Origin of the sequence: Neorhizobium fuzhouense (assembly GCF_042611105.1) — a bacterium.
GTDB lineage: Bacteria > Pseudomonadota > Alphaproteobacteria > Rhizobiales > Rhizobiaceae > Neorhizobium > Neorhizobium galegae_A.
Genome location: NZ_JBHFFP010000010.1, coordinates 1 through 55,504 on the forward strand (window position 1 = coordinate 1; position 55,504 = coordinate 55,504).

Annotated in this window: 52 protein-coding genes and 2 tRNA genes (1 of these 54 cut by a window edge); 25 read left to right on the forward strand and 29 right to left on the reverse strand. The window is 62.9% G+C overall.

All coding sequences use genetic code 11. From position 1 onward, the window contains the following. Positions 1-150: 150 nt before the first annotated feature. Positions 151-1,044 (reverse strand): tyrosine-type recombinase/integrase, encoded by an 894-nt coding sequence (locus ACEXP3_RS17215; protein ID WP_377298382.1) that lies wholly within the window; start codon positions 1,042-1,044, stop codon positions 151-153. Between the two features lie 209 nt (positions 1,045-1,253). Here ACEXP3_RS17215 and ACEXP3_RS17220 point away from each other — a divergent pair, with 209 nt between their 5' ends. Then, on the forward strand, positions 1,254-1,721 hold the full coding sequence (locus ACEXP3_RS17220; protein ID WP_377298383.1) for a hypothetical protein: 468 nt from the start codon (positions 1,254-1,256) through the stop codon (positions 1,719-1,721). 2 nt (positions 1,722-1,723) lie between these two features. On the opposite strand, the gene ACEXP3_RS17225 is transcribed toward ACEXP3_RS17220, so the two are convergent. Further along, positions 1,724-1,984: a hypothetical protein gene (locus tag ACEXP3_RS17225; protein WP_377298384.1), complete on the reverse strand. Its 261-nt coding sequence runs from the start codon at positions 1,982-1,984 to the stop codon at positions 1,724-1,726. Between the two features lie 378 nt (positions 1,985-2,362). On the opposite strand from ACEXP3_RS17225, the gene ACEXP3_RS17230 reads away from it, so the two are divergent. Next, entirely contained in the window at positions 2,363-3,340 is a 978-nt protein-coding gene (locus tag ACEXP3_RS17230) for a glycosyltransferase family 10 domain-containing protein (RefSeq protein ID WP_377298385.1), read from the forward strand. Between the two features lie 28 nt (positions 3,341-3,368). Here the strand turns inward: ACEXP3_RS17230 and ACEXP3_RS17235 are convergent, their stop codons facing one another. After that, the gene (locus ACEXP3_RS17235; protein ID WP_377298386.1) at positions 3,369-5,240 is read right to left on the reverse strand and encodes a glycosyltransferase family 2 protein; all 1,872 of its coding nucleotides are present in this window, start codon (positions 5,238-5,240) and stop codon (positions 3,369-3,371) included. 95 nt (positions 5,241-5,335) lie between these two features. Between ACEXP3_RS17235 and ACEXP3_RS17240 the strand changes: the two genes are divergently transcribed. Beyond that, a complete protein-coding gene (locus tag ACEXP3_RS17240) occupies positions 5,336-6,211 on the forward strand; it encodes a transporter substrate-binding domain-containing protein (protein ID WP_377298387.1) in 876 nt (291 codons plus the stop codon). 9 nt (positions 6,212-6,220) lie between these two features. Here the strand turns inward: ACEXP3_RS17240 and ACEXP3_RS17245 are convergent, their stop codons facing one another. The 3 genes from ACEXP3_RS17245 to ACEXP3_RS17255 form a co-directional block, all read right to left on the reverse strand. Beyond that, entirely contained in the window at positions 6,221-6,886 is a 666-nt protein-coding gene (locus ACEXP3_RS17245) for a S24 family peptidase (RefSeq protein ID WP_210103650.1), read from the reverse strand. A gap of 335 nt (positions 6,887-7,221) precedes the next feature. Next, on the reverse strand, positions 7,222-7,869 hold the full coding sequence (locus ACEXP3_RS17250) for a response regulator transcription factor (protein WP_377298388.1): 648 nt from the start codon (positions 7,867-7,869) through the stop codon (positions 7,222-7,224). Between the two features lie 164 nt (positions 7,870-8,033). Further along, on the reverse strand, positions 8,034-8,447 hold the full coding sequence (locus ACEXP3_RS17255) for a major capsid protein (protein WP_377298389.1): 414 nt from the start codon (positions 8,445-8,447) through the stop codon (positions 8,034-8,036). A 123-nt stretch (positions 8,448-8,570) separates the two neighbouring features. On the opposite strand from ACEXP3_RS17255, the gene ACEXP3_RS17260 reads away from it, so the two are divergent. Together ACEXP3_RS17260 and ACEXP3_RS17265 are read left to right on the forward strand one after the other, a co-directional pair. Then, positions 8,571-8,927 (forward strand): DUF952 domain-containing protein, encoded by a 357-nt coding sequence (locus ACEXP3_RS17260; RefSeq protein ID WP_377298390.1) that lies wholly within the window; start codon positions 8,571-8,573, stop codon positions 8,925-8,927. Then, positions 8,914-10,002 carry a quinone-dependent dihydroorotate dehydrogenase gene (locus ACEXP3_RS17265; RefSeq protein WP_377298391.1) on the forward strand — a complete coding sequence of 363 codons (1,089 nt, stop codon included), beginning with the start codon at positions 8,914-8,916 and terminating at the stop codon, positions 10,000-10,002. Before ACEXP3_RS17260 ends, ACEXP3_RS17265 begins: the two co-directional genes overlap by 14 nt. A 309-nt stretch (positions 10,003-10,311) precedes the next feature. On the opposite strand, the gene ACEXP3_RS17270 is transcribed toward ACEXP3_RS17265, so the two are convergent. Continuing rightward, positions 10,312-10,806 carry a CAP domain-containing protein gene (locus ACEXP3_RS17270; protein ID WP_377298392.1) on the reverse strand — a complete coding sequence of 165 codons (495 nt, stop codon included), beginning with the start codon at positions 10,804-10,806 and terminating at the stop codon, positions 10,312-10,314. After that, a complete protein-coding gene (locus ACEXP3_RS17275) occupies positions 10,803-11,072 on the reverse strand; it encodes a DUF6460 domain-containing protein (RefSeq protein WP_210103644.1) in 270 nt (89 codons plus the stop codon). Before ACEXP3_RS17275 ends, ACEXP3_RS17270 begins: the two co-directional genes overlap by 4 nt. Positions 11,073-11,246: 174 nt before the next feature. On the opposite strand from ACEXP3_RS17275, the gene ACEXP3_RS17280 reads away from it, so the two are divergent. The 6 genes from ACEXP3_RS17280 to pdeM all read left to right on the forward strand — a co-directional run bounded on the left by ACEXP3_RS17280 (position 11,247) and on the right by pdeM (position 17,659). Continuing rightward, the gene (locus ACEXP3_RS17280) at positions 11,247-12,200 is read left to right on the forward strand and encodes a class I SAM-dependent DNA methyltransferase (RefSeq protein WP_377298393.1); all 954 of its coding nucleotides are present in this window, start codon (positions 11,247-11,249) and stop codon (positions 12,198-12,200) included. Between the two features lie 101 nt (positions 12,201-12,301). Continuing rightward, complete coding sequence (locus tag ACEXP3_RS17285; RefSeq protein WP_377298394.1) at positions 12,302-12,958, forward strand: YitT family protein; 657 nt, start codon at positions 12,302-12,304, stop codon at positions 12,956-12,958. Beyond that, on the forward strand, positions 12,958-13,614 hold the full coding sequence (locus ACEXP3_RS17290) for a YitT family protein (RefSeq protein WP_377298395.1): 657 nt from the start codon (positions 12,958-12,960) through the stop codon (positions 13,612-13,614). The genes ACEXP3_RS17285 and ACEXP3_RS17290 overlap by 1 nt, the downstream gene beginning before the upstream one ends. A 220-nt stretch (positions 13,615-13,834) precedes the next feature. Further along, complete coding sequence (locus ACEXP3_RS17295; protein WP_377298396.1) at positions 13,835-14,245, forward strand: putative periplasmic lipoprotein; 411 nt, start codon at positions 13,835-13,837, stop codon at positions 14,243-14,245. A gap of 20 nt (positions 14,246-14,265) precedes the next feature. Continuing rightward, positions 14,266-16,875 (forward strand): ligase-associated DNA damage response DEXH box helicase, encoded by a 2,610-nt coding sequence (locus tag ACEXP3_RS17300; protein WP_377298397.1) that lies wholly within the window; start codon positions 14,266-14,268, stop codon positions 16,873-16,875. A 55-nt stretch (positions 16,876-16,930) separates the two neighbouring features. Next, the gene (gene pdeM / locus ACEXP3_RS17305) at positions 16,931-17,659 is read left to right on the forward strand and encodes a ligase-associated DNA damage response endonuclease PdeM (protein WP_377298398.1); all 729 of its coding nucleotides are present in this window, start codon (positions 16,931-16,933) and stop codon (positions 17,657-17,659) included. A gap of 19 nt (positions 17,660-17,678) precedes the next feature. Here pdeM and ACEXP3_RS17310 read toward each other — a convergent pair whose 3' ends face one another. From ACEXP3_RS17310 to ACEXP3_RS17320, 3 genes are all read right to left on the reverse strand, one after another. Further along, positions 17,679-18,479 (reverse strand): TIGR02186 family protein, encoded by an 801-nt coding sequence (locus tag ACEXP3_RS17310; RefSeq protein WP_377298399.1) that lies wholly within the window; start codon positions 18,477-18,479, stop codon positions 17,679-17,681. Then, a complete protein-coding gene (locus ACEXP3_RS17315; RefSeq protein ID WP_210103635.1) occupies positions 18,476-19,405 on the reverse strand; it encodes a sulfite exporter TauE/SafE family protein in 930 nt (309 codons plus the stop codon). The genes ACEXP3_RS17310 and ACEXP3_RS17315 overlap by 4 nt, the downstream gene beginning before the upstream one ends. A 216-nt stretch (positions 19,406-19,621) precedes the next feature. Next, entirely contained in the window at positions 19,622-23,410 is a 3,789-nt protein-coding gene (locus ACEXP3_RS17320; protein ID WP_377298400.1) for a peptidoglycan-binding protein, read from the reverse strand. 412 nt (positions 23,411-23,822) lie between these two features. On the opposite strand from ACEXP3_RS17320, the gene ACEXP3_RS17325 reads away from it, so the two are divergent. The 5 genes from ACEXP3_RS17325 to ACEXP3_RS17345 all read left to right on the forward strand — a co-directional run bounded on the left by ACEXP3_RS17325 (position 23,823) and on the right by ACEXP3_RS17345 (position 30,990). Then, positions 23,823-25,616 (forward strand): acyl-CoA dehydrogenase C-terminal domain-containing protein, encoded by a 1,794-nt coding sequence (locus tag ACEXP3_RS17325; protein ID WP_377298401.1) that lies wholly within the window; start codon positions 23,823-23,825, stop codon positions 25,614-25,616. A gap of 310 nt (positions 25,617-25,926) precedes the next feature. Then, positions 25,927-26,124: a hypothetical protein gene (locus ACEXP3_RS17330; protein ID WP_377298402.1), complete on the forward strand. Its 198-nt coding sequence runs from the start codon at positions 25,927-25,929 to the stop codon at positions 26,122-26,124. Between the two features lie 48 nt (positions 26,125-26,172). After that, a complete protein-coding gene (locus tag ACEXP3_RS17335) occupies positions 26,173-27,381 on the forward strand; it encodes an acetyl-CoA C-acetyltransferase (RefSeq protein WP_377298403.1) in 1,209 nt (402 codons plus the stop codon). A gap of 178 nt (positions 27,382-27,559) precedes the next feature. After that, entirely contained in the window at positions 27,560-29,773 is a 2,214-nt protein-coding gene (locus tag ACEXP3_RS17340) for a 3-hydroxyacyl-CoA dehydrogenase NAD-binding domain-containing protein (RefSeq protein WP_377298404.1), read from the forward strand. An 809-nt stretch (positions 29,774-30,582) separates the two neighbouring features. Continuing rightward, positions 30,583-30,990: a hypothetical protein gene (locus tag ACEXP3_RS17345; RefSeq protein WP_377298405.1), complete on the forward strand. Its 408-nt coding sequence runs from the start codon at positions 30,583-30,585 to the stop codon at positions 30,988-30,990. Between the two features lie 55 nt (positions 30,991-31,045). Here the strand turns inward: ACEXP3_RS17345 and ACEXP3_RS17350 are convergent, their stop codons facing one another. Then, positions 31,046-31,768, reverse strand: a complete 723-nt coding sequence (locus ACEXP3_RS17350; protein WP_210103627.1) for an LrgB family protein — start codon at positions 31,766-31,768, stop codon at positions 31,046-31,048. Further along, complete coding sequence (locus ACEXP3_RS17355) at positions 31,768-32,136, reverse strand: CidA/LrgA family protein (RefSeq protein ID WP_377298406.1); 369 nt, start codon at positions 32,134-32,136, stop codon at positions 31,768-31,770. Before ACEXP3_RS17355 ends, ACEXP3_RS17350 begins: the two co-directional genes overlap by 1 nt. A 256-nt stretch (positions 32,137-32,392) precedes the next feature. On the opposite strand from ACEXP3_RS17355, the gene ACEXP3_RS17360 reads away from it, so the two are divergent. Then, positions 32,393-33,505 carry a sensor histidine kinase gene (locus ACEXP3_RS17360; protein WP_377298407.1) on the forward strand — a complete coding sequence of 371 codons (1,113 nt, stop codon included), beginning with the start codon at positions 32,393-32,395 and terminating at the stop codon, positions 33,503-33,505. A 112-nt stretch (positions 33,506-33,617) separates the two neighbouring features. Here the strand turns inward: ACEXP3_RS17360 and ACEXP3_RS17365 are convergent, their stop codons facing one another. After that, entirely contained in the window at positions 33,618-34,895 is a 1,278-nt protein-coding gene (locus ACEXP3_RS17365; RefSeq protein ID WP_377298408.1) for an OpgC family protein, read from the reverse strand. 205 nt (positions 34,896-35,100) lie between these two features. Next, positions 35,101-38,604, reverse strand: a complete 3,504-nt coding sequence (locus ACEXP3_RS17370; protein ID WP_377298409.1) for a PAS domain-containing hybrid sensor histidine kinase/response regulator — start codon at positions 38,602-38,604, stop codon at positions 35,101-35,103. Between the two features lie 218 nt (positions 38,605-38,822). Between ACEXP3_RS17370 and mscL the strand changes: the two genes are divergently transcribed. From mscL to galE, 3 genes are all read left to right on the forward strand, one after another. Beyond that, positions 38,823-39,245 carry a large conductance mechanosensitive channel protein MscL gene (gene mscL, locus ACEXP3_RS17375; RefSeq protein ID WP_210104146.1) on the forward strand — a complete coding sequence of 141 codons (423 nt, stop codon included), beginning with the start codon at positions 38,823-38,825 and terminating at the stop codon, positions 39,243-39,245. Between the two features lie 102 nt (positions 39,246-39,347). Then, on the forward strand, positions 39,348-40,514 hold the full coding sequence (locus ACEXP3_RS17380) for a pyridoxal phosphate-dependent aminotransferase (protein ID WP_377298410.1): 1,167 nt from the start codon (positions 39,348-39,350) through the stop codon (positions 40,512-40,514). A gap of 156 nt (positions 40,515-40,670) precedes the next feature. Beyond that, positions 40,671-41,702 (forward strand): UDP-glucose 4-epimerase GalE, encoded by a 1,032-nt coding sequence (gene galE / locus ACEXP3_RS17385; protein ID WP_377298411.1) that lies wholly within the window; start codon positions 40,671-40,673, stop codon positions 41,700-41,702. 96 nt (positions 41,703-41,798) lie between these two features. On the opposite strand, the gene ACEXP3_RS17390 is transcribed toward galE, so the two are convergent. Then, on the reverse strand, positions 41,799-42,272 hold the full coding sequence (locus tag ACEXP3_RS17390) for a chemotaxis protein CheW (protein WP_210103620.1): 474 nt from the start codon (positions 42,270-42,272) through the stop codon (positions 41,799-41,801). 422 nt (positions 42,273-42,694) lie between these two features. Here ACEXP3_RS17390 and ACEXP3_RS17395 point away from each other — a divergent pair, with 422 nt between their 5' ends. The 4 genes from ACEXP3_RS17395 to ACEXP3_RS17410 are packed head-to-tail and all read left to right on the forward strand — an operon-like array spanning position 42,695 to position 46,684. Beyond that, complete coding sequence (locus ACEXP3_RS17395; protein WP_377298412.1) at positions 42,695-43,840, forward strand: extracellular solute-binding protein; 1,146 nt, start codon at positions 42,695-42,697, stop codon at positions 43,838-43,840. Then, positions 43,840-44,733, forward strand: coding sequence for an ABC transporter permease (locus ACEXP3_RS17400; protein ID WP_377298413.1), 894 nt, complete (start codon positions 43,840-43,842; stop codon positions 44,731-44,733). Before ACEXP3_RS17395 ends, ACEXP3_RS17400 begins: the two co-directional genes overlap by 1 nt. Beyond that, a complete protein-coding gene (locus ACEXP3_RS17405; protein WP_377298414.1) occupies positions 44,730-45,566 on the forward strand; it encodes an ABC transporter permease in 837 nt (278 codons plus the stop codon). The genes ACEXP3_RS17400 and ACEXP3_RS17405 overlap by 4 nt, the downstream gene beginning before the upstream one ends. Positions 45,567-45,595: 29 nt before the next feature. Beyond that, the gene (locus ACEXP3_RS17410; RefSeq protein WP_377298415.1) at positions 45,596-46,684 is read left to right on the forward strand and encodes an ABC transporter ATP-binding protein; all 1,089 of its coding nucleotides are present in this window, start codon (positions 45,596-45,598) and stop codon (positions 46,682-46,684) included. A gap of 120 nt (positions 46,685-46,804) precedes the next feature. On the opposite strand, the gene ACEXP3_RS17415 is transcribed toward ACEXP3_RS17410, so the two are convergent. The 12 genes from ACEXP3_RS17415 to ACEXP3_RS17470 form a co-directional block, all read right to left on the reverse strand. Then, entirely contained in the window at positions 46,805-47,632 is an 828-nt protein-coding gene (locus ACEXP3_RS17415; RefSeq protein WP_377298416.1) for an inositol monophosphatase family protein, read from the reverse strand. A 184-nt stretch (positions 47,633-47,816) separates the two neighbouring features. Continuing rightward, positions 47,817-48,413: an alpha-ketoglutarate-dependent dioxygenase AlkB gene (locus tag ACEXP3_RS17420; RefSeq protein ID WP_377298417.1), complete on the reverse strand. Its 597-nt coding sequence runs from the start codon at positions 48,411-48,413 to the stop codon at positions 47,817-47,819. 234 nt (positions 48,414-48,647) lie between these two features. Then, positions 48,648-48,723: transfer RNA gene (locus ACEXP3_RS17425), tRNA-Phe, on the reverse strand. Positions 48,724-48,929: 206 nt separating this feature from the next. Continuing rightward, on the reverse strand, positions 48,930-49,139 hold the full coding sequence (gene yacG / locus ACEXP3_RS17430) for a DNA gyrase inhibitor YacG (RefSeq protein ID WP_377298418.1): 210 nt from the start codon (positions 49,137-49,139) through the stop codon (positions 48,930-48,932). A 9-nt stretch (positions 49,140-49,148) separates the two neighbouring features. Then, positions 49,149-49,769: a Maf-like protein gene (locus tag ACEXP3_RS17435; RefSeq protein WP_210103612.1), complete on the reverse strand. Its 621-nt coding sequence runs from the start codon at positions 49,767-49,769 to the stop codon at positions 49,149-49,151. Positions 49,770-49,810: 41 nt separating this feature from the next. After that, complete coding sequence (infA, locus tag ACEXP3_RS17440; RefSeq protein WP_007759621.1) at positions 49,811-50,029, reverse strand: translation initiation factor IF-1; 219 nt, start codon at positions 50,027-50,029, stop codon at positions 49,811-49,813. Between the two features lie 230 nt (positions 50,030-50,259). After that, entirely contained in the window at positions 50,260-50,760 is a 501-nt protein-coding gene (locus ACEXP3_RS17445) for an arsenate-mycothiol transferase ArsC (protein WP_377298419.1), read from the reverse strand. Positions 50,761-50,762: 2 nt separating this feature from the next. Further along, positions 50,763-51,236 (reverse strand): UPF0262 family protein, encoded by a 474-nt coding sequence (locus ACEXP3_RS17450; RefSeq protein WP_377298420.1) that lies wholly within the window; start codon positions 51,234-51,236, stop codon positions 50,763-50,765. A gap of 3 nt (positions 51,237-51,239) precedes the next feature. Further along, on the reverse strand, positions 51,240-52,538 hold the full coding sequence (gene hisD / locus ACEXP3_RS17455) for a histidinol dehydrogenase (protein WP_377298421.1): 1,299 nt from the start codon (positions 52,536-52,538) through the stop codon (positions 51,240-51,242). 166 nt (positions 52,539-52,704) lie between these two features. Then, a complete protein-coding gene (locus tag ACEXP3_RS17460) occupies positions 52,705-53,136 on the reverse strand; it encodes a DUF2948 family protein (RefSeq protein WP_210103608.1) in 432 nt (143 codons plus the stop codon). Positions 53,137-53,248: 112 nt separating this feature from the next. Continuing rightward, the gene (gene murA, locus ACEXP3_RS17465) at positions 53,249-54,541 is read right to left on the reverse strand and encodes a UDP-N-acetylglucosamine 1-carboxyvinyltransferase (protein WP_377298422.1); all 1,293 of its coding nucleotides are present in this window, start codon (positions 54,539-54,541) and stop codon (positions 53,249-53,251) included. A 152-nt stretch (positions 54,542-54,693) separates the two neighbouring features. Further along, complete coding sequence (locus ACEXP3_RS17470) at positions 54,694-54,894, reverse strand: hypothetical protein (RefSeq protein WP_210103606.1); 201 nt, start codon at positions 54,892-54,894, stop codon at positions 54,694-54,696. Positions 54,895-55,082: 188 nt separating this feature from the next. On the opposite strand from ACEXP3_RS17470, the gene ACEXP3_RS17475 reads away from it, so the two are divergent. Next, positions 55,083-55,157 (forward strand) — tRNA-Thr (locus tag ACEXP3_RS17475). Positions 55,158-55,216: 59 nt separating this feature from the next. On the opposite strand, the gene ACEXP3_RS17480 is transcribed toward ACEXP3_RS17475, so the two are convergent. Continuing rightward, positions 55,217-55,504, reverse strand: the end of a protein-coding gene (locus tag ACEXP3_RS17480) for a TIGR03862 family flavoprotein (protein WP_377298423.1). Its footprint extends 921 nt past the window's final position; 288 of the gene's 1,209 nt are visible here — the last part of the coding sequence; the start codon falls outside the window, past its right edge; it ends in the stop codon at positions 55,217-55,219.

Below are 55,504 nucleotides of genomic sequence, written 5' to 3' on the forward strand. Positions count from 1 at the left end.
CATTGACACGCTGCACCCCAATACAACCGGCGCCGGCTACCTCGTGCAGCCGCCGATCGCCACCCTCACCGCCAACGGCTGGTAACCTCACGCCCCATCATCATGTGTACGTGCCGGCAAGCGGAGTTTGACGCCTGCCGGCACGCTCAATCAGATCTCGCATAATGCGTCCAGCGCGAAGCGATCGGCCACGATGCGGCCGGCGTTGGCGCGGGGATGCACATACGTCTCAAGAAGCACTGAGGAACTGCGCCAGTCACCGGCCGCCATGGCGGTGCGGACATCCATGCCAAGCTCAATTGCTCTCGTCGCAAAGGTATGCCGGCCGCAGGTGTGCGGTGGCTTGTGCGGGATGCCGGCGCGCTCGCAGATGGCTCTGATGCGTTCGTTGACGCTGTGGCGGCTGGTGTAGCGGAAAACGCGCTCCTGCGCCCTGGCGGTGCCTCTGAGGTCGCGCAGGCGGCCGGCGAGTTCATCGGTCAGGTATCGCATGGAATTGGTGGATGTCTTGGTTTTGAGGAGTAGGGCGGTGCGTGCCGTCAGGTCTACCTCTGACCAGCAAAGGGCGACAGCCTCGCTGATGCGGGCGCCGGTCTGCGCCATGAACAGCACGATGGCCGACAGGTGCTGCAGCTCGTCCTTGTCGGCCTGGCGCGCGAATGTGTGCAGCCAGACGGGCGAGGCGGGCTTTGGCCGATTGGGTCGCTCGGCCCGGAAGCGCTTGACGCGGATAAGCGGGCACCAGCCGCGCTCGTAACCATGCATCAGAACGGCGCGGGCCGGCGTTATTGCCTGGCGATTGCGGGTGGCGTTGCTGTGAGCCGGATAGACGGCCTCGGCCATGGACCTGATGTCAAAGGGATAGATGGAGGCCAGTGGCCTGCCTTCGAAATAGGTGAGGATCGGCGTAAGATAGCGCGCCTCACCACCGCTTGCGAGGTAGCTTTCGGCTGCCTGGCCGAATGTGACCGGTGCGCCGGCATGGGAATTTCTGTCATCGTTGTTGATGACGTAACGATTGCTCGATACATCTGCATAAGCCATCTGACACTCCTTGGGTGTTGGGCTGGTTAGGGCCTGCCGGTTGCGCGAACAGCCGGTGGGCTCACTCAATTTATGCGCGCGATTCCATTCCTGAAAGCCGCAATGCGGGCTCATTGGAATAAGGGTTAACGCCAGCGCCTCATCGCCAAGTCATCATCACCTTTGGATGCCACGCAGCCGCCGGGCTTTTCAGCTGCTGCGATAATTTCATGACGCCTGAGAAAGTGGAACAGATGGCCGGAGACGACGCGATGCAATTTCCGAGACGCGCTGCAAAATTCGAATGGAACCTCAACACGGTCATCTCTCTGGTCACGCTCGGGAGCATGTGCGTCGGCGGCCTGACATTGTGGATCAACAACAACCGTGATGTAGCCGATCTTGCGGCGTGGCGCGATGGGCATGAGGCTCTGCATAAAGAGCGGCTTGCAGAGGTCAGGGGCATCGAGGCGAGCTACAATGAGCGCTTGAAAGCTGGAGAGGCCAAAGATAACGACTTTGACCGGAAGCTGGATAACCTGACATATCGCGTGACGGTGGCAGAACAATCAGCCGTCAATATCACTTCGTCGATCAAGGATCTACAGGCCGGGCAGAACAAGCAGGCGGCCGACATCCAGGTGGTGAAGGAAATTCTGCAACGGATGGAAGCGGCGCAGCGCCGGGGCACGCCTTAGCATCAACCGCTCGTCAGGTAACCGAACATCAGGCGCGCCTGCTTCGCTTCGCAGGCCTTGCACTTCATTCGTGCCTCGATATCCCTGATCGAACTGTGGTGCAGGGTCTCAGGGATCCTATCGCGCTCAAATTCCCCTACTGCCCCACACACAAGACACTCGATGACAGCCATGTTGTGGCGTGGGATGGTATTCAAGGTGGGGTTCTGCCACTCGATCGATACGAAGCGGCGACCGCCTGGCAGGTCATAGGCCTTGGGCATGGGTACTCCTTTCGGAGACCGGCCGCATTCGGTCTAGTGGTGGATTTGCCCGCCGCAATCGGGATGTGATCGATGCCACTCCCATAGTGGTGCGTCAAGCGGTTTTGGTTTTACAGGCTTATTGATCTTGTTTGACAATATCCGGTAGAAAAACGTCTGTTTTACATGCAAGCCACTGGCCGACCAATTGAAGACCGAGCTTCCCAAGCTGAATACGAGGGTTCGATTCCCTTCACCCGCTCCAGTTTTCCCGCCTCCCTTTTTGTCTTTCCGCTTGGTGCCGGTCGTGCCGCGAACCTCTTGTCATCGGGCCTTGAAAAGCATTATCACCGCGGCCGGATTAAACACGGGACGTTGAGGCCAGCAGGCGGAGCGGTGATGAAGACAATCAAGATCTGGTACACCGATTTCTGGTCCAATTTCGATCCGCATAGCCTGTTTCTCATGGATGTCGTCTCGCCGGAGTTTCGCATCGTGCTCGATGAGAAAGATCCCGATATCCTGTTCTATTCCTGCTTCGGCACCGTCCATCGCACCTATGACTGCCTGCGGGTGTTTTTCACCGGCGAGAACGTGCGCCCGGATTTCAACATCTGCGATTACGCCATCGGCTTTGATCACCTGACGCTCGAAGACCGGCACCTGCGCTATCCGCTCTATTTCTGCGAGCCGGAGCGTGCCGAGGCTGCCCATCATCGTCCACCGGTGGACGTGACGCTGCTGGAGGGCCGCGGCTTCTGCACCTTCATCTATTCGAACGGCCGGGCCGATCCGGTGCGCGACGGTTTCTTCCATCGTCTGTCGGCCCGCCGCCCGGTCACGTCGCTCGGCCGCCACCTGCGCAACGATGATCGCTTCGACCGCGTCACGGGGCTCGATCCGGTCAGTGCCAAGGTTAAGGTGATGAGCGATTTCAATTTTGCCATCGCCTTTGAAAATTCCAGCACCCCCGGCTACACGACCGAAAAGCTGTTTCATGCCTTTGCGGCCCGCTGCATTCCCATCTACTGGGGCAATCCCAAGGTCGACCTCGATTTCAACCCGCGCGCCGTCATCAACCGGCATGATTTTGAGGACGACGACGCCTGCATCGACTCTGTGATGGCGCTGGCGGAGGATCCGGACCGTATGGTCGCCATGCTGAACGAGCCGGTGTTTGCGACGGGCAATGATCCGCAGCGTCGGCGTGGCGAGCTTGCCGCCTTCCTCAACTTCATTTTCGGGCAGGAGCCCGAAGCGGCGCGGCGCCGGACGCGCTACGGCTATGCGCCGATCTTCGTGCGCCGCAATGCGCCGTCCCAGCGCTCGTGGCTGAGCAGGCTCAATGCCAAGCGCAAGGCCTGGCGCCACCGCTGACGCCCGGTTGGGCGTATCGCCTTTGGCGTCATGTCTTCCGGCTTGGCCGGTGCGGGGTCTTCTTCCAGAAGAACGGGTTGGTGCGCAGCTCGTTCAGCGCCCGCCAGGCGGCATAGGATGTCATCATCCAGTGCAGCGGAACCGCAAGCCAGCGGTGGCCGACCTTCAGTTTCTCCAGGCCGATCATCGAGCCGACCCCGAGGCCGAGGAATGTCGCATAGCTGCCGAAGAGGTTGGTCGCATCGAGCAGCATGAGGCCGAGAACCGTGCCGGGGATCTGCGACAGCGGCGTCGAGATGAGCGTCAGCCCGGCATTGGTCATGAACAGCAGGATGAGCGGGTGCAGGAGCGCCGACAACAGCATGCCGCCGATCATCAGGTGAAAGACGATGCTGGCCTTTAAACCCATTTCGCGGGCCGTCAGGATCGGGTTGCGCGTCAGCACCAGCCAGGTCTGCAGCCAGCCCTTGAACCAGCGGATGCGCTGGCCGGTCCACACCGGCAGCGAGACCGGCGCATCTTCGAGCGTCTGGCAGCGCAGCGTCTCGGACCGGTACCCCAGCCGGTAGAGCCGCAAGCCGAGGTCGGCATCCTCCGTCACGTTGAACGGATCCCAGCCGCCGACCTTGCGCAGCACGGTGGTGCGGAAATGGTTGGAGGTGCCGCCAAGCGGCAGCGGCATGCGGTAGCGCGCCAGCATCGGCAGGAGGCCGCGAAACAGCGCGGCATATTCCACGGCAAACAGCGTACTTACATAGCTCTCGTCGACATTGGCGATGATCAGCGGCGCCTGCAGGCAGGCAAGTTCGGGGCCGCTTGCCCGAAACCGCTCATAGGCTTCCATCAGCTGGTGCGGATGCGGTCTGTCTTCCGCGTCGAAGATCGCCAGGAATTCACCGCGTGCGGCGGGAAGCGCATAGGCAAGCGCCTTCGGCTTGGTGCGCGGATGGTAGGGGGGAACGTGGACGATCTCGACATGAGCGGGCAGGTCGAGTGCGGCCAGGGCTGCCAGCGTCTCGGTATCATCCTCTTCGCAGACCAGCTTGATATCCAGCCGCGAGCGGGGCCATTCCAGCCGCTCCAGGCTGGACACCAGCTGGGAAACCATGCCGGCCTCGCGGTAGATCGCCACCATCACCGTATAGACGGGAAGCGGGCCGGACGGGGCCTCTGCGGATTTTGGCGATCGCTTGCGAAATTTCTGGTCAAACAGGGCGACGAAGCGCAACGAAAGCGAGGCGAGATAGGCACACGACACGACTGCATGCACCAGGGGAAGCAGGATCTCGGGCCGCATCATGCAGCCAAAGAGGGTTGCCGTGATGGTGATGCCGAGGACCAGTCCCTGCCGGCCCGTCGCCACGATCCGCGCCGAATGGTCCGGCTGCAGGTCAAACAGTGCGGTGGCTGCCCTTCGCACCCGCCTTGCCGATCCGGCCGCCCAGACGGCGCGGCGCAGGGCGCTTGGCGTCGTCACCACCAGACTGCGGGTAAGGTCCGGCAGTCGTGCCAGCAGCTGCGCGAATTCCGACAGCTTTTCCGCGCGTGGCACCATGGCGATCTGCGGCATGCGGTTGGGATAGGTCAGCCGGACCTGGAGGGGACACACAAGCTGCGTGTCGATGCTGCCCATGTCGACAAGATGGGCCGGATCGATCGCATCGAGGAAGGGCAGGCCGAAGTAATCGGCAATCCTGCGGTAATAGCTCTCCTCCTGCACCTCACCGCCGTGCAGCAACTCCGTCTCGATCGTCGTGCCATGGCGCCTTGCGGTCTCGGCCATTCTGGCGATGGTCGATGTGGCAAAGCCGAGCGCCACCAGCACGTCTGCCTCGGTCCTTGCCCGAAAGATTGCCGGCCATTGCCCATGCGTCAGGACAACATTTCGCAAATCCGCCATCGTGGGCGGATATTCCCCCATCTTCGTCAAACTGATACACCGTCGAGTGAGATCTTCGCTGACTTTTCCCCATTCGGATCATAGACATACACGCCATGGTTTCACCTATCAAAAATCAGGGGTCTCTGCGAAAGAACGGTCTGTATGTCACATTATTGACGATACTGGCCCTCTGTTCGCCGGTCAGCGCAAAGGCGCAGAGCTCCGACATGCCGGTATTCTTCGATGGCAACGAGCGTCTGGCGAAACCGGATCTTTCAACCGTGCCGCGTCTTCGCGTGCTGATGACGGTGGATTTCCCGCCCTTCAGCTTCGTCGACCAGACGGGGCGGCTCTCCGGCTTCCATGTGGATCTGGTGCGCGACATCTGCGCGGAACTGGGCATCGAGGCGAAATGCCAGATCCAGGCCATGCCGTTTGGCGATCTGGAGGCCGCACTTCTTGCAGGAGACGGGGAGGCGGTGGCCGCCGGCATCACGGTCACACCGGCCTTGCGGGAAAAATTTGCCTTTTCGCGCCCCTATATGACGATCCCGGCGCGCTTTGCGAAACATCGGGCGGTGGTGCTGACCGGCGAGACCGGCGCAGCGCTCGATGGTCGCCCGGTGGGCGTGGTGGCGGGCACCGTCCACGAAAGAATGCTCAAGGCCTTCTTCCCCCGCATCCGCCCCGTCTCCTTCGACACGCAGGACGCCATGCTGGAGGCGGTGAAGATCCGCGCTGTCGATGCGGTGTTTTCCGATGCACTGAGGCTTCCCTTCTGGGTGGCCAGTCCGGCGTCCGGCGATTGCTGTACCCTGTTTGGCGGACCCTATCTGTCGGAGCGCTTTCTGGGCGAGGGCCTGATGCTGATGGCGCGCCCCAACACGCCGCAGGTGGTCGCGGGGTTCGATTATGCGCTGGCACAGCTTGCCCGCAAGGGCCGGCTGCAGGAGATCTACCTGCGCTATTTCCCCAACGGGTTCTACTGAGGGCCGCGCTTACTGGCTTGCCCAGATGATGCGGGCAATCCATTCCACCTCGGCCATGTCGAAGGTCCGGTTGGGATGATCGGGATTGAGCGACATGATCTCGATGCTGCGCGCGCTCTGGCGCAGCAGAACCTTGGCCATCACCTCGCCCTCGCGCGTCTTCAGCACAATGCGGTCGCCGCGGCGGATTTGTGCCCCCGGCTCGACAATCAGCCGGTCGCCGTCGCGGTAGAGCGGCAGCATGGAATCGCCCTGCACCTCCAGCGCGTAAACGCCTGCCTTGTGGGTGGGGTCGGTCGGAAAATCCACCACATCCCAGCCCTGGCCGGCGGGAAAGCCACCATCATCGAAAAAGCCGCCGGCGCCGGCCTGGGCAAAGCCCAAAAGCGGGATTGCGCCGCGCTGGGGCGGAAAGGCGCCTTCCGGCAGGCCCGTCCGCTCCATCTCCGGGGGCAGGTAGCTCAGGAACTGGTCGAGCGAGGCGCCAGTGGCCTCCAGCACCTTGGCAATCGATTCCGTCGAGGGCCAGCGCAGCCGGCCATCGGGCCCTAAGCGTTTGGACTTGTTGAAGGAGGTCGGATCAAGGCCGGCGCGGCGGGCAAGGCCGGATGCGGTCATCCGGTGACGCTCGGCCAGCCTGTCGATCGCGTTCCAGATCGTTTCGTGCGACAACATCACCGTTCCTGCTCCGCGCCTTTTCCGCGCCTTATGCCGCGACGGCCGCAGGTCCGGACCTGAAGCGCAAGCGCCTGCCCGATCCTGACGCGCCACAAGACGACACCTGCCCTCGACGCAGCGACATCACGCGCCTGCCAAACGGATATCACCCCGGGGTGTCATCCGCAGGCTCCCTGCCTGTCGCTTCAGCCTGCCATCTCTGCCTGTCACCTGGTAAAACAGGTGAAGCGGCGCGAAAATCACGCCGCTTGCCGCGCTATATCTAATGAATGCGGGTTCCCGAGTAAAGCGGAAAAGGAATAAAATCCTGTCCTCATGCCTGAAAGGCGCGTTCAGGCCACCAGCGCCATGTTGACCTTGCCAAGCTTGATCACCGCCTGGGTGCGGCTGTCGACATCGAGCTTCAGGAGAATGGCGGAGACATGCGCCTTGATGGTTGCCTCCGAGACGCCGAGTTCATAGGCGATCTGCTTGTTGAGAAGGCCTTCGGCCAGCATCGACAGAACGCGGTTTTGCTGGGGTGTCAGTGTCTTCAGCCGTTCCATCAGTTCGGCCATGGCGGGATCCTGGTCCGGGCAGGCGGCCATATCCTTCGGCACCCAGATGCCCCCTTCGAGCACGGTGCGGATGGCGGCGCGGATATCGTCGAGCCCCGACGATTTCGAGATGAAGCCGGAGGCGCCCAGTTCCAGCGCCCGCCGCACGGTGGCGGTGTCGTCGCTCGCCGAGACGATGATGATCGGCAGGCTGCTGATCTCGCTGCGCAGCGACATCAGGCCGGAAAAGCCGCTGACGCCCGGCATGGAGAGGTCAAGCAGCATGAGGTCGGCATCCGGATGGGCAAGCGTTGCCTCGCGCGCAGCCTCGAACGTGCCCGCTTCGAGGATGGCCGCGCCATCGGCAATGTCGTTCAGCGCCTGGCGCAGCGCGCCGCGAAACAAAGGGTGATCGTCTGCGATGATGATTTTAAGCTGTTGCATGTCCACGCTTCCTCCCAAAAGCATAGTCTGCTGCCATCCCATGATAGTCTTAGCCCGCAAGCCATGGGCAGACAAGTCTAAGTTTCAGCGGGTCAGGAATGCCAGTCGCCTCGGCATCTGCCCGAGCGCCCTCATGAACCGCGCGAATGGATCGCTTAAGACCGTCAGCCACGGTTCGGCTGAACGGCGTCGTTTTGGCGGAACTCCTCGACCAGCGCCATGAAACGGCGCATGACGCGCTCCATGATCGACAGCGACTGTTCGATCTCCGCCTCGCTTGGCTGTCGGTTGCCGGAGGCAAGGCGGTCGAGACGTGCCTCCAGTGCTGTTACACGCCGTGCGAGCATGTCGAGTTCCTGATCATAGGCGGCCCGCTCGTCGGCTGCCATGCGGCAGATCAATTCGCCGTCCTTTTCCCGGCAAAACGTGATCGCCCCCGTCTGCCGGTCAAGCCGGATGAAGCCCGTCTCGGTCTTTTCCAGACGGTAGCGCCCCGCATCCGTTGGAGGTGCCTCAGCCAAAACTGGCGTGGCGGCAAGGATCATGAGCATTGCCGAGGTATATAATCCTATCTGCATGTCGTGCTCCTGGTCTCGTGCCCGTTTCGGGCGATGATTGCTTGGGCCTGGCCGTTCCCGCATGGACAATGGCAAGGCTTTGCGGCAAAGGCTCAGCAGTCTACCTGCGCAAAGGGGCAAAGCATGAGCGGTATCATATATAAGATCGTGCCGGAGGATGTGTGGCAAAAAGCCAAGCTCGCCGGTGTTTTCGATGGCGCGCCCGTCGATCATGCCGATGGCTTCATTCATTTCTCCACCGCACCGCAGCTTCGTGAAACCGCCGCCCGCCATTTTGCCGGTCAGCAGGATCTGCTTCTGGTGGCGGTGGATGGCGGCCTGCTCGGCGATGACCTGGTCTATGAGGTCTCGCGCGGCGGTGCGCTCTTCCCGCATCTTTACGCCCGCCTGCCGCTCTCTGCCGTCCTTTGGGAGGCGCCGCTGCCGCTTCTTGCCGATGGCACCCACCAGTTTCCGGAGTTGTCCGATGCCGCTGTTTGATCTTGCCCGCAACGCGCTGTTTGCGCTCGATCCCGAAACGGCCCACGGCCTGTCGATCGCCGCGTTGAAATCGGGTCTCGTGCCTGCCTGCCGCCTTGCGCCGGATGCGCGGCTGCAGGTCAAGGTGGCGGGGCTCTCCTTTCCAAATCCGGTCGGGCTTGCCGCCGGCTATGACAAGAATGCCGAAGTACCGGCGCCGATCCTGAGGCTCGGCTTCGGCTTTACCGAAGTCGGCACGCTGACGCCGAAACCGCAGGCCGGCAATCCGCGCCCGCGCATCTTCCGCCTCGTCGAGGATGAGGGCATCATCAATCGCCTCGGCTTTAACAACGAGGGCCATGCGGCCGCCCATGCGCGGCTGTCTGCGCTAAGGTCGGGCGGCATCGTCGGCGTCAATATCGGCGCCAACAAGGACAGTGCCGATCGCATTGCCGATTATGTCGCCGGCATCCACCGCTTCGCGGCCCTTGCCGCCTATTTCACCGTCAACATTTCCTCCCCCAACACGCCCGGACTGCGCGACCTGCAGGCGCGCGAGAGCCTGGCGGCGCTGCTGACAGCCGTGCTTGCGGCGCGCGATGAAGAGGCCGTCCGCATCGGCCGCAGCGTGCCGGTCTTCCTGAAGATCGCGCCGGATCTCACCGAAGAGGGCATGGACGATATTGCGGATGAAGTTCTGTCCCATGCGCTTGATGGCCTGATCGTCTCCAACACGACGCTTGCCCGCACGGGCCTGAAGACGGTTGCCCTGGCGGGCGAGGCCGGCGGGCTTTCCGGCACGCCGCTGTTTGCGCGCTCGACGGCCGTGCTTGCCCGCATGCGCAAGCGCATCGGCGAAGGCCTGCCGATCATTGCCGCCGGCGGTGTGTCTTCGGCCGAAACGGCGCTTGAGAAGATCCGGGCCGGCGCCGATCTGGTTCAGGTCTATAGTTGCATGGTCTATCGTGGACCCGGTCTTGCCGCCGACATCGTCCGGGGGCTGTCAGCAGAAATGCAACGCAGCGGCGTGCAATCCATTGGCGAGTATAAATCGTCCAATCTCGAGAAATGGGCGGCATACACGCTCTCAATTTGAAATTATTGGCAGCGAGATCCATAAAAGTGTTGATGAAGCAAAAAATCTGCGACAATACAGGGGTATTCACAGATAGAGCGCGTCATGACTTTGACCGAAAAGCAACCTTTGGCCGTAATTTCAGGTCTTATCGTATTTATAATTGTTCTGCGCCTTCTGGTGTGGATCGATATTGGGTCTAAATTTAGAATTATTGAGTTTTTTCTCAATTGAGTCCGATAATATTCGAAATATCTAAGATTGCGCTGCGATGAAATACATCGCGCGCTGGTGACCCGCGATGTCTGCCTCTCGCAAGGGCGATCCGTTTCAGGCCGAGAGCACCATGGCCCAATAGGTGCGCATGCCGACAGGCGCACGCGCAACGGCAACGCCGACGAAGCGGTAGGGGCCGAGCATGTTGGTGAGGTGTTTGGGCGAATCGATCCAGGCCTGCACCGCATCCGTCACATTGGCTTGGCCGCTTGCAATATTTTCCGCCGCCGGCAGGGGCACGCCGTTGCGCTTCATGCGGTCGCCGAAATCGTCGCCGAGCCCGATCAGGTGCTTCATTTCGCCGGCCCGTGCCATGCGCACCGCCTGCTCGGCGGCTGCTCGCCCCGTCGGGCCGCTGGCGGCGAGCGACGGCAGGCCGTGCTTCTGGCGCAGCGCATTGACGAGCGGCAGTGCGGCGCGCGTATCATCCGTCGCACCGTCGATGGGAACGGAGGTCTGCTTCGGGGTGCAGCCGACAAGCGTGGCAAAGGCCGCCCCTGAGACAAGCAGAAAACCGCGGCGGGCAACGAGATGCGAAGAAAAGGTCATGAACGCCTGTAGCTTAAAATGCGAAGAATGATGAAGGCGGGGATGACGATGGTGGCTCCGAGGATCAGATAATCGCCGACGGCGCCGAGCGCGCTGAAGCCGCGATGCCACAGATCGATCACGAAATGACGGATGCCGTAGTAGACATCCCAGGGGCGCACGTCGAAAATGGCCATGACGAAGCCGACGATGAGCGACACGACGATGAGTTTGACGATGGTACGGCCCGGACTGTCTCCCAGAACCCTGCTTACCTGATCGGCCATGCCCTCGTTCCTCTGTGGTTGTGCGCTGATGACATAGGTCCGCTGCCCGGCCGCCGCAAGCAGCCTGGTCTCGTCCTGCGATAGAACTTGTATTTTTTTGTGGCTTCGGCCAGATGCGCAGATCTCAAGACGCGCAGAGCCCCGCATGCGTCGTCTTTTTGAACGCACAGGTCCATGACACCCATCCAATTCTCGTCCGGCGACGTGATCGCCGATCGCCGTGCCGATTATGCCCGCATGCTCATGGAAGCCGGTGATGCCGCAGCCGCCGCCGACCTGATGGCGCAGGCGCTGGAGCTTGCGCCCGGCTGGGCGGCCGGCTGGTTCCAGTTGGGCGCGTTTTTCGAAAAGGCCGGCCTGAAAGACGAGGCCGTCAAGGCCTATCGGCGCGCCGCAGAGCGGGATGAACCCGGCCTCTTCGGCGCGCCCCTGAAGCTTGCGCTGCTCGGGGCCGAACCCACGCCCGAAACCCCGCCGTCCGCCTATGTCGAGGGCCTGTTTGACGATTATGCCGACCGCTTTGAGACCGCGCTCATCGAGAAGCTGAACTACAGCGTGCCGGAAAAACTGTTTCGCCTCGTGCGCCCGCATGCGCCCTTTGCGCTCACCGTCGATCTCGGTTGCGGCACCGGCCTGTTCGGCGTCGAGGTTGCGGCGGCAAGCGGTCGTCTGGAAGGCTTTGATCTTTCCGCCAACATGCTGGCAAAGGCCGCCGAAAAGGGGCTCTACCAGCATCTTGGCCAGGCCGATTTGTCAGCGCCCGCCGAAAGCTCCGGCCTCTTCTGCGCAAACCTTCCGAAGCACCGCGCCGATCTCGTCTCGGCCGCCGATGTGATGATGTATCTCGGCAGTCTTGAGGGGGCGTTTTCGCTCGCCCGCGACCTCCTGAAGCCGCAGGGGCTGTTTGCCTTTTCCGTCGAGGATGCAGCAACGGTCGAGGAGGGCGTCGATGCGAAGGCCGGCTTTTTCCTGCAGCCCTCGCTGCGCTATGCGCATGGTGAGGCCTATGTCGAACAAAGTCTTGCCGATGCCGGCTTCACGATCATCGACACCTTGAAGACCGACATTCGCATGGATGCCGGAAAAGCAGTGTTCGGCATTCTGTTTCTTGCGAGGCTCAAGGGCTGAAGGCACGCATTCTTTCCTTTTTGCAGGCTGCCCCTTCGCCATCTTGAAGGGGCGGGTTTTGCGGTGCACAATCGCTTAAAAAAGCCAAGGGGAAAGCAGTCTTGACGGACAAGAAGACACCGGTCTCGCAGAAGAAAACGCTCGGTTTCTACAGTGCCGATCCGTCGCAGCATACGCTCCTGGAGGATAGCCAGGGCCTGCTCACCGGCGCGCTGGTCTCCGGCCTCGGCTTTTATTTTTTAAACCGCGTCGGGCTGTTGACGGGCGGCACGGCGGGTGTGGCCTTCCTTGTCCATTATGCCTTCCACATCTCCTTCGGCCTCCTGTTCTTCATCGTCAACCTGCCTTTCTATTACCTCTCCTTCCGTCGGCTTGGCCTTGCCTTTTCGGCAAAAACCTTTCTGGCCATCGGCCTTGTCTCCGTCATCACCGAAATCGAGGGGCGTTTCCTCGTCATCGATTACCTGCATCCCTTCTGGGGTGCGTTGATGGGAGGCCTGCTGCTCGGTTACGGGCTGCTGGCGCTTTACCGGCATCGGGCAAGCCTTGGCGGCGTCGGCATTCTCGCCATCTATATCCAGGAGCGGTTCGGCATCCAGGCGGGCCTCATCCAGCTGGCCTTCGATACCGGCGTCATGGCGGCCGCCTTCCTGGTGCTGCAGCCCGACGTGGTCGCCTGGTCCATTCTGGGCGCGGTCATCCTCAACCTCTTCCTGGCGGTCAACCACCGCTCCGACCGCTACATCGTGGTGCGCTGATGGCAGAAAGCGGCGACAAGCGGTCGACGGCAAGAACGCCGATCGGCCTTTGGGCCTCCAGCACCGAGCGCCACTCGCTGGTGGAGGATATCCAGGGCATCGCCGCCGGCTCGATGCTGGCAGCGCTTGGGGTGACGCTTCTGTCCTCGGCGCATCTCTTGATCGGCGGCACGGCGGGCCTCGGCTTCCTCCTGCGCTATGCAAGCGGCCTCAGTTTCGGCGTGGTGTTCTTCCTCCTCAACCTGCCGTTCTATATGATTGCCTATAAGCGCCTCGGTCTTGCCTTCACGCTCAAAACCTTTTCGGCGGTCGCGCTCACCTCAGCGCTCACCGAAGTGCTGCCGGGCCTCATGCGCATCGAAGACATCCACCCGCTGGTGGCCGCCCTCTTCGGCGGCCTTCTGATCGGCACTGGCATGCTGGCGCTCTTTCGCCACCGCGCAAGCCTTGGCGGCTTCGGCATCGTGGCGCTTTATCTGCAGGACAAGTTCGGCTGGCGCGCGGGTCTGGTGCAACTGGCGCTGGATGGTGTCGTTCTGGCGCTCTCCTTCCTCGTCGCCACGCCCCTGGTGATCCTCCTGTCGATCCTCGCCGCGCTGACGCTCAACCTCACCCTTGCGATCAACCATCGCACCGACCGCTACATCGTGCGGTGACCGTCGTTTCCTGCAGCCGCAAATGGTAGTGCCGGGCAGGGGAGAGACGAGCGGTCGCAAGAGGAGCGAATAATGTAAGTTCATGCCATCTTCTCACGCAGTTTTGCTTTGAAGATTGCCCTTTGCTTCTGCCTCATGGGCAGGCAGCCCCGGCTCGGCAGTCTGCCGGTTCCGACGTTCTGCAGTGTCTGGCGTCCAAACCGGTGGAGGAGGAATGCGCATGAAACGGATCGCGGTCGTGCTGTTGGTTTTGACAAGTCTCGCGGGGTGTGCGACCGCCGGTACCGACGGGGTGGAAACCCGCGTCTGGACGAAGAAGGTGGTGGCGGGCGAAAGAACATGGGTCGGAAATGCCTGGAAGCTCAACCGTGACTGCACGGCTGACGGTGTTCCGCAGGCCTATATCCTGTCGCCGCCCAAGCATGGCAAGCTGGTCTTTGTCCGGGAAAAACGCTTTCCGGCAATGGCCAAGGGGCCCTATGCCAAATGCCGCGACACCAAGGCGGATATGCTGGTCGGCTATTATACGTCGGATCCCGGCTATGCCGGCAAGGACGAGGCGAAATTCCGCCTGTCGTCCATGGATGGGCGGATCGGTGACAATGTGATGCGGGTGGACGTCCTGAAGTAACCGGGGCACTGTGCTGCTTCATGCGGCGCACGGCGGTATATCTTGTCGCCGTGCCCCTTCTCATTCCCGTCGGACCCATTACTTTGAGGGACGTGGATACGAGCCTCGCCGATAACCCGAACAGCCTGCCCGATCTCCTGCCGCCTGCGTTTACCACCTGGTTTGCGCAAAAGGGCTGGAACCCGCGCGCCCACCAGATGGAGCTTCTCGCGCGCGCTAGCGGCGGCGAGAACATGTTGCTGATTGCCCCGACCGGTGCCGGCAAGACGCTGGCTGGCTTCCTGCCGTCGCTGACGGATCTGACGAGACGTGGAAAACTGCCGCCGGGCGCGCCGTTTACCGGTGTCCACACGCTCTACATCTCGCCCTTGAAGGCGCTGGCCGTCGATATCGAGCGCAACCTGATGAAGCCGGTCGAGGAAATGCGTCTTCCCGTCTCCATCGAGAACCGCACCGGCGATACGCCGCAATCCAAGCGCCAGCGCCAGAAGCTCAGCCCGCCGGACATTCTGTTGACGACGCCCGAGCAGGTGGCGCTCCTGATTGCGAACAAGGATGCGACACGCTTTTTCAAGGATCTGAAATATGTCGTGCTGGACGAGCTGCATTCGCTCGTCGCGTCGAAGCGCGGCCATCTCCTGTCGCTCGGGCTGGCGCGTCTTCGCCGCCTGGCGCCCGGCCTCACCACCATCGGCCTGTCGGCGACCGTCGCAGACCCGATGGATCTGCAGCGCTGGCTGGTGCCGCAGAACAGTGGAGCGGAGGAGGGGCCAACGCCGCCGGCCGGCCTCGTGCATGTCACGGGCGGTGCCGCACCAAATATCTCGATCATGACCACGCAGGACCGCATCCCCTGGTCCGGCCATGTCGCGACCTATGCCATTCCGGCGGTCTACGAGGAAATCCGCAAGCACAAGACGACGCTGATCTTCGTCAACACGCGCTTCCAGGCGGAGCTCCTGTTCCAGGAACTCTGGACGATCAACGAGGACAATCTGCCGATCGCGCTCCATCACGGCTCGCTCGATGCGGGCCTCAGGCGCAAGGTGGAGGCGGCGATGTCGGCCAACCGGCTGCGCGCCGTCGTCGCCACCTCGACGCTCGACATGGGGCTCGACTGGGGCGATGTCGATCTCGTCGTGCATGTCGGCGCGCCGAAGGGCGCCTCGCGCCTTGCCCAGCGCATCGGCCGCTCCAACCACCGCATGGACGAGCCGTCCAAGGCGATCCTCGTGCCCGCCAACCGCTTCGAGGTGATGGAGTGCCAGGCAGCGCTCGATGCCAATTATCTCGGCGCGCAGGATACGCCGCCGGTGGGGGAAGGGGCGCTTGATGTGCTCGCCCAGCATGTGCTCGGCATGGCCTGTGCCGAACCCTTCGATCCGCTGGAGCTTTTCAGCGAGATCACCAGCGCCTCGCCCTATGCGCACCTCTCCTGGGAGATGTTCGAGCGTATCGTCGATTTCGTCGCAACCGGCGGCTATGCGCTGCGCGCTTACGAGCGCTATGCCAAGATCCGCAAGACGAAGGAGGGCCGCTTCCGCGTCTCCAATCCGCAGGTTGCCCAGCAATACCGCATGAACCTCGGCACCATCGTCGAGGCGGCGGAGCTGAATGTCCGCCTCGTCAAGCACAGTGCTAAGGGCGGCAGCGTCGGGCGCGGCGGCATGGTCCTCGGCAAGGTGGAGGAATATTTTCTCGAACAGCTGGTGCAGGGCGATACCTTCCTGTTTTCCGGCAAGGTGCTGCGCTTTGAAGGCATCCGCGAAAACGAATGCCTCGTCTCTAACGCCTTTTCGCTCGATCCGAAAATTCCGGCCTATGCCGGCGGCCGGTTTCCGCTCTCCACCTATCTCGCAGACCAGGTGCGCGCCATGCTCGCCGATCCCGCCCGCTGGCATGTGCTGCCCGAACAGGTGCGTGACTGGCTGGCGCTCCAGCGGGAAAAATCCATGCTGCCGGCCCGCGACGAACTGTTGGTCGAAACCTTTCCCCGTGGCCAGCGCTTCTTTTTCATCGCCTATTGTTTCGAGGGCCGGCTGGCGCACCAGACGCTCGGCATGCTTCTGACGCGCCGGCTGGAGCGGGCGGGCGCGCGTCCGCTCGGCTTCGTCGCCACCGATTATTCGCTCGCCATCTGGGGATTGAACGATATCGGCGAGATGATCGCGCGCGGGGCTTTGAGCCTTGCCGACCTCTTTGATGAGGACATGCTGGGCGACGATCTGGAAGCATGGCTGGATGAAAGCTTCATGCTGAAGCGCACGTTCCGCAATTGCGCCGTCATTTCCGGCCTTATCGAACGGCGCCATCCTGGCAAGGAAAAGACCGGCCGGCAGGTGACGGTGTCCACCGATCTGATCTATGACGTGCTGCGCAGCCACGAGCCGGACCATGTCCTCCTGGAGGCCACGCGGCGGGATGCGGCGTCAGGGCTTTTGGATATTGGCCGGCTTGGCGCTATGCTTTCGCGAATCAAGGGCCATGTGGTGCATCGTCCGCTCGACCGCGTCTCGCCGCTTGCCGTGCCGGTCATGCTGGAAATCGGCCGGGAACCGGTCGCCGGCGAAGCGCAGGATGCGGTGCTGGCCGAGGCGGCAGAGGACCTGATTGCCGAGGCGATGGGCTGAGCGTCAGCGATCAAGGACGGGGACGGCGGGAACGGGCTCGCCACAGATAACGACGATGATGAACCAGAGACTGGCGGTTGCCGCCGCAGACATCACGAGCCTTGCACCCGGTGCCGAGATCCTCGTCAACGGCGTGGCCGGCGTCTGCGATTCCCTCGGCGGGTTCTACCTGCCCGATGACGGCGTGCTCGTCGTCTCGGACCTGCATCTGGAAAAGGGAGCCGCCTTTGCCCGGCGCGGCATGATGCTGCCGCCCTATGATACGCTGGCGACGCTCAACATCCTCTCTGCTGTCATTGCCCGCTACGATCCGAGGATCGTCATTTCGCTGGGTGACAATTTTCACGACCGGCGCGGCTCGCAGCTGATGCCGCAGGCCTTTCGCGACACGATCAATGCCCTGGCGCGCGGCCGTGACTGGATCTGGATCAACGGCAATCATGATCCGGAGGGCACGGTCGACCTGCCGGGCCAGTCTGCCGATGAACTGGTCTATGGCGGCCTCGTCTTCCGCCACGAGCCGAGCCTTGTCGCCGGCAAGGGCGAGGTGGCGGGCCACCTGCACCCCTCGGCAACCGTTGGCCGGCGCGGCAAATATGTGCGCCGCCCCTGCTTTGCAACGGACGGCACCCGCCTCGTCATGCCCGCCTTCGGCGTGCTCACCGGCGGCCTCGACTTGAAGCACAAGGCCATGCACGGCCTCTTCGACCGTGCCGCCCTCATTGCCCATCTTCTCGGCCGCGACCGGATCTATTCCGTGCGGTTCGACAGCCTGATCGGCTGATCTTTTCGGAAGAACTCCGTCAGTCCTTGCGGAATATGATGCTGGCGCCCCAGCCGGTGACGAGCGCCACCAGCACGCTGAACAGGCCATAGGCCAGCGGCTGCTGGTGGGCGGCATCGGTGATGGTCTGTTCAAGACCCGTCTTGACCACCCGCAGCGGCAGGTCCCGTTGTTGAATAAGTTCCCCGCTCTTGAACAGATAGGCATGCACCAGATGAACGCCATCCGGCACATTGGCCGGCAGGCGAAGCGTGGCGCGAAACAGGCTCGGGCTGACGAAGCGCACGCCGCGCGTGTCGCGCTGGTAAAGCCCGTTCGACAGTTTCAGGCGCCGATAGGCCTCGCGAAAGGCGCCGACCTGCGTCGCATTGCCGACGAAGCCGGTCGGCGAAAGCGTCAGGTGGTCGATGCCGAGACCCAGACGGTTGAGCGAAGGGGGAGGCTGGATGTCCTCGAGCTGGCGCGTGCTGGCAATGGAATAGGATTCCGGCACCTGCTCGAAGGTCATCGAATCGGTGTTCATCCAGATGCCGAAGATGCGCTGTTTGCGCCGCACGGTGGCATAATCGATCGGGCCGGACAGCGTCACCACGACATCATACTGGCCGATGGCGAGAAACAGTTCGTCGGCGTTGTTGAGCGCCCCGAAGACGGTAAGATCGGCGCCGCGAAAATCCGAGGTGATGGCGATTTCACTGGTCGAGGTGCCGATCTCCAGCCCCTCGCGCACGGTTGATGGCCCCTGGCCGAGCGGCACCTGGGCCCTTGCCGTTCCGGCCAGAAGAATGAGCGGCAGGAGGAGAAGGAGCGCGCGCATCATCGGTTGCCGAAGCCTCCGACGGCGATCGAATAGAGATCGGCCGGCGTCACGACGAGATCGATCGCAAGGCGCACGCCCACAGCGAGCACCAGCAGGCCGAGAAGTGCCCGCAGTTGCTCGCCGCGCAGCTTCTGCCCGACGCGCACGCCGTATTGCGCGCCGATGACGCCGGCCACCATCAGGATCGTCGCCAGCACGATATCGACGGAGTAATTCGTCGTGGCCTGGACGATGGTCGTGTAGGCGGTGACGAAAATGATCTGGAACAGCGAGGTGCCCACCACGACATTGGTCGGGATGCGCAGGAGATAGATCATCGCCGGCACCATGATAAAGCCGCCGCCGACACCCATGACGGAGGTGAGAATGCCGATGCCGAAGCCGAGCGTCACCACCGGAATGGCGGAGAGATAAAGCTTCGACTTCTTGAAGCGCATTTTCAGCGGCAGCCGGTGCACCCAGTTGTGGTGGCCGGGGCGTTTCAGCGGCAGCGGCTCGTTGCGCGCCGCGCGGCGCATGGCGCGCAGGCTTTCGGTCAGCATCAGGCTGCCGATCGTGCCGAGAAAGACGACGTAGAGTAGCGAGATGATGAGGTCCAGCTGGCCGAGACGACGCAGCCAGGAAAAGATCCACACGCCGACCGTGGCACCGGCGAGACCACCCGCCAGCAGCACGCTGCCCAGCTTCACATCCAGCGTGCCGCGCCGGAAATGGCTGATCGAACCGGAAACCGAGGAGGCCACCACCTGGTTTGCGCCGGTTGCCACCGCCACGACCGGGGGAATGTTGTAGAAGATCAGCAGTGGGGTGATCAGAAAGCCGCCACCGACGCCGAACATGCCGGACAGGAAACCAACGGCCGCGCCCATGCCGAGAATGATGAAGATATTCACCGACAGCTCTGCAATGGGCAGATAGACAGTCACGGGCGTTCCTTAACCAGAAATAGCTTCGCCGTCGCGGGCGGTTTCGCGATGGGTTCCGCCCGTGCGGCGCCTTAAAAAAATCCTCAGCGCAACCGCCCTGGTTTCCGAGGGCGGATGCAGGCTTCCGTCATGCGCCCGCCACCCCTGCCTGTCAATTGCAAAGCCGTGGAAAGCCTTGATTTGCGGCATCTGTGGCGCCTCGGTCGGACGCCAGTTTCAGGCGCCCTGCACCTTGTTCTTCTCCAGAAGCTTGCGCACCAGCGCCTCGGAAATCGTGCCGTCCTCGGCAAGCCCGTTGCTGCGCTGGAAGGCCCGGATGGCCGAAACGGTCTTCTTGCCCATGCGCCCGTCCGGCTGACCGGCGTCAAAGCCGTTGCGGTTGAGGATGGCCTGGATGTTGCGCACCGCCTTTTCCATGTCGACGGGAGCCGAAGCTTCGGCCCTGGCGGCCCAGTCGGCGGGGGGCTGCGTGCCGTTCGCCTCGGGATCGAGCGGCTGCTGCTTCCAGCTTGCCACCTTCTGGCGGGCGCTTTCCAGTTGCGCCGGCTTCATCGCAGAGGCCACGTCGTCGCGCTTGGCAGCCGCATCGCGGTCGCCGCCATTGGCGGCAATGGCAAACCATTTGTAGGATTCTTCGAGATTCTGCACCGTGCCGTTGCCACGCGCAAACAGGATGGCCAGGTTGAACTGGCTGTCGGTCACGCCGAGATCGGCAGCCCGGCCAAACCATTCCACCGCGGCCTTGTAATCGGCGCTTCCGGTGGCGCCGGAGGCGTAAAGCACGGCCAGATTATGCATGGCGCCGGCATTGCCGGCGTTTGCCGCCTGTTCGTAGAGGGAAACGGCGCGGGCGGGATCGCGCGGCACGCCGGTTCCCTTTTCATACAGGCTTGCCAGCCGATACTGCGCCGGGGCATAGCCGCGCTGAGCGGCAAGACCATAAAAGCGGGCCGCTTCTGCCGGATTGGGCGCGACACCCTCACCGTCGCCGAGGCGCACGGCGATTTCAAACAGCGCCTGGCGATTGCCGCCCGCGGCTGCGTCGGCCAGCGATTGCGGAGCAAGACCTGCCGGCACGATGATCGCGGCCTCCGTCGTGCTGTCCATGGCGGCGGCCGCTTCTGCCGGCAGGAGGTGGCGGGCCACCGGCGCCTGCGGTGCCGGCTCCAGGGCGGGCAGTTCGGTCGTTGCCGGGGCCGTTAATTGGGCCGTTGCTTGAACCGGAGCCGGCTCAACCGCAGGGGCCTCTGCCGCATTGATAACCTGCGGCGCGGCAGCTTGCACGCTGGCTGTCCCCGGTGCCGCACCGGAAGGAGCCGGCGATGCGGCAGCGCTGGTTTCGGCCGCAGCCGGAATTGCCGGCTTTTGAGGCGCGGCGGCTGCGATACCTTGCGTCGGTGCGGATGTCTTTGCCGGACGGGTTGCCTCGCCAGTCGTCATCGAGGGGGCGGGTGACGGCGCGTTCTTCGTCAACGCGGTAAACAGCGGCATGGCCATCAGGGCCAGAAGCACGGCACCGACGGCGATCAGGATCGGGCGGCGGTGGCGGGCAAAGGTGGCGCGCCCGCCGGAGACGCCGGAACCGGCATAGGCTCTGGAGCCATCGGTCGGGGCCTGTCCCATTTCAAGCGCTGCCGCCTTGGCCGCCCGGCGGGCCGCGGCGATGTAATCCACGCGCTCGCCATCGCCGTCGCCGCTTGCCGGCTGCGTCGAGCTGCGCTCGGCCTCGGCGTCGGCGGCAGCCTGGGTGGCGCGCACGCGTTCCAGTATCTTGCGCACGTCCGGCGCGCCGGAGCCCGGCTCCAGAAGGTCGTTGTCGTGGTTGCCCTCGTCTTCATCGGCGGCAACGGCTGAGCCCGGGTCAAGCGATGGCGCCGGTTCCACCCGTGTCCGCCCGGTCTTGCCGGCTGATCCACGACGGGCGCGAAGGCGCTTCGAGAGGCTTGCCAGCAGGCCGGGCCGTCTGGCCTCGTCCTCGTCGGTCATCGGAGCAGGCTCGGCGTCCTGTGCCTTAAGGGCGGGGCTTGCCGCGGTTTCCGCCATCAGCTGTTCGCTGGCGCGGGCCAGCATGCCGCGCGGATCGCCGGCGTCCACCGGCGAGCGCATGGGAGCGGCCGGCTGCGCCATCGGCGGCCGCAGCGTACTTTCAGTTTCCGCACGCGCCGGCGCCAATGGAGCACCGCCGAACAGCGCCGTCGGGCGCTCGCTCATCCGGTCTTCCATGCGGTCCAGCCGCCCGGAAATCTCCACCAGCGTGCGCTGCAGGCTGCTGAATGTCTGCTGCGTGCGCTCTTCCGAGCCGCGCGCCAGATCCTCGAGCTGGCGCAGGTCCTGCGCCAGCGCCAGAAGCGTTTCCGTCTCCTTTGATGTCTCGTTTCCGCTGCCGCGCGCGCCATGGCGCGAATAGGCCTCGATCACGGTTTCGGCGGCCTGGCGGGCCGCCTCCAGCACATATTCGTCGCTGGTCGCCATATAGCCTTCGATGGCGGCCATGCGCTGGTCGAAATCCTCGGGAAGGCTCGTCGTTTCACGCCGCGGCTCGCTCATCAGGCTGGAAAGATGCGCAATCTGCTTTTCCAGGCCAAGCAGCGACAGGTTGTCGCCCTGCGGTGCAAGCGTTGCCTCTTCCAGGCGCGCGGCAATTTCATCGAGCCGGATTTCCAGCCGCCCGAGCCCTGCCGGAGATCCGGCTGCAGCCGTGCCCAGGCCATCGATGCGGCGGGTCAGATCCTCCAGCCGGCGGGCAAGGCCATCGCTCGCGTGGTCGCTTGCCAGCGTCTCGATCCGGGCGGTCAGATCCGACAGGGAGCTTGCAATCTCCTGCTGCGGGCCGCGGGCGAAAAATTCGGCCAGCTCCTCCAGCCGTTCTTCCAGCCGGTAGGCGTCCTGCACATGGGCGAGGCTCTCGATCCTGTCGTTGAGGGCGATCAGCCTCTCCTCCAGGCGCCGCAGGGCCTCGTGTTCGGCCGCCTCGTTGCGCGGCCGGCTGTTGTTGGCGGCAACCGCGCGGCTCAGCTCGTCCAGCCGGTGGTCGATATGGGAAAACTGGCCGGACACATGCTCGCTTTCCAGCGGCCGCTGGGCAAGGTCTTCCACCACGGCGGCCAGCATCAGCACCTTGTCTTCGAGCGTGCGGATCGCCGGGCTGTCGGCCATGGTGGCAAGCTCCGCCTTCACGCCGTCGATGCGATAGGCGAGCGCCACCAGCTCCTTCTGGATGCTGCCCGCGTCGAATTCCTCCAGCCGTTCTTCCACCGCACTCCAGCGTGTCTCCATGCTGTGCAGGCTGTCCTGGCGGGCAAGGCCGTCGATCTGCGCACGCAGGTCATCCAGTTCGGCGCGCAGATCGGTGGCCGCCGACGGGGTGCGGCTTGACAGCATGTCGATGCCGTCGGCCAGCCGTGCCAGCTCGTCGCGCAGGTCGCTTCCGAGATCCCGGCCATCGGCAAAGCCGCGCATCGACTGCACGTCGTCGCGCAGGGACTGCATTTCGCGGGCAATGTTGTCGGAGATATCCTGCCGCAGCTCGCGCCGCAGCTCATGCAGCGCCTCAGCGATGGTGCCGGTGCCGGCATTGCCGGTGGGCTCGCTGTCGCGCGGGCTCAAGGCATCCAGGGCGCGGGCAGGTGCCGGGCGGCGCGGCGCAATGACGCCTGGGCCTTCGCCCGGCCGCGCCGGCGCGGCGCCAAGGCGGGGCGCAGCGTCGCCCGCTGCCGTGCGCCGCTCGCGTGCGGCATCCAGCATGCGCTGGCGCTCGCGGATTTCCGCCAGCGCATCGGCATGCGGACGGTGAGGCGGCTCGCCCGTCGGGGCGCGCAAAGCGGGCTCCCGCGGTGCCATGGTCGGCATCGGCGCGGGCGCGGGTGCGGGTTTTTGCGGCTCGCGCGGGGCAGAGGCCTTCAACAGGCCTTCGATGCGTGCCTCGAGCCCTTCGATGGTACGGTTCAGCGCATCGAGAGAAGAGCGTTCTCCGCGGGCGTTGATGGTGAGGCGTGATCCGTTCATCTTGTACTCGTTTCGGCTGCGCACGTCGCGTGTGCATCGGGCTAACATTGGTCCAGCCACTGTCATTGCAGCGCCTGAAGGCTCTGCGCCGGCCGTTGCGTCGCTTCGGGATCGCCCCTCCGGGCCGATCCTGTCCCCGCGTCTTCAACGTCCCCTGCCCAGTGGCCGAAGCACTGGCTGCTGCGGCGTTGCCCATCATTTCGCGAAACGTAGTTAATACCGTGTTAAGACAGGGCAAAGTTTTAACGAAGTTTCGCCGCACCGCAGGAAACAGCGGCTGGCTGGGCCTCGATGACGGGAATTTCATCGCGCAGGGCACGGTTTTTATCGATTGACGTTTACGCGCACGTCAATATTTTATAGGGTCATGAATGCCGGTTGATCCGGCCGCTGATTTGGAGGAGTTCGCGCCATGCCCGTCTACAAGGCCCCGGTCACAGACACGCTGTTTATCCTGAAGGACGTGCTCGGCATCGAGCGCTACAACAACCTGCCGGGCTTTGCCGATGCGACACCGGACATGATCGAGGCGATCGCGTCTGAAGCCGGGCGCCTGTCCGAAGAAGTGCTCTTTCCGCTCAATTATTCCGGCGATCAGGAAGGCTGCGTGCGCGCGGAAGACGGCTCGGTCACCACGCCAAAAGGCTTCAAGCAGGCCTATGACGCCTATTGCGAGGGCGGCTGGATCGGTCTTGCCGTGCCGGAAGAGTTCGGTGGCCAGGGCCTGCCCTACACGCTGCATGCCGCCGTCGGCGAATATACCTCTGCCGCCAACATGTCGCTGATGATGTACCCGGGTCTCACCCAGGGCGCCATTGCCGCGATCCTCGTCCAGGGCAGCGACGCGCAGAAGAAGACTTATCTCCCGAACATGGTCGCCGGCACCTGGTCCGGCACGATGAACCTTACCGAACCGCATTGCGGCACGGATCTCGGCCTCTTGCGCACGAAGGCGGTGCCGCAGGCCGATGGCTCCTACAAGCTGTCGGGCCAGAAGATCTTCATCTCGGCCGGCGAACACGACATGACGGACAATATCGTCCATCTGGTGCTTGCCCGCATCGAAGGCGCACCGGCCGGCACCAAGGGCATTTCGCTGTTCATCGTGCCGAAGTTTCTGGTCAACGGAGACGGCTCGACGGGCGCCCGCAACGGCGTCGTCTGCGGCGCCATCGAGCACAAGATGGGCATTCACGGCAATGCCACCTGCGTGATGAACTATGACGGGGCGACGGGCTATCTGATCGGAGAAGAGAACAGGGGCCTCAACGCCATGTTCGTGATGATGAACGAGGCACGCCTCGGCGTCGGCCTGCAGGGGCTCGCAATTTCCGAGGTGGCCTATCAGAACGCGGTGTCTTACGCGAAGGACCGTCTGCAGGGCCGTTCGCTCTCAGGCCCCAAGGCGCCGGAAAAATCGGCCGATCCGATCATCGTCCACCCCGACATCCGCCGCGCGCTGATGACGATCAAGGCCTTCAACGAGGCCGGCCGCGCCTTCATGCTGTGGACGGCGCTGAAATCGGACATCGCCCACCGCTCCTCCGATGAGAAGGAGCGTCAGGCGGCGGACGACCTGCTCGGCCTTGCCACGCCCATCCTGAAAGGCGTCATGACCGACAAGGGTTTTGACCATGCGGTGATGGCCCAGCAGGTCTATGGCGGCCATGGCTATATCGAGGAATGGGGCATGAGCCAGTATGTCCGCGACGCCCGCATCGCCATGATCTACGAGGGCGCAAACGGCATCCAGGCGCTCGATCTCGTCGGCCGCAAGCTGGCGCTGAACGGCGGCCGCGCCGTGATGGCCGCCTTCAAGGAAATCGGTGATTTCTGTGAGGAGAACCGCTCGAACGAGGCCATGGCGCCCTTCACCAAGGCGCTGAAGAAGGGCCTGAACGACCTGCAGGCCTCGACCATGTGGTTCATGCAGAATGCCATGGCCAAGCCCGACAATGCCGGCGCCGGCTCCACCGATTACATGCACCTCTTCGGCCTCGTCATGCTCGGCTACATGTGGGCGAAGATGGCCAAGTCCGCCCAGGACCTCCTCGCCGCCGGCGACGCGCGCGAGGATTTCTTAAAAACCAAGCTTGTCACGGCGCGCTTCTACATGGAGAAGATCATGCCCGAAACCGCGCTGCGCAAGATCCGCATCGAAGCCGGCAGCGACACGCTGATGGAACTCGCGGCAGAGGCATTCTGATTGCGATTGTGCCGACGGGCTCCCTCCCCCTTGTGGGGAGGGTGGGGGAGGGGATGAATGGTTTCTAAGTCTGATTTGAGGGATTGGGTTTTGGAGGCATTGAAGGCCAATAATGGAGAAGGCTCGATTCTCTACGTTGCCCAATTTATCTGGGAGCATCATAGGAAAGATCTGGAAGGAAGCCCGTTGTTTTATTCCTGGCAGTACGACATGCGTTGGGCAGCTACTGAACTGCGGAAGAAGGAACTTTCGTGCCTCTGCCGATGACGATCGGCGCGGAAAATGGACACTAGGATAGGCGGAGCTTGATATGGCTTTGGTAAGTCTTGTCGAAACGGATGGCGAAGTCGCCATGCCAATTCCAGCTGACCTGTTGATCGCGGTCGGTTGGCGTGAGGGTGATTTAGTCGAAGTCACTACCCGCGCAGGCCAAATGATCATCGAAATCTCTGCGCCTGAAGAAGCAGTTAAGTCCGCCGTCGTGAGCGAGAAAACCAACAATAGATAGCAAGAACGCCGACCAGCTACTCGGTCTGGCGGTAGGGAGAGACAAGAGATGACCGAAGTCTATATCTACGACCACGTGCGCACGCCGCGCGGCCGTGGCAAGAAGGATGGGGCGCTGCATGAGGTGCCGTCCGTGCGCCTTGCCGCCAGAACGCTGGAGGCCATCCGCGATCGCAACGGGCTCGACACGTCCACCGTCGATGACATCATCATGGGCTGTGTCGATCCGGTCATGGATGCGGGCGCCGTGATCCCGAAGGCTGCCGCCTTCGAGGCCGGCTATTCCACCAAGGCTCCGGGCATGCAGATTTCTCGTTTCTGCGCGTCGGGTCTCGATGCCGTCAATTTCGCCGCCGGCAAGGTCATGGCCGGTTCGGACGATATCGTCATCGCCGGCGGTGTGGAAAGCATGTCGCGTGTCGGCATGGGCATGTCCGGCGGCTCCTGGTACATGGACCCCTCGGTCAATTTCCCCGGCTATTTCATGCCGCAGGGCGTGTCTGCCGATCTGATCGCCACCAAATATGGCTTTTCGCGCGATGACGTCGATGCCTACGCCGTCGAAAGCCAGAAGCGCGCGGCGAATGCCTGGGAAAAAGGCTATTTCTCCAAGTCCGTCATTCCCGTCAAAGACCAGAACGGCCTCGTGATCCTCGACCGCGACGAGCATATGCGGCCCGAAACGAACATGCAGTCGCTGGCGGCGCTCAACCCGTCCTTCCAGATGCCGGGCGAAATGGGCGGTTTCGAAGCCGTCGGTATCCAGGCGCATCCGGAGGTGGAGCGCATCGCTTACGTGCATCACGCCGGCAATTCGTCGGGCATCGTCGATGGCGCCGCCGCCGTCCTCGTCGGTTCGAAGGCGGGCGGCGAAAGCATGGGGCTCAAGCCCCGCGCCCGCATCAGATCCTTCACCAATATCGGCTCCGATCCGGCGCTGATGCTGACCGGCCCGGTCGACGTCACCGAAAAGCTGCTGAAGCGCACCGGCATGTCGATTGCCGATATCGACCTCTTCGAACTGAACGAAGCGTTTGCCGCCGTCGTGCTGCGTTATATGCAGGCCTTTGAAATCAGCCACGACAAGATGAACGTCAATGGCGGCGCCATCGCCATGGGCCATCCGCTTGGCGCCACCGGCGCAATGATCCTGGGCACCGTTCTGGACGAGTTGGAGCGGCGTGATCTGAACACCGCGCTGGTCACCCTCTGCATCGGCGCCGGCATGGGCACGGCGACCGTGATCGAGAGGGTGTGATGGGGTTCCAACCCTCCCCCTTGTGGGGAGGGTGGCCGGCAGGCGGGAGGGGTTTTCTCGGCAATTTCCCCTCCCCAACCCCTCCCCACAAGGGGGAGGGGCTTAACCCGCGCCAGATCGCACCGGATGTGGAGCGGCGGCGACATCGGCAAAAATTCAAGGGAAGAGGTACCCCAACATGACCTACAAGAATTTCACCGTCGAGACTGACGCAGACGGCATTGCGCTCGTCACCTGGAACATGCCGGACAAGTCGATGAACGTCTTCACCGTCGAGGTGATGCAGGAAATCGATGCCATCGTGGATGCCACCGTAAGCGACGCGGCCGTCAAGGGTGTCGTCTTCACCTCCGGCAAGAACGCCTTTTCCGGCGGCGCGGACCTGACCATGATCCGCGGCATGTTCACGCTTCTGCAGGAAGAGCAGGCGAAGAACCCGGAAACCGCCATGCAAAAACTGTTCGAGGAAGCCGGGCGGATGACATGGCTGTGGCGCAAGATCGAAACCAACGGCAAGCCGTGGGTGGCCGCCATCAACGGCGTGTGCATGGGCGGCGCGCTGGAACTGTCGCTGTCGTGCCATGGCCGCGTGGTCTCGAATGCCAAGTCGGTCAAGCTGGCGCTGCCGGAAGTCAAGGTCGGCATCTTTCCGGGTGCCGGCGGCACGCAGCGTGTGTCGCGCCTTGCCAATACGCAGGACGCCCTGCAGATGATGACGACCGGCCAGACGCTGACGCCGCAGCGCGCCAAGGCCATGAACCTCGTCCATCAGGTGGTCGAGCCGGATCAGCTGGTGCCGGCCGCAAAGCAGATGATCAAGGATGGCCTGAAGCCCGTCGCGCCCTGGGACGAGAAGGGTTTCAAGGTGCCCGGCGGCGGCATCTGGACGCCGGCGTCGGCCCAGCTCTGGCCGGCCGCCCCCGCCATCCTGCGTCGCGAGACGGCGGGCAATTATCCGGGCGCGCTTGCCATCCTGAAATGCGTCTATGAAGGCCTGCAGCTGCCGTTCGATACGGCGCTCAAGGTCGAGCAGCGCTACTTCACGCAGATCCTGCGCACCACCGAAGCCTTTTCGATGATCCGCTCGCTGTTCATTTCCATGCAGGAACTGGGCAAGGGCGCGCGACGCCCGGCCGGCATCGAGAAGAAGAAACTGACGAAGATCGGCGTCGTCGGCGCCGGCTTCATGGGCGCCTCCATTGCCTATGTGACGGCTGCCGCCGGCATTGCCGTCTCGCTGATCGACCGTGACGAGGAGGCCGCCGCCAAGGGCAAGGCGCATTCGGAAAAGCTGGTGGCCGACCAGATCGGCAAGGGCCGCATGACCAAGGAGGACGGCGAAAAGCTGCTCTCCCTCATCACGCCCACCGCCGATTATTCGACCCTGTCGGATGTCTCGCTCGTGGTGGAAGCCGTGTTCGAAGACCGGCAGGTGAAGAAGGATGTCATCGAAAAGGTCGAGGCCGTGCTGCCGGAAGGCGCGATCTTCGCCTCCAACACCTCGACGCTGCCGATCACCGGTCTCGCGCAGAATTCAAAGCGCCCAAAACAGTTCATCGGCGTGCATTTCTTCTCGCCGGTCGAAAAGATGATGCTGACGGAAGTGATCCTCGGCGAGGAAACCGGCGACGAGGCGCTGGCCGTGGCGCTCGATTACGTCGCCCAGATCAAGAAGACGCCGATCGTCGTCAACGATACGCGCGGCTTCTATGTCAACCGCTGCGTCTTCCGCTACATCAACGAAGCCTATGACATGCTGATCGAAGGCGTGCCGGCCACCATGATCGAAAATGCCGCCAAGATGGCCGGCATGCCGGTCGGCCCGCTGTCCTTGAACGACGAGGTGGCCGTCGATCTTTCCCAGAAGATCATGAAGGCGTCGATTGCGGATCTCGGGCAAGCCTCGGTGAAGCCCGAACACATGGCGCTGGTGGACAAGCTCGTGAACGATCTCGATCGTCGCGGCCGCAAGAATACCCGCGGTTTCTACGATTATCCGCCAAAGCCTCAGAAAAAGTCGCTCTGGCCTGGCCTCAAGGATTTTTATCCGCAGAAGCCGGCCGCCGAGGTGGATGTCACCGTCCTGAAGCAGCGCCTTCTCGTCACCATTGCGCTGGAAGCTGCCCGCACCATGGAAGAGGGCATTGTGACGGACCCGCGTGAGGCCGATGTCGGCTCCATCCTCGGCTTCGGCTTTGCGCCCTATACGGGCGGCACGCTGTCCTACATCGACGGCATGGGGGTCAAAACCTTCGTGGCGCTCTGCGAAAAACTGGCGGCGGAATATGGCGACCACTTCAGGCCGACCCCGCTGCTTCTCGACATGGCGGAAAAGGGCGACACCTTCTACACGCGCTTTGATCCCTATGGCGCCGCGCAGAAGGCGGCGTGATGACGTCTTGCAATCACCTTCCCCTGTTCCAGGGGAGGGTGATCGCATTTGAAATAAGGCCCTCTCTGCCCTGCCGGGCCGACCGTGGTCGAGCCACGGGTCTCGCCCCGTCCTTCGGCCCCCCCACAAGGGGGGAGATACGATGCGGCAAGCGTCCCGTTCCCGCATCAGCCCGGTCTCGCATCAGAAGGTGCGGCCGGGTTAAGCCCTCCCCCTTGTGGGGAGGGTTTGGGAGGGGCGGCCGGCTTCACTCCAGTGAAGTCCCCACGCAAACCCTCGTCATCCTCGGGCTTTGACCCGAGGATCCACCGCCCGCCGCCCGGAGCGTGCCGTCCTCACGGGGACAAATCCCACCGCTTTCCCTGCAAATCCAGTGCCTTGACGCCTTCCTTGTCCCCGCCGCTCAAACCTGGCGCATAATGCCCGTGCCTCTGCTGCCGGAGTGTTTCGCGAGACGGTCGCGGGCAGGCGGGGCCGGTGCCTCATGGGGTTGTCGTAACGTGCGGCGGCCTTGTGGGGAGGTGAAAGCCATGGCGGCGCCAATGCCGGCCTATCAAGTCCTCCCCGGGCAGCCATGCCCGGTTCGGTCAAGCCGTGCAAGCATCGGGAAACCGGTGTGCAGTGGGACGAGGCGGTCATCTGTAGGGGCAGGGATGCCCCGACAAGACACCGAAGGCCACGCGAGGGCGGAGCCATTCTTACGTATACTCATTGGGCATTCGCCCTTGCGTGGCTTCTCCTTGCAACCGCAGGCCTTTTGAAGGTCCGGCGGGGTTTTGGCATGGCGCAGAGGATAAGGAGAAAAGCCCGTGGCCATGAGCAGAGAAGAGCGTGAACGCGAAAACTGGCGCTATGAAAACGAGCCCCATATGAACGGGCTCACCCGCAGCCAGTTCGATGACCTGCCGGAAGAGGAGCGGGACCGGCATTGCCAGATCATGATGCAGGTTCCGGCGACCGTCCTCGGCTACTGGAAGACCTGTGATCTGTCCGCCTGCCGCCGCGCCCGGCAATGCCGGGGTTTTCTGTCGCGGGCGCAGCGGGAATCGAACCAGTATCACCGCTCCTATCCGCCCTGCGCCGGCCTTCGCGGGCGGCGCCAGCCGGAAATGCTGGCGGCTCTCGACCATTGTGACCATCTTTTCGATGCGAACCTCCGCCCCATCGCGGGCACCTCCGGGGCACAGCGCAGTTTCGGTCGCACGTCTGGTGCCTGAGCCTGTTCGCCCATGCTTCCGGCAAGTCGGCCGCTTTGGTTTGATCGGTAAGCGGTCAGATACCAATCAGCAGCCTTGCCGCCAGAGGCACGATCAGCGAGGTGGCAATGGCATTGAGCGCCATGGCAATGCCGGCAAACAGGCCGGCCGTGGCATGGACGTCATAGGCGCGGGCAGTACCAATGCCGTGGGAGGTAAGGCCGACGGCAAAGCCGCGCGCGGCATAATCGCGGATGCCCATGCGGTTCATCATCGGCGTGACGATGAGGGCGCCGATAATGCCGGTGAGGATCACCAGGACCGCCGTCAGCGACGGATTGCCGCCGAGCGAGGAGGATATCGCCATGGCAACGCCCGCCGTTGCCGATTTCGGCAGGAAGGACAGCATCATTTCGCGCGGCAGCCCGACCAGCATGCCGAGCGCCACCACCGACAGCACCGCAGCAACGGAGCCGACGAGGAGGGCCACGGCGATCGGCATCAGCACGCGCTTCACCTCATCCCATTGCAGATAAAGCGGAATGGCGATGGCAACCGTGGCCGGCCCGAGCAGGAAATGCACGAACTGTGCGCCGGCGAAGAATTTTTCGTAAGGGATGTGAAATACCGTCATCACCGCCGAAAGCACGATGATCGAGGTCAGGACCGGGTTTGCCAGCGGATTGCGCTTCAGGCGGACCGAGAGTTCGGACATGGCAATCCAGGTGCAGACGGTGAGCGTCAGCCAGATCAGCGGCGAAGTGGAGAGATAGACCCAGAGATCGACAGGACTGCGCATCAGGCCCCCCATTTTCCATCAAAGAACCGGCGGGCGGCAATGAAGGTCCACACCGTCACGGCAAGGGTGACGGCCGCCGAGACCACCAGAACCACGGCAATGGCCGGAAGCTGCGCTTCCAGAACGCCCCAGAGCGAGACGATGCCGACGCCGGCCGGCACGAACAGCAGGCCGAGATTGGACAGAAGCGCGCTGGCGGCCGTTTCCACCTGCGGAAACGGCGCTCGGCCCGCGCGGCGCCCCAGATGCAGGGCCACAAACAAAAGCACCAGGCCGATAACGGGTCCGGGAACCGGCAGCTTGGTGAGGAAGACGAGACTTTCGCCTAAGAGTTGGAAAAGAAGAAGGGCCGCAATGCCGCGTAGCATGGTGTTCTCCGGCGTGGTGAGTGGTCAAGGCTATCCCTACACCCGACAGAGGCATCGGGCCATGCCGCACGGCAAGCCCGGTGCAGCAGCGCGGCCACAGCTTCGTGAAGAGGAGGAGACAGGGCCGCTTGCCCCGCATGTTTTGCAGTTGCGGTTCGCCGCATGCCTGCGGTATTGGTGCATGCGGCATTTCTATATAAAAACAGTCGCATACAATTTATGCTCTGGCGAATTCGGGCCGAGGGGGAAAGTGTTGATGGTACGCAAGGGCGAGGCGCCGTCGCGCGCAGCCTTGGCTTTTAGCCGGCTTGCCGCGCGCGACAATCGCGTGGTGGAATTGCTGTCACGGCTGCCGGCCTTCCGTTCCACAACGCAGCGCCCGACGCTCCGGCAGCAGGCGGTGGCCTATGTCATCTCGCTGATCATTGCCGCCGTCGCGGTCGCCTTGCGCTTCCTCGTGGATGACTATCTGCCGCCGGGCTTTCCCTACCTCACCTTTTTCCCGGCCGTCATCCTCACCGGTTTCTGTTTCGGCATTTACCCGGCGATCATGAACACGATCATCTGCGGGTTGGTGGCCTGGTACTGGTTCATCCCGCCGGCGCATTCGTTCAACTTGACCGGCCCTTCCATCACCGCACTTGCGTTTTATTTCTTCGTCGTCGCCATCGACCTCGGCCTGCTGCAACTGCTGCTCGCCGCTTACGGATCGCAGGTGCGGGTGCGCGATGATCTGGCCTATAACCTGCAACTGCAGCAACTGGTGTCGGAAGAGGTGGATCACCGGCTGAAAAACCTGCTCGCCACCACGAGCGGCCTGATCGCGCTGTCGCAGCGCCACGCTACCACACCGCAGCAACTGGGCACGCAGCTGCGCCAGCGGGTGCAGGCCATGGGCCATTCGATCACGCTTCTGCGCGGCTCGCTGCATGGCGGCAGCGCCGATATGCGCGAGGCAATCCTTGCCGCGCTGGAACCGCTTGGCCTGTCGGAAGGCGACCGGCTGGTGTTTAGCGGGCCAAGGCTGAACCTCAATGGCGCCACCATCATCTCGCTCAGCCTCATCATCCACGAGCTTGGCACCAATGCCTTGAAATATGGCGCTCTCTCCGAAGACACCGGGCAGATTGCCGTCTCCTGGGAGCGCCGTCCGGCCGAGGGCCAGGATGCCGCTGAACCCGGCGATCTGATCGATCTCGTCTGGCGCGAACAGAACGGCCCGCAGGTTGCCGCGCCCAGTCGCCAGGGCTTTGGGACGGACCTCGTGCGGCGCATGTCGGCAAGCCTTGGCGGCGGTTGCAGCCTCACCTATGCGCCATCCGGCCTTGTCGTGCATTTCGACATGCGGGCGCAAAACGTGCTGGCCTGAGGCGGGCCGGCTTTGCCCCAGCGCTGCCGTCGGGGACTTGGAGGACAATAGAAAATGGCGACACCGTTTCCGGTGCCGCCATGGGAGGGGAGAGTGTCGCGGTTGCGTTCGCTCAGGCCGTTTTCGCAACGCCTTTGGCTGTGAGCGAGGCCTTCGACGTAAGACCTTTGCTGCTGGAGGTCACGCCGACCTTTGCCGTCTGCGGTCCGCCGGCGCCACTGCCATCCAGCACCAGCCATTTGTCGCGCTCGCGCCACAGGGCCGGGATGGCGAGGAGACCGATGCAGCTGACGGCAATCATGGTCTTGGTCAGCTGAGACAGCTCCGGTGTGCGGCCGTCGAAATAATAGACCGCATAGACGATGCCGACATGCCAGACATAGACATAGAGGGAGTGTCGGCCGAGAAGCTGCAGGAATTTCAGCGACAGCACCCAGATGATGGCATTGGCAATACGGCGCACCCATTCGGACTTGTGCTTCGGACCGGCGATCACCATCCAGGTCAACAGGGTGGCGGCGGCCACGAAGTTGATGAGGTAGACCGGGCCGAAATCGGCGCGGATTTCCATCGTGGCGAATTTGCCGGCCAGTTCCGCCGGCATCATGCCGTGGGCCGTCAGGATGCGCAGCGGCAGGAAGAAGCCGCAGACCAGCACGCAGATCGTCGGGATGAAGCTGTTTTCCGGCGAAAAGATCTTGCCCCAGTTGATGCGGTTGAGCGAGGTCAGCGCGCCCAGCACCAGGCCGGAATAGAACACGATCTGCCAGCCGAGCAGGTTGAACGAGGCGCGGATGCCCTGGTCGTCCGGCCGCATGAAGATGCTGTTGATCGGATCGGTGACGATTTTCTGCAGGCCAAGCTGGCCGGCCATCCACAGGATCAGCGAGCCGGCCATGACATGCGCCCACTTGCCGTCGATGACCAGTTTGACGAGGATCGGCGCAAACAGCATGTAGATGATGTATTGCGGCAGGATGTCCATGAAGGTCGGCTGGAAGACGAAGCCGGCAATGGCGGCCAGACGCCAGGGATCGTCAAAGGTCGTGTAGCCCAGCCAGTTGTACCAGATGTAATAGGCGCCGGGCAGCACCATCTGGGCGGCAAGCACGCAGATCACGATGCCCATGGCATAGCGGTACAGTTCGAAGGCGCGCGAATAGATCGCCTGTCGCCCGGCGGCATAGCCGTTTTTGGCCATCTTGCGCACATAGACCATGCCGATCAGCAGGCCGGACAGAAAGACGAAGCCCTGCGCGTCTTCCACGAAAGCCAGCTGGTTGTGGTTGATGTTCACAAGCCAGTAGCCACCGGCAAAGATCAGGTGGTTGATCAACATGAAAACGAGGAAGTAACCCCGCATACCGTCTATAAGGTCATAGCGTTTCATCGGTCGCGTCTCCGTCTCGTAGCGTCCGAAGGCTCGCGCCGGTCGGTCCGTGATGCCTCTACGGGCAGGAAGTTTGGCCATTTAACGCGGCTTAAGCGGGGCGGTTCCCGCAGCGCAACACTTGTTGTAGCGAAGCGATTGTCACAATTGCGGCATTAACCGCAAATCGATGGCAGGGGAAGTCAAAACCGGAAAGGCGGCGCGTCTATTCGGCCGCAGCCCGGCGAATGGCGGCGGCCTGGGTGATGTAGGCGCGAAGCGCTGCCGGCTTTACCGGCTTGTGCTGCAGGCCAAGGCCGTATTGATCCGCCTGCATGCGCACTTCCTGACTGCGATCGGCAGTGAGCAACAGGCCGGGCAGGGCGGTTCCGGTGTGTGCCCGCAGCTTCAGGATCGCCTCGATGCCGGTGCCGTCATCCAGATGGTAATCGGCAATCACCACGTCCGGACTGGCCGTGCCCTGTTCCAGGAGGCGATCGATGGCTGCAAGCGACCCGGCGGTGGAAACGGTGCATCCCCAGCCGCTCAGCAGCAGCGTCATGCCCTCGACGATCTTCGGCTCGTTGTCGATGCACAGGACCTTCAGCCCCGACAGCGGTTGCGGCAGCGGCTGGGGACCCTCCGAAACGGCAAGGCTTCTCGGGCGGCCGAGATCGCGCGGCACCCGCACCCGGAAAATCGTGCCCCGCCCGGGCGTCGAGGCAAGCTCGACCGGATGCGACAGGACGCGTGAGATGCGGTCGACGATGGAGAGCCCAAGGCCAAGGCCGGCCGCCGTGCGCGCACCTTCATCGAGGCGGGCAAACTCCTTGAACACCGTCTTGAACTTGGAGGAGGGGATGCCGATGCCGGAATCGACTACCTCGATCACCACCTCGCGCCCACGCCGGCGCACGCCCACCAGCACCTTGCCGCTCAGGGTGTATTTGATGGCATTGGAGACGAGGTTCTGAACGAGCCGGCGCAAGAGATTGGGGTCGGTGCGCACGCTGAGCGAGGTCGGCATGACGCGGAATTTCAGCCGTTTCTCGCGGGCAATCGGCGCAAAATCGGTCTCGATGCGCCGCATCAGGTCATCAAGCGGCACGGAGGTGACGCGCGGCTTCATGGCGCCGGTATCGAGCCGCGAGATATCGAGCACCGCACCCAGAATGCTTTCGACCGATTCCAGCGCCGAATCGATGTTGCGGACAAGCGCGCTGTTGTCCGACTGGCCAAGCCGCTCGACAAGCGAGGAGGAATAAAGGCGCGCCGCATTGAGTGGCTGCAGGATATCGTGGCCGGCGGCGGCGAAGAAGCGCGTCTTGCCGAGGTTCGCCTCCTCGGCGGCAGCGCGCGCTTCGGCCAGTTCCCGGTTGACGCGCGTCAGTTCGGCGGTGCGCTCCTCCACCCGCTGTTCCAGGGTCTCGTTGGCTTGCCTCAGCGCCTGGGCGGCGGCAACGCGGTCGGTCATGTCGGTAAAGGTCGCCACGATGCCGTCATCGGGCATGGCGTTGGAGCGCACTTCAATGATGCGCTCGCCTCCGCGCAGCGCCAGAGAGAAGGGTGTGTCGAGCGCCTTGATGCGCCCCATCACCGTGACCCCTTGCTCTGCCGAGATATCGGCCCGGTCGGTGAGGATGCCGACGATATCGCCAAGCGGATAGCCGACCTGGCCGACCTGTTCGGGCAGGTCGAGCAGCGTGCGGAAGCGTCGGTTCCAGATTGCCAGCCGGTCGGAACTGTCGAACACGGCCACGCCCTGGTCCATCTGGGAGAGCGCCGTCTGCAGCATGTCCTGATTGTATTGCAGCGCTTCACTTGCCTGATCAAGCAGCCAGGCGGTGTCGGCGCTCGTATCCTCCGCCTTTTGCAGAATCAGCGACAGCACGAGCCGTGCCGACGAGGAGCCGATGGCGCTGCCGAGCAATTGTTCGGAAAAATGGATGAAGGCCATGTCGGCGGCCTCCTTGTCGGCAATGCGGCGGCCTGCGGTGCGCTCGTAATGGGCAAAGGAGCGCAGCATGCGCTCCTCGCCGAGATAGCGGGCGATTGCCGCCTTGAGGTCGCCGACGCTGACGCGGGTCTTCCAGCCGCGCGTGGCAAATTGCGAACGCAGGTGGCGCTTGACGAAAATGCCCGCCTGGATGCGCTCCATGGGGCGCGGGTTTCGCGACAAGGAGCCGATGACGAAGGCCGCGCTGTTGGCAATGAGGCTGAGCAGGACGGCATTGACCAGCGGATCGGCGCCGGGACCGGAAAACAGCGTCGTGCCAGGCACGAGGAAATCGAGAACCGTGGCGGCAAGGGCTGAATTGTCCGGCCCGCCGAGACTGGGCACGAACAGCAGATAGGCCCAGGCAATAAAGCCGAGGCACATGCCGACAATGGCGCCACGCGCATTGGCGCGCCGCCAGAACAGGCCGCCGAACAGCGCCGGCGCCATCTGCGCAATGGCGGCAAAGGCGAGAAGCCCGATCGAGGCAAGGCCGGTATCGGCATCGGCTGCGCGGTAATAGCCATAGCCCAGCATCAGCACCACAAGGATCGCCGTGCGGCGGATGCGCAGCAGGTGTTTAGCAAAATCCGCCCGCTGGCCGCTGGAGGTCATCAGCTTGCGGCGCAGGAAAATCGGCATGACGATATCGTTCGATATCATGATGGAGAGCGCAACCGAGGCGACGATGACCATGGCGGTTGCGGCCGAAAAGCCGCCGATGAAGGCAATCAGCGTGACGAAGGCCATTTCCTGCGACAGCGGCAGTTGCAGAACGTAAAGATCGGCATTGCCGGTGCCGCCGAATTCGATGAGGCCGCCGATGGCAACCGGCACCACGAAGAGGTTGATCGCCACGAGGTAGAGCGGCAAAAGCCAGCCGGCCATTTTCAGTTCGGCCGCGGTGCGATTTTCCACAACCGTCACATGGAACTGGCGCGGCAGCATCAGGATGGCAAAGCCCGACAGGCCGATCAGCATAAGCCAGCGCGCAAGCGGTGTCCGATAGGCAAGCGAGGCATCGACCAGCGGATTTTCGGAGGCTTTTGCCCAAAGATCCTGCGGACCGTCGAAAATCAGGAAGATCACCGACAGCCCGATGGTGCAGAAGGCGACGAGCTTGACCACCGATTCCATGGCGACGGCAAGAATCAGTCCATCCTGGTGTTCGGTCGCATCGGTGTGGCGGGTGCCGAACATCACGGCAAAGCACGCCATCAGCAGCGTCACGATGAGAGCGAGGTCAAGGAAATAGAGATTGCCGCTGCCGATCCCGTACTGGCCGGGATCCACGATGGCGGCCACCGAATCGGAGACTGCGCGCAGTTGCAGTGCGATATAGGGAATGGCACCGACCAGCGAGATGACCGCGACAATGAGGGCAACGGTGGAGTTTTTGCCGTAGCGGGCGGCAATGAAATCGGCAACCGAAGTGAGCTTTTCAGCCTTTGCCAGCTCCACGATGCGCCGGATCAGCGGCATGCCAAGGGTAAATGCCAGGATGGGGCCAATATAGATGCCGGTGAATTCCAGCCCGCGTTCCGAGGCAAGACCGACGCCGCCGAAATAGGTCCAGGATGTGCAGTAGACGGCAAGGCTCAGCGCATAGACGACCGGACGGCCTTTTTTCGGCACGCCGAGCCGCCTGCTCCTGCGGTCGCCGTAGCTGGCGACGGCAAACAGCAGCAGGATATAGGCGCAGGCCGACAGCAAAATCACCCAGCCAGGCAGCATGACCCCTCCCACACGGCCAACCGGGGGCGATTGGCCCTTTCCAATCTACGCCAAAGCGGGCGGCTTGGAAATCAAGCTGTGCCTTGGCAAAAAGTCGAAGGGCGACAAGAAACGGGACCGTTGGACACGGTCGTTCCAGCTGCACCTTTCCCGCGGCAATCCGTGCAATATATTCACCCGCATCCAACAAAAGTGACAGCGAAAGGGCAGCCATGTCGATGATCTCAGAATTCCGTTCCTTCATAGCCAAGGGCAATGTCGTCGATCTGGCGGTCGGTATCATCATCGGGGGTGCCTTTACCGGCATCGTCAATTCGCTGGTCAACGACGTGGTGATGCCGGTCGTCAGCGTCGTGGTCGGCGGCATCGATTTTTCCAACTATTTCCTGCCGCTCAACTCCTCCATCACGGCGGCAACGCTTGAGGCGGCAAAGCAGCAGGGCGCCGTCTTCGCCTATGGCAAGTTCCTGACCGTGCTGATCAATTTCCTCATCCTCGCCTGGATCATCTTCCTCATGGTGAAGGCGGTGAACCGCATCCGCATCCATGACGAAAAGACGCCGCCGCAAGCCGCACCCGCCCCGCCGCCGGCCGATGTTCAGTTGCTGACCGAGATCCGCGATCTTTTGAAGACGCGCTGACCCGCACGCCACCCATCACCAGATTCGATCAGGCTCTCACCGAAACTCATGGGATTTCGGCGAGAGCCTGCGCTATGACGGAAAGAGATGGAGACCTTGTGCATGAAACAGATGGAAAGCCTGAGCGCGCGTGCGCTTGCCGCCCCCCAGAGCGGCATTGTCGAACTGGTCAACTATGCCCGCGGCCGCCAGGGCCTCATTCCGCTCTGGGCCGGAGAGGGCGACCTGCCGAGCCCGGCCTTCATCAACCAGGCGACCAAAGATTCGCTGGATGCCGGCGAGACCTTTTACACCTGGCAGCGCGGCCTGCCGGAACTGCGCCAGGCGCTGTCGCGCTACTATGAGCGGCACTTTTCCGTTTCGCTGCCGTTGGAGCATTTTTTTGCGACAAGCTCCGGCATGCATGCGATCAACCTGTGTGTCCAGGCACTGACGGCGCCGGGCGACGAGATCATCTATCTGACGCCGAGCTGGCCCAATATCGTGGCAGCCGTCGGCATTGCCGGCGCAAAGCCGGTGCCGGTGCCGGTTGATTTCGTCGGCGGCGGCTGGTCGCTCGATATCGGCAAGCTGGAGGCGGCGATCACGCCCCGCACGCGGGCGCTGTTCATCAACACGCCGTCGAACCCGACCGGCTGGACCGCGACCGAGGATGACCTGAAGGCCATCCTGTCGCTCGCCCGCCGCCATGGCCTGTGGATCATCGCCGACGAGATCTATGCGCTTTACTATTACAATGGCCCGCGCGCACCCTCCTTCCTGGATGTGCAGACGCCGGACGACCTGATCCTCTATGCCAATTCGTTTTCCAAGAACTGGTCGATGACCGGCTGGCGTGTCGGCTGGATCGTGGCGCCGCCGGCGATCGGCCAGGTGCTGGAAAACCTCATCCAGTATTCCAGCTCGGGCCTCACGCCCTTCATGCAGCGCGGGGCGATCGCAGCGCTCGATCACGGCGATGATTTCCTGCGCTCCAATATCGAGCGGGCCCGCACCTCGCGCGATATCCTCTGCGACACGCTGATTGCCACCAACCGCGTGCAGACGCTGAAGCCGGACGGCGCGCTTTATGCCTTCCTGAAGGTCGACGGCATCGAGGATCCGCGTGCCGCTGCCTTCGACATCGTCGACAAGACACTGGTGGGCTTGGCACCCGGAACCGCCTTCGGGCCGGGCGGCGGCGCCTTCCTGCGCGCCTGCTTCCTGCGGGATCCCGCCCAGGTGAAAGATGCCGCCGGGCGGCTGGCGGAGTATATCCTCAAACTCTGAGGCGTGATTCCGGCCTTTGGGTAAAACTTTAGGGGTTTCGAAAATATCCTGTTTTCTCTATGAGAAACAATGACCTGACAGATCCCTGCCGGGTAAGTGTTGATGAACTCTGCCGTGGTTCGATGCGCCGATTGAGCAAGGCAGGAGCATCGAACCATGACAGTTCTCGTAACAGGCGGCGCAGGCTATATCGGTAGCCATATGGTGCTGGCCCTTCTGGAGGCCGGCGAAGAGGTGGTTGTGCTCGACCGGCTGTCCACCGGCTTCCGCTGGGCGGTGCCGGACAAGGCGCGGTTCTATCTCGGCGATGTCGCAGACCGCAGCGTGCTGGACCGCATCTTTTCGGAAAACACTATCGACGCCATCCTGCATTTTGCCGGCTCCATCATCGTGCCGCAATCGGTGGCGCATCCCCTCGATTATTACGACAACAATACCGCAAAGACCGGCCAGCTCGCGGCGGCCGCCATTGCGGCGGGCATCCAGCATTTCGTATTTTCCTCGACGGCTGCCGTCTATGGCGACCAGCCGGATGATGCGCCGGTCAAGGAAACGGCCCCGACACGGCCGAAGAACCCCTATGGCCAATCCAAGCTGATGGCCGAGATAATGCTGCGCGATGCAAGCGCCGCCCATCCGTTTCGTTACGTGGCGCTGCGTTATTTCAACGTGGCGGGCGCCGACCCGCAGGGACGCACCGGGCTTTCCACGGAAGGCGCAACGCATCTCATCAAGATTGCCTGCGAGGCAGCGCTTGGAAGGCGCCGCTCCGTCGAGGTGTTTGGCACCGACTATCTGACGCCGGATGGAACCGGTATTCGCGACTATATCCATGTGAGCGATCTCGTTGCCGCGCATCTGAAGGCGCTTGGCCATCTGCGCGCGGGCGGGGCGTCGCTCACGGCCAATTGCGGCTATGGCCGGGGCTATTCGGTGCTGGAGGTGCTGTCGGCCGTCAAACGGGCGGCAACGCATGAATTTAAGGTACATTACGGCCCGCGCCGGGCTGGCGATGCGGGAGCGGTGATTGCCGATTCCACGCTGGCCCGCACGCTGCTCGGCTGGACGCCGGCCCATGACGACCTCGACCACATCATTACGACCGCCCTTGCCTGGGAGCGCGGCCTTGATGCACCGGCTCATGCCGATGTGCAGGTCATGCGCCGGCGACTGGCTGCCAGTTTCTGAAGGACGCAGGATCTGGACGATGAAAACGACAAGGGCGCCGGAGAAAGATCCGGCGCCCTTGTCGTTTGAGAAGAGAAGATATCGCGGCCGAATGGCTCAGGCCACCATGCCCCAGTCGTCGGCGTCGTCGGCTGCAAACATGCGTTCCAGGTTGAGGAAGCAGATCATGCCGCTGTCATGGGCGATGATGCCATCGGAAAAGGCGGAGCTGGAGCCCGCGGCCATCGGCACCGGCTGCAGGCGGCTTGCCGGAACGGTCATGATGTCGGACACACGATCGACCAGCATGCCGATCGTCATTCCCTTGATGTCGGTGACGACGATGGCACTGCGCTCGTTGACCTCGGTATTGTCCATGCCGAGCTTGACGGCGAGATCGACGATCGGGATTACCGTGCCGCGCAGGTTCATCACGCCGATGACTTCGTAAGGCGCATGCGGCAGCGGCGTCACCGGCGCCCAGCCACGGATTTCCCGGATCGAGGTGGTGCGCACGCAAAATTCCTGCGCATGCAGCCGGAAGGCGATGATCTCGAGGAGTTCGTCACTGGTCGTCTGTTGCACGTTCATTGAGATAGGTCTCCCAGCTGGGGTTGCGGTGCGTCGATCGATTGCCTGACAGAATAAGGGCTAGACCATGCGCCGAACTGGATCTGTGCCGGCACCGCCGCGCGCAGATCGTTCCAGGCGTCTTCGGGATCAAATCTCTAAGGGCCGCGCTATCATGTCGCCGCCATTCTGATGCCATGCCATCGATGCCACTCGATCAGCACAGGATAATTCCTGTTTGCTAATGAAGTGTTGAGCAAGAGGCGCAATTTGTGGGTAACCAACTAACGGTAACCGTCGGCGCAAAAAAAGAACGCACAGCTGTGCAAATATATCGAACTGTCATGGAATAATCATCCAGCTGTCATGTGGGCTTTCTAGGGTCGCCCTGTCATTGGCGCCGGCCCAGAGGGGGCCGCGCCGGCCCTTTCGGAGACAGACCCATGAACAGACGCGAATTTCTGGCGGCCGGCTCGGCTGTTGCCGCACTTCCGGCGCTCAATTCCATCGCCCTTGCCGCCGACACGACGATCAACGTCTTCAGCGGTTCCGACAACAACATCATCGACTTCTGGAACAACATCGTCCGCCCGGCCTTCGAGAAGGCCAATCCGGGCCTGAAGCTGAAGGTGATCGACGCCGGCGACGACAACGGCCTTCGTGCCATCGCCGACCGGGCGCTCGCTGCGCTGAAATCGAAAACGGATCCGCAGGCGGACGTGTTCGAAAGCTTTGACGCCCGTCTGCCGGCCGGTGGCATCGATGCCGGTCTGTGGGTCACCTTCTCGGCCGAAAACGTGCCGAATTTCGGCAAGATCAATCCGCGCGCGCTCGATATCCCGCAGCGTCTGCCCTATCGCGGCTCGCAGGTTCTGCTGGCCTATGACAAGAGCAAGCTCGACCCAAAGGATGCGCCAAAGACCTTCGAACAGCTGATCGCCTGGATCAAGAAGAACCCAGGCCAGTTCATTTACAACCGTCCCGACAAGGGCGGCTCCGGCGGCAATTTCGTGCGCCGCGCCATCCATGAGGTGAACGGCCGCGATCCTTCGAAATTCACCGTGGCCAATTTCTCCGCCGACTATGCGGAAAAGTCGCTGACGCCGGCCTGGGCGCTGCTGAAGGATCTCGCACCGTCGCTTTACGAAAAGGGCGCCTATACCTCCGGCAACACGCAGTCCATCCAGCTTCTGTCGCAGGGCGTCGTCACCATGGTTCCGGTCTGGTCCGACCAGGTGCTGCAGGCGATGGCCCAGGGCGTGCTGCCGGAGACCACCGGTCTCGTGCAGCTGACGGATCTGGCGCTGTGCGGCGATTTCTCGCGCATGACGATCTTTACCAATGGCGCCAACAAGGATGCGGGCCTGAAGCTTGCCAATTTCCTGCTGTCGTCGGAAATGCAGTCGGCCATCATCACCGAAATCGGCGGTTTCCCGGGCGTCAGCTGGGACAATATTTCGGCGGACCTGCGCGAGAAATACAAGGATGTCGTGCCCAATTCCATCCCGACCTTCCCGGGCGGCGACTGGAACTCGGCGGTCAACGACGGCTGGTATCGCAATGTCGCAACGGGCCTTGTCCGCGGCTGATGATGGCGCAGACGGCACCACACGCCGCCCATGGCGGATCGCAGCCGGCACAGGGGAGGGGGCTTTTCGGCCTTCTCCTCGTTGCCATTCCTGTCCTGCTCGTCGGCTGGCTGATCATCTACCCGATCCTTGCCGCCATCGTCTCGACGCTCTGGATCGAGACGCCGCAGGGAACGAGTTTCAGCACCGCCTCCTACCGGTTTTTCTTTTCCGATGGCTACAGCCTTGCCAATCTGTCGCTGACGCTCTGGACGACGGCCGTCTGCGCCGTGCTGCTTCTGGTGTTCGGCCTGCCGATTGCACTCTACCTGCGCTTTTCCACCAGCCGCTTTGCAGCCTATGTGCAGGGGCTGGCGATCTTTCCGATGTTCGTGCCCTCGATCATCCTTTCCTATGCGCTGATCCGCACGATCGGCCCGAACGGCACCGTGGACCTTCTGCTGAATGCCGTTGGCCTGCCGAAACTGCCAAGCCCGTACCTTACCCCCTGGGGGCCGGTGATCGGGCTTGTGTGGGATAATCTTCCGCTGACGGTGCTGATGCTGACGGCAGGCCTTGGCGGCATTTCGACGAGCGCCGTGGAGGCGGCACGCGATGTCGGTGCCGGGCCCATCCGCGTCTTTGTCCACATCATCCTGCCGCGCATGGGCAATTCCATCCTCGTCACCGTGTCCTTTGCGGTGCTCGGCATCTTTTCCGCCTTCACGCTGCCTTATGTGCTGGGCCCCGCCTCGCCGGAAATGATGGGCCCCTTCATGCTGCGCACCTTCAACGATCTCTATGATCCGCTGAACGCAAAGACGCAGGCCGTCGTTTCCTTCGGCATCTGCCTCGTCTTCGGCCTGTTCTATGTCTGGTCGATCGCCCGCAACCAGGAAAGGCGCAGCCGATGATCAGCCGTTCCGCTCTAAGCGCCCTCCGGCCGGCCCGGTTCGACTGGACGGGGCTGTTTTTCGCCTTTTTCCTCACCATCGTCATTGCCGTACCGCTGCTGGTCGTCGTCACCTGGGCCTTTACCGAGGTCTGGCGCTATCCTTCGGTCATTCCGCAACAGTTCGGCCTGCGCTTCTGGCATCAGACACTCTCGCGCGCCGATGTATGGGAGGCGCTGTGGATCAGCATCCGGCTCTCAGCTACCGTCACGCTGCTCTCGGCCGTGATCTGCCTGCCGGCGGCCTATGCCTTCGCGCGCATGAAATTTCCCGGCCGCGACATCTTTTTCCTGTCGTTTCTCGCCTCGCATGCCTTTCCGAAATTCGGCCTTCTGGTGGCGATTGCCGCGATCTTCCTGAAGCTCAATCTCATCGCCACCTTCTGGGGTGTCGTGCTGATCCAGCTGGTCGGCACGCTGATGCTGATGATCTGGATCCCGGTTGCGGCCTTCCAGGCGGTGGACCGGCGCATGGAAGAGGCGGCGCGCGATGTCGGCGCAAGCCCGCTTCGCGTCTTCTGGTCGATCACGCTGCCGCAGGCGGGCCCGACCATATTCGCCGCCGTGCTGCTCACCTTCGTCTCCACCTTTTACGAAACCGAAGGCGCCTGGCTGATCGGCGCGCCGCAGATCCGCACCATGCCGGTGCTGATGATCAGCTACATCAACAACCAGATCGTCGTGCAGTATGGCGCGGTGCTGTCGGTCATCCTCTGGGTGCCCTCCTTCATCGCCCTGATGTTTGCCCGCCGCGTGGTGAGCAATGGCGGCTTCGCCAAGGGTTTTGGCGCTTAAGCGCGCGACAGATACGGAAAGATAGACACATGGCCAGATTGACCATCGAGCACCTGCGCAAGAGCTTTGGCGCGACCGCCGCCGTCGACGATTTTTCCCTGACGGTGGAGGATGGCGAGCTCGTATGCCTGCTTGGTCCTTCGGGATCGGGAAAATCCACCATCCTGCGTATGATCGGCGGCTTCGAGCAGCCAACCTCCGGCACTCTTGCCATCGACGGGCAGGACGTGACGCGGCTGCCGCCGGAACGGCGCCCGACCGGCATGATGTTCCAGAGCCACGCGCTGTGGAGCCACATGAACGTTTTTAGCAATATCGCCTTCGGGCTGAAACTTCGCCGCCTGCCGCGCGCTGAAATTCGCCGCAAGGTGGAGGAGGCGCTCGAACTGGTCGGCCTTGCCGGCTATGGCCCGCGCCAGACGTTTCAGCTCTCCGGCGGCCAGCAGCAGCGCGTCGCGCTTGCCCGCTCGCTGGTGCTGGAGCCAAAGATCCTGCTGCTTGACGAGCCCTTTGCAAGCCTTGACCAGCACCTGCGCGAGCGGCTGCGCGAAGAGGTGCGCGAGATCCAGCAGCGGCTTGGCATCACCACGCTGTTTGTCACCCACGGCCAGGACGAGGCGCTTGCTATGGCGGACCGCATCGTGGTGCTGCGCAACGGCCAGTGCGAGCAGGTGGATGCGCCCGACGTGGTCTATCGCCAGCCGCAGACGGAATTTGTCGCGGGCTTCATCGGCAGCATGAACTTTTTGCGCGCCAATGTGGAAGGCGGCACCTTCCGCCACGGCGATCTCTCCATCGCGCTCGATGTCGCCGATGGTCCGGCCGTGCTTGCCATCCGCCCGGAGGATCTCGGCCTTGCTGAGGCAGAGGGCGAGACGGGGGCCATCGTGCTGCGCTCGACCGATTTCGGCAGCCATATCATGGTGGAACTCGAGAGCGAGGGCGGAGCGCGGGTGAAGGCGATGACGAGCCCCGCCACCCACTTCGAGAGGGGCGCCCGCGCCAGACTGTCTCCGACCACCTATGGCGTCTACCGCGACAACCGGCTGATCGCCTCCGGTCGCCTGACTGCCTTGCCGGTCACGGGTCGGGCTCACCATGCGGTGGAAACGGCCTGAGCGTCTTTTTCGAGGGACGCGTTCCGACTGACAATCCGTCGTGCCCATCCAGATAAAGCAGCGCCCGCGCATCCTTCTCCGGATGCGCGGGCGTTTTACGTTTCGCAGGATCGTTCGGGTTCAGGCGGAAAAACCCTCCATCAGCCACGCATGCAGCGCGCCGTTGGAAGCCAGAATATCGCCATGGGCGCCGATGGGGGCGCCGGTAAAGCCGGTCACACGCCCGCCGGCCTCCTCGATCAGAAGTTTCGAGGCGCCGTAATCGTGCAGCGACAGGCCATCCTCGAAAAATCCGTCCAGACGGCCGCAGGCGACATAGGCGAGCGACAGGGCCGCCGAGCCCAGCCGACGCACGCCCGACGTGTGCGCCATCAGGCGTCGCAGCGCCGCGTGATAGGTCTCCTCGCGCGTGCTCTTCACCTGGCCGGGGATGGGCAGACCGGCGCCGATCAGCGCATCCTCGGGGCGGACAAGCGGGCGAACCGACAGCCGCTCGCCGTTCAGATAGGCGCCGCGGCCGAGCTCTGCGCAGAACAGCTCGTTCTGCATGGCATCGAACACCACGCCGCAGGTCAGCACGCCGCCCTCGACAATGGCAATCGTCATGCCGAAATGCGGAATGCCCCAGGCATAATTGGTCGTGCCGTCGATCGGGTCGATGTAGATGCGCGGCGCACCTTCGCCCGCCTCGTGATTGCCCACGGCCTCTTCACCGGTAATGGCATGATCGGGAAAGTGTTCGCGCATGCGCCTGACGATGATGTTTTCGACCTCAACGTCGATCTCGGTCTGGTAATCACGCGCCGCCTTCACCACCATTTCATCGGTATAACGCCGCTTCAGGCTGCGGCGGGCAAGTTCCCCCGCTTCAAGGGCCGTTTGTGACAGAAGCGTCAGGCGTGCGGAGGCATTGTCGGGAAGGCGCGGGGAAGTATCGGGGGAAAGCATGGCATGTCTTTGCATGAGCGGGCACCAGAAAAGGTGGCCGGAGGGGCTGATGATAAGCCCCGCACACTCGCCGATTCCTGCGACAGATATGTGACCGTTGGACGGATTGCGACGGAAAAGACAGCGAAAATCAAGCCGTTAAGGTGCGGGGGAAATGGTGCCCGAGGCTCATCCGATGGTTGCTTCAGGAAGGGGTGCCCGTCGCTCTAACAACCTTTCGAAACGTCAGAGATATCCTTCTGCCGCGATCCAGTCTCGTGCCGCCCACGACATCTGATTTTCGGGCTGGAATTTCGTGCGTCCAATCATACCGGCCAGCGCCCTTCAGCACGACGCCTGACCGTGGATGGAGGAGCACCGCAAGGGATCTGGAACTGGATCGCTCTCGAAATATCATCTCGCATGGGGATAAAAGGCTGATCGAAACGATTGTGTCACCGAAACACGGCACGCAGTCGACGTGGGCGCTTATGCCTTGACCCGGCAAGTATTCATTTGCGATCACCTGGTCCGGCAGGTCTGCGAAATAGCCGTACATCACCAATCGGCTGGCGAGCGCTTCAAGCCATTCAGGCAGTTTGCCCAGATAAGCGTCTGCCGTAACGGCGCGCGCCCTGTAGTCATAGAGATAGCCAAAATGCTGCACGTGGCGTTTCAGCGTAGTGCTCCACTCTGCAGCATCGAGCCGATCCCTGATATCCTCCTCTTCGTCGCCGGAAAGGAGATCGCGAACATAAACGACGCCCGGAGGCAGGCCCGCCGCAGTCAAGACGCGATCCATCGGTGGCCAGCTCTCCTCTTTGACCGAAAATCAAAGGTTACAAATTCGGCGTTGTTGCCGATAGCTCCAACGCCGTCACCTTCGTCTTCACATGAGAATAACCGGCATAATCCGAAAAGCGGACAGGATTGGCAACAGGAAAGGCGTCATCGTTGCGCGCGGCGGGACCGGACAACAGGTGGCGTGCGATCGAAAGATACAGTTATGGAAAACTATGCGCTATAGGGAATGGAATGGTGCCCGGAGGCGGATTTGAACCACCGACACGCGGATTTTCAATCCGCTGCTCTACCAACTGAGCTATCCGGGCATCTCGGCTTTTTTTGAAAGCCTGCCGGTCTCTTTCGAAACCGCCGGAGGAGCTGTCCTCCGGGAGCGAGCGGGGTTATAACATCTTGTTCGGGCATGGCAAGCGCCGTTTTGCACTTTTTTGACGGCTTCGTGAAAAACATTGCGAAGTCATTGAAAATAATGGATAAATGGCGTCGCCGAAGCGGGCGCTTGCCGGTTTGCCGATCAGTCGCCGAAGGGTTCTGCCTTGGTCTCGTCCTCGCTGACGGGGATGGCGTAGGAGCCATTCAGCCAGCGCGACAGGTCGAGCGTGCGGCAGCGATCCGAGCAGAACGGGTAGTGGTCGCGGTTGGATGGCTTGCCGCATTCCGGGCAGGGCCGCGTCTTGCGCAAGGGCGCAACCTTTGCGCCCGGGGGGATCGGTTCGGAGGTCATCGTGTCCTTTTAGCCTTCTGCCCAGTGGGTGGCGACGTCAAAGCCTTCGCCATTCAGGAGCAGGGTCGTCTCGTAAAGCGGCAATCCGACGACATTGGTGTAGGAGCCCACGAGCTTTTGCACAAAACTGGCCGCAATGCCCTGGATGGCATAGGCGCCGGCCTTGCCGCGCCACTGATCGGAGGCAAGATAGGCCTCGATCTCGCGCATCGACAGCCGCTTGAAGCGGACTTTCGTTTCCACCACCTTCTGGCGGAACTGGCCGCCGGGGGTGACGAGGCAGATGCCGGTATAGACATGGTGGCCGCGCCCCGACAGGAGATGAAGCGCCGAGGAGGCCTCATCCATATATTCCGTCTTCGGCAGGATGCGCCTTCCGACTGCCACCACCGTATCGGCCGAGAGAATGTAGCTGTGGGCCAGCGAAACGTCCGCGCGGATCGCCGATAGCGCGGCCTGCGCCTTTTCGCTCGACAGGCGGCGCGCAAGCGACCGGGGATGTTCGGATTTCTTCGGCGTCTCGTCGATATCCATCGGCATCAGGCGCGCCGGCTTGATCCCCACCTGGTTGAGAAGATCAAGGCGTCGCGGCGAGCCGGAGGCCAGGATGAGCTTTTGGTCCAGAACCATGGGGTTTCCTGCGCAGGGCGCGCCGCATGCCGCGGAACGCTTTACTTGAAGCGGTAGGTGATACGGCCCTTGGTCAGGTCGTAGGGGGTCATTTCCACCAGCACCTTGTCGCCAGCCAGAACCCGGATGCGGTTCTTGCGCATGCGGCCTGCCGTATGGGCAATGATTTCGTGTTCGTTTTCGAGCTTTACGCGGAATGTTGCATTGGGCAGCAGTTCCGTTACGATGCCCGGGAATTCGAGGACTTCTTCTTTAGCCATCTAGAGCTTGTCTTCCTGTCGTTGAAGTGCTTGGGGCCGGAAAATGGCCGCAGCTTGAAAATTGCGCGGAAACTACACGTTCCCCGCCCGTTTGTGAACCTCGCATCTGCGCTTATCTCCAGAGCCGCAGAGCGCGCCTGTGCCGCGCATTCCCCGCTTCCCCGAAACCTGCCTTTACCACCGGGCGTGGCGGAAGAAAACAGGCAGTCCCCCACGCCTTACACTTGGTATTACACCGTCTGCGGCCCATGCACGGAAGGGCGCACGAAACGCGCCTCGATCCTCTCCCACAGGGCATCGCGCAGGCTGCGATAGGCCTCCAGCCGCTGATCGCGCGTGCCGGTCTCCACCGTCGGATCCGGCATCGGCCAGTAGACCACCTCGACCGGCTGCGAGCGGGTGAGTTCCAGCGCCCGGTGATCGGCCTCGGGCGAAAGCGTCACGATCACGTCGAAGAAGTCGTCTTCCAGCTCCTCCAGCCGGCGCGGCTGGTGGCGGGGGAGGGCAAGGCCGATTTCCTGGAGAACGCCATCGACAAAGGCATCCGGATCGCCGGCCCGCACGCCGGCCGACTGCACATAGATATCGGGTGGCAGCAGCCGTTTTGCAATCACCTCGGCCATCGGCGAGCGGATGGAGTTCATGCCGCACATGAACAGAACGGCGCCGGGCTTTGCCACACGCGTTTCGAAGGCCGGCGTTTCATGCGGGGGCTCCGGCACGTCCGCCATGCTCACCCCCGCCAGTAGAGCACGCAGACCAGAGTGAACAGCCGGCGCGCGGTGTCGAAATCCAGATCGATCTTGCCCTTCAGGCGGTCCTGCAGCGTTTCGGAGCCATCATTGTGGAGGCCGCGCCTTCCCATGTCGATGGCCTCGATCTGCGAGGGAGTGGAGGTGCGGATTGCCTCGTAATAGCTCTCGCAGATCATGAAGTAATCCTTGATGATCCGCCGGAAGGGGGTGAGCGACAGGATGTGGGTCGCCACCGCCTCGCCCTCTTTCGTGGTGATGGTGAAGACCAGCTTCTGCTCCACCAGCGAAATGCTGAGCCTGTAGGGGCCGCCCGCATGGCCGACCGGCTGAAAACGGTTCTCCTCGATCAGGTCGAAGATCGCAACCGCCCGCTCATGCTCGACATCCGGCGTCGACCGGCCGATGCTGTCGTCCAGCACCACGTCGAACAGCCGGAAGTCATGGTCGGCCATGGCTCATCCTTCTCGATTGAGGCGGATGGCAACCGAGCGGGCATGGGCGTCGAGCCCTTCGGAATGGGCAAGCGTGATGGCCGCCGGCCCGAGCGCCCGCAGCTGGTCCGGCCCGAGCCTGAGGATCGAGGTGCGCTTGACGAAATCCAGCACCGAAAGGCCGGAGGAGAAGCGCGCCGAGCGTGCCGTCGGCAGCACATGGTTGGAGCCGCCGACATAATCGCCGATCACTTCCGGCGTGTGGCGGCCGATGAAGATGGCGCCGGCATTGCGGATGCCGGACAGCAGCGCATCCGGATCGGCGACAGCCAGTTCCAGATGTTCGGCGGCAATGCGGTTGGCAAGCGGCAGCGCGTCGGCGAGATCCTTGACCAGAATGACGGCGCCGAAATCGCGCCAGCTGGCGGCCGCCGTCTCGGAGCGCGACAGCGTCTTCAGCTGGCGTTCGACGGCCGCTTCCACCGCCTTGCCCAGCGAAGCATTGGTGGTGATCAGGATGGATTGGGCGCCGGCATCGTGCTCGGCCTGGGCGAGAAGATCGGCCGCCAGCCAGTCCGGATCGTTTTCGCCATCGGCAATCACCAGCACTTCCGACGGACCGGCGATCATGTCGATGCCGACGGTGCCGAACACATGGCGCTTGGCGGCCGCCACATAGGCATTGCCGGGGCCGACGATCTTGTAGACCGGCGCGATCGTCTCGGTTCCATAGGCAAGCGCTGCCACGGCCTGTGCCCCGCCGATGCGGTAGATTTCCGTAACACCGGCGATTTTTGCTGCCACCAGCACGGCCGGGTTGATTTCGCCGCCGGAGGCCGGGCAGACCATCACGACGCGCTCGACGCCGGCGACGCGCGCCGGCACGGCATTCATCAGCACCGAACTTGGATAGCTTGCCGTACCGCCCGGCACATAAAGGCCAACCGCTTCGATTGCCGTCCAGCGCGAGCCGAGGCCGACGCCGATGGCATCTTCATAGATGTCGTCCTTCGGCATCTGGCGGGCATGGTGGCGTTCGATGCGCTCGGCAGCCAGCTGAAGCGCGGCGATCACCTCGGGATCGACCTTGGCATGGGCGGCCTCGATTTCGGCCTCGCTCACGCGAAGACCAATTTCGGCGAGATCGACCCGGTCGAAGCGTTTGGAATAATCGATCAGCGCTTGATCGCCATCAGCGCGCACATCCTCGATGATGGCCCGCACCACGGTGTTCACATCTTCCGAGACTTCACGCTTCGTCGTCAGGAAGGCGGAAAACTCAGCCTCGAAATTGTCCGATGCCTGATCAAGCCAGATTGCCACTTCTACTCACCCCTCATACACAAGGACAGGAAGCCGCAAAGCCTGCCGCCTGTCCATCATCATCACTGCCTTTTATGGCAAGTCTGCAGCGCCTGTCCCCAGAATAGCCACGGCCTGTCAAGAGGCTGGCCGTCACTTCCGCATGTCATCGCGGGCAAAAGCCGGCTCACTCGTGCTGCGGCAGGTTTTCGGTGCCCCAGGCGCCGCCGGTATCGGCAAGCTGCGCTTCGATGCATTCGACGTCGAGACTGATGGCGGCACCGGCGGCAAGCGTGAGCTCGATCGTGCCGTCCGGCCCCTCGTCCTTCTGGTCGAACCGCATGGCGAGAAGCGAATAAACCAGGTCCTCGCGGTGGCGGGCAACGCCGAGCGCCCTGACGGCCGTGACGCGCTTGAAGGTGATTGCGGCGCGGCGTCGCTCAAAGCCCTTGGCGCCGCGCGCGGCGGCTTCCCAGACGAACCGGTTGACCACCAGCGAAAAATGCCCGCGCTTCGGGCTCCACTCGATATCGGTTGCCTTGAAAACGCTGTCCTGCATATGGGCGGAGACGATCTTCAGGTCGTCCGCGTCCAGCGCCAGCAGCTTCAGCTCGGTCATGCGTGCCATCCCATCTCCACCGGCCGGCCGCACGATGCGTGCGGCGGCCTTGCCTGTCAGGCACTGGAGATAGGATGGGCGCGCCCGATAAGCAACAGGCGGAGTTGCAGCCTTATTCGCTGACGCGCTCGACAAGCGCGCCGCAGCGGGTGAGCTTTTCTTCCAGCCGCTCGAAACCGCGATCCAGATGGTAGACGCGGTTGACCACGGTTTCGCCTTCGGCCGCGAGCCCCGCAATGACCAGCGACACGGACGCGCGCAGATCCGTTGCCATGACCGGCGCGCCTTTGAGGCGCGAGACGCCCTCGACGCGGGCCATCTGGCCAGACAGCGAGATGCGCGCGCCAAGCCGCGCCAGTTCCTGCACATGCATGAAGCGGTTTTCGAAAATGGTCTCGGTGATGTGCGACACGCCGGACGAGCGCGTCATCAGCGCCATGAACTGCGCCTGCAGGTCTGTCGGGAAACCCGGGAAGGGTTCGGTGACGACATCGACCGGCAGGATACGGTCGCCGGTACGCACGATGCGCAGGCCCGTCTCCGTTGCGGTGATCTCTGCGCCGGTCTGGCGCAGTGTATCGAGCGCGGTTTCCAGAAGCGCGGCATCGGTGCCCTCCAGCGTCACGTCGCCGCCGGTCATGGCAACCGCCATGGCATAGGTGCCGGTCTCGATGCGGTCTGGCAGCACCCGGTGGCGGGCGCCGGAGAGCGAGGCCACGCCCTCGACGGTGATGGTCTTGGTGCCGGCACCGGAAATTTTTGCGCCCATGGCGTTCAGGCAATTGGCAAGATCCAGCACTTCCGGCTCGCGGGCGGCGTTTTCGATCACCGTCGTGCCATTGGCAAGCGTGGCTGCCATCATCATCACATGGGTTGCGCCGACGGACACTTTTGGAAAGCGGTAGCGCGCGCCGAGAAGGCCGCCCTTCGGCGCGGTGGCATTCACATAGCCGCCGTCGATCTCGATATCGGCGCCGAGCGCTGTCAGCGCCTCGAGAAACAGGTCGACGGGGCGCGTTCCGATGGCGCAGCCGCCCGGCAGCGACACGCGGGCACGGCCCTCGCGCGCCAGAAGCGGCCCGATGACCCAGAAACTGGCGCGCATCTTCGACACCAGCTCATAGGGCGCCGTCGTATCGGCAATGGTGCGGCAGGTGAAATGGATGGTGCGCGAATAGTCGTTTTCCTGGCGCTCGCGCCGTCCGTTGACGGCAATATCGACGCCGTGATTGCCCAGAATCCGCATCAGCCCTTCCACATCGGCCAGATGCGGCACGTTTTCGAGCGTCAGCGTGTCGCTCGTCAGAAGCGATGCGATCATCAGGGGCAGGGCTGCATTCTTGGCGCCGGAGATGGGGATGATGCCACGCAGCGCATTGCCGCCGGTGATTCTGATGCGATCCATGTGACTGACAACGGGTCTCAACCCGCCTTTCCTGGTAGTGGCGCGAAAGATGGCGTCCTTAGACGAAATCCGCCCGGTCTTCAATGAAACGATTACACACGCCCTGCTTGCGCGGGGCTCTCCCCTGCAAGGCTATAGCCTCGCCTCACGCCTCACGCCTCGGGCTCCTGCTCGCCTGCGGCCGGAAGGCCTTCCGTCATGTCGGCCTCGCCCGCCCGTCGCGCCCGCGCCTGCTGCTTGCGCCGCGCAAGGTTCTCGCGCAGCTTCAGCGCCGCGCGTGCCTTGCGCCGCTCCGCCTCGCTTGGCGGGCGCTGCCCGCGATCATCACTGCCCGATTCGTCCTGTGTGCTCATGAAGGCCTAGATAGCCGAAAGCGTGAAAATCCCAAAGTCCCTGCATGCACGCGGGCCGTGGACACACAGGCACTTCCGGGCTTTTGCCCAAAGCTTTTGGCCCGGAAGTGAAATTGCGGCTTGCACTCCCGCAAAAGCTATGGCAATAGCCCGCTCACCGAACGGCTGACCAAACAGACGTTGCAGATGCTGCTATAGCTCAGGGGTAGAGCACTCCCTTGGTAAGGGAGAGGCCGAGAGTTCAAATCTCTCTAGCAGCACCATTTTCCTTCAGAAAATTCTCCCAAAGACCCGTAAGTCCCTCGGTCGACACGTGTTACGTCTAACGCGTCAGCCAGGCGTCCATGCCGTAGGCGGCGTGGCGGGCGGTGGCCATGCAGGCGGTGAGCAGGTAGCCGCCGGTGGGGGCTTCCCAGTCGATCATTTCGCCGGCGGCGAAAATGCCGGGGAGGGCGGTGAGCATGAAGCTGTCGTCGAGCGCGTCAAACCGGATGCCGCCGGCCGAGGATATCGCTTCCTCGATCGGGCGGGGTGCAAGGAGCGGGATGGGAAGCGACTTGATGGCCCGGCCGAGCGCTGCTGCATCGGCCAGGTGCTGCAGATTGGCGCA

What these genes read in the sequence shown, in the direction of transcription:
- ACEXP3_RS17215 (WP_377298382.1), bottom strand. Translation starts at nt 1,044, where the DNA reads ATGGCTTATGCAGATGTATCGAGCAATCGTTACGTCATCAACAACGAT.
- ACEXP3_RS17220 (WP_377298383.1), top strand. Translation starts at nt 1,254, where the DNA reads ATGACGCCTGAGAAAGTGGAACAGATGGCCGGAGACGACGCGATGCAA.
- ACEXP3_RS17225 (WP_377298384.1), bottom strand. Translation starts at nt 1,984, where the DNA reads ATGCCCAAGGCCTATGACCTGCCAGGCGGTCGCCGCTTCGTATCGATC.
- ACEXP3_RS17230 (WP_377298385.1), top strand. Translation starts at nt 2,363, where the DNA reads ATGAAGACAATCAAGATCTGGTACACCGATTTCTGGTCCAATTTCGAT.
- ACEXP3_RS17235 (WP_377298386.1), bottom strand. Translation starts at nt 5,240, where the DNA reads ATGGCGGATTTGCGAAATGTTGTCCTGACGCATGGGCAATGGCCGGCA.
- ACEXP3_RS17240 (WP_377298387.1), top strand. Translation starts at nt 5,336, where the DNA reads ATGGTTTCACCTATCAAAAATCAGGGGTCTCTGCGAAAGAACGGTCTG.
- ACEXP3_RS17245 (WP_210103650.1), bottom strand. Translation starts at nt 6,886, where the DNA reads ATGTTGTCGCACGAAACGATCTGGAACGCGATCGACAGGCTGGCCGAG.
- ACEXP3_RS17250 (WP_377298388.1), bottom strand. Translation starts at nt 7,869, where the DNA reads ATGCAACAGCTTAAAATCATCATCGCAGACGATCACCCTTTGTTTCGC.
- ACEXP3_RS17255 (WP_377298389.1), bottom strand. Translation starts at nt 8,447, where the DNA reads ATGCAGATAGGATTATATACCTCGGCAATGCTCATGATCCTTGCCGCC.
- ACEXP3_RS17260 (WP_377298390.1), top strand. Translation starts at nt 8,571, where the DNA reads ATGAGCGGTATCATATATAAGATCGTGCCGGAGGATGTGTGGCAAAAA.
- ACEXP3_RS17265 (WP_377298391.1), top strand. Translation starts at nt 8,914, where the DNA reads ATGCCGCTGTTTGATCTTGCCCGCAACGCGCTGTTTGCGCTCGATCCC.
- ACEXP3_RS17270 (WP_377298392.1), bottom strand. Translation starts at nt 10,806, where the DNA reads ATGACCTTTTCTTCGCATCTCGTTGCCCGCCGCGGTTTTCTGCTTGTC.
- ACEXP3_RS17275 (WP_210103644.1), bottom strand. Translation starts at nt 11,072, where the DNA reads ATGGCCGATCAGGTAAGCAGGGTTCTGGGAGACAGTCCGGGCCGTACC.
- ACEXP3_RS17280 (WP_377298393.1), top strand. Translation starts at nt 11,247, where the DNA reads ATGACACCCATCCAATTCTCGTCCGGCGACGTGATCGCCGATCGCCGT.
- ACEXP3_RS17290 (WP_377298395.1), top strand. Translation starts at nt 12,958, where the DNA reads ATGGCAGAAAGCGGCGACAAGCGGTCGACGGCAAGAACGCCGATCGGC.
- ACEXP3_RS17295 (WP_377298396.1), top strand. Translation starts at nt 13,835, where the DNA reads ATGAAACGGATCGCGGTCGTGCTGTTGGTTTTGACAAGTCTCGCGGGG.
- ACEXP3_RS17300 (WP_377298397.1), top strand. Translation starts at nt 14,266, where the DNA reads ATGCGGCGCACGGCGGTATATCTTGTCGCCGTGCCCCTTCTCATTCCC.
- pdeM (WP_377298398.1), top strand. Translation starts at nt 16,931, where the DNA reads ATGATGAACCAGAGACTGGCGGTTGCCGCCGCAGACATCACGAGCCTT.
- ACEXP3_RS17310 (WP_377298399.1), bottom strand. Translation starts at nt 18,479, where the DNA reads ATGATGCGCGCGCTCCTTCTCCTCCTGCCGCTCATTCTTCTGGCCGGA.
- ACEXP3_RS17320 (WP_377298400.1), bottom strand. Translation starts at nt 23,410, where the DNA reads ATGAACGGATCACGCCTCACCATCAACGCCCGCGGAGAACGCTCTTCT.
- ACEXP3_RS17325 (WP_377298401.1), top strand. Translation starts at nt 23,823, where the DNA reads ATGCCCGTCTACAAGGCCCCGGTCACAGACACGCTGTTTATCCTGAAG.
- ACEXP3_RS17330 (WP_377298402.1), top strand. Translation starts at nt 25,927, where the DNA reads ATGGCTTTGGTAAGTCTTGTCGAAACGGATGGCGAAGTCGCCATGCCA.
- ACEXP3_RS17335 (WP_377298403.1), top strand. Translation starts at nt 26,173, where the DNA reads ATGACCGAAGTCTATATCTACGACCACGTGCGCACGCCGCGCGGCCGT.
- ACEXP3_RS17340 (WP_377298404.1), top strand. Translation starts at nt 27,560, where the DNA reads ATGACCTACAAGAATTTCACCGTCGAGACTGACGCAGACGGCATTGCG.
- ACEXP3_RS17350 (WP_210103627.1), bottom strand. Translation starts at nt 31,768, where the DNA reads ATGCGCAGTCCTGTCGATCTCTGGGTCTATCTCTCCACTTCGCCGCTG.
- ACEXP3_RS17355 (WP_377298406.1), bottom strand. Translation starts at nt 32,136, where the DNA reads ATGCTACGCGGCATTGCGGCCCTTCTTCTTTTCCAACTCTTAGGCGAA.
- ACEXP3_RS17360 (WP_377298407.1), top strand. Translation starts at nt 32,393, where the DNA reads ATGGTACGCAAGGGCGAGGCGCCGTCGCGCGCAGCCTTGGCTTTTAGC.
- ACEXP3_RS17365 (WP_377298408.1), bottom strand. Translation starts at nt 34,895, where the DNA reads ATGAAACGCTATGACCTTATAGACGGTATGCGGGGTTACTTCCTCGTT.
- ACEXP3_RS17370 (WP_377298409.1), bottom strand. Translation starts at nt 38,604, where the DNA reads ATGCTGCCTGGCTGGGTGATTTTGCTGTCGGCCTGCGCCTATATCCTG.
- mscL (WP_210104146.1), top strand. Translation starts at nt 38,823, where the DNA reads ATGATCTCAGAATTCCGTTCCTTCATAGCCAAGGGCAATGTCGTCGAT.
- ACEXP3_RS17380 (WP_377298410.1), top strand. Translation starts at nt 39,348, where the DNA reads ATGAAACAGATGGAAAGCCTGAGCGCGCGTGCGCTTGCCGCCCCCCAG.
- galE (WP_377298411.1), top strand. Translation starts at nt 40,671, where the DNA reads ATGACAGTTCTCGTAACAGGCGGCGCAGGCTATATCGGTAGCCATATG.
- ACEXP3_RS17390 (WP_210103620.1), bottom strand. Translation starts at nt 42,272, where the DNA reads ATGAACGTGCAACAGACGACCAGTGACGAACTCCTCGAGATCATCGCC.
- ACEXP3_RS17395 (WP_377298412.1), top strand. Translation starts at nt 42,695, where the DNA reads ATGAACAGACGCGAATTTCTGGCGGCCGGCTCGGCTGTTGCCGCACTT.
- ACEXP3_RS17400 (WP_377298413.1), top strand. Translation starts at nt 43,840, where the DNA reads ATGATGGCGCAGACGGCACCACACGCCGCCCATGGCGGATCGCAGCCG.
- ACEXP3_RS17405 (WP_377298414.1), top strand. Translation starts at nt 44,730, where the DNA reads ATGATCAGCCGTTCCGCTCTAAGCGCCCTCCGGCCGGCCCGGTTCGAC.
- ACEXP3_RS17410 (WP_377298415.1), top strand. Translation starts at nt 45,596, where the DNA reads ATGGCCAGATTGACCATCGAGCACCTGCGCAAGAGCTTTGGCGCGACC.
- ACEXP3_RS17415 (WP_377298416.1), bottom strand. Translation starts at nt 47,632, where the DNA reads ATGCTTTCCCCCGATACTTCCCCGCGCCTTCCCGACAATGCCTCCGCA.
- ACEXP3_RS17420 (WP_377298417.1), bottom strand. Translation starts at nt 48,413, where the DNA reads ATGGATCGCGTCTTGACTGCGGCGGGCCTGCCTCCGGGCGTCGTTTAT.
- yacG (WP_377298418.1), bottom strand. Translation starts at nt 49,139, where the DNA reads ATGACCTCCGAACCGATCCCCCCGGGCGCAAAGGTTGCGCCCTTGCGC.
- ACEXP3_RS17435 (WP_210103612.1), bottom strand. Translation starts at nt 49,769, where the DNA reads ATGGTTCTGGACCAAAAGCTCATCCTGGCCTCCGGCTCGCCGCGACGC.
- infA (WP_007759621.1), bottom strand. Translation starts at nt 50,029, where the DNA reads ATGGCTAAAGAAGAAGTCCTCGAATTCCCGGGCATCGTAACGGAACTG.
- ACEXP3_RS17445 (WP_377298419.1), bottom strand. Translation starts at nt 50,760, where the DNA reads ATGGCGGACGTGCCGGAGCCCCCGCATGAAACGCCGGCCTTCGAAACG.
- ACEXP3_RS17450 (WP_377298420.1), bottom strand. Translation starts at nt 51,236, where the DNA reads ATGGCCGACCATGACTTCCGGCTGTTCGACGTGGTGCTGGACGACAGC.
- ACEXP3_RS17460 (WP_210103608.1), bottom strand. Translation starts at nt 53,136, where the DNA reads ATGACCGAGCTGAAGCTGCTGGCGCTGGACGCGGACGACCTGAAGATC.
- murA (WP_377298422.1), bottom strand. Translation starts at nt 54,541, where the DNA reads ATGGATCGCATCAGAATCACCGGCGGCAATGCGCTGCGTGGCATCATC.
- ACEXP3_RS17470 (WP_210103606.1), bottom strand. Translation starts at nt 54,894, where the DNA reads ATGAGCACACAGGACGAATCGGGCAGTGATGATCGCGGGCAGCGCCCG.